Raw genomic sequence first — 56,925 nt, 5'->3', positions numbered from 1 at the left:
GTTCACGCCGTGGGGCGAGGGGCTGACCCGGTCCTGGTATCGCGACGCGCTGGTGCGCCTGTCGCACCTGCCGCACGTGGCGAAGGTGGCCATCCAGACGAACCTGGCCGGGCGCCTGGGCTGGGTCGCCGACGCCGACCCGGACCGGCTCGCGCTGTGGGCGACCTACCACCCGGGCCAGGTGCGCCGGGAACGTTTCCTGGCGGCGTGCGCGACGCTGCGCGGGCACGGCATCCGGCACTCGGTCGGCATGGTCGGCCTGCCCGAGCACCACGCCGAGGCGGTCGCGCTGCGGGCCGAGCTGCCCCCGGCGACCTACCTGTGGATCAACGCCGCCGACGGGCACACCTACGACGCCGGGGCCGAGGCGGCGTGGACGGCCATCGACCCGCTGTTCGGGTACAGCGTGCGCCCGCACGCGTCAGCCGGGCACGAGTGCGGGGCGGGCGAGACGTCGCTGTCGGTGCTCGGCGACGGCACGGTGCGCCGCTGCCACTTCCTGCCCGAGCCGCTGGGCAGCCTGTACGACGGCAGCTACCGCGCCGCGCTGCGCCCGCGCCCCTGCGGCAAGGCGACCTGTGACTGCCACATCGGGTACGTGCACCTCAAGCGCCTCAAGCTGCACCAGGTCTTCGCCGGCGGGGTGCCCGAGCGCATCCCCGCCGGGCCCCCGCCGACCTGGGGCGTGCCGGTGTCGGTGCTCAGGTCTCCTGCTCCGGCGCGTACTCCCGCGAGCTGAGGCCGAACGACCAGGCAACGCCGTGCCGCGCGGTCTGCGTGTCCGGCGGCACCCGCAGGAAGTACGTCCGGAAGGTGCCGTCGGGTTCGGCGGTGGCGTTGAGGACCTCGACCATCACCAGCGGCTCGTCACCGGGCAGCTCGACGCGCCACAGCTTGCCGAACCGGTCGGACTGCGTCTCCACCGCCCCGGACTCGCGCAGGTAGCGGTCGAACCCGAAGTGCTCCAGCATCACCCGGCGCATCTCGGCGTTGGACTCGCGGCGGATCCGCGCCACGGTCAGCGTCGGCAGCTCGGCGGCGATCTCGGCGGGCATCGGCATGCCGCTCCACGCGTGCAGGCCGAAGCCATCCGGGTAGGACAGCGCGGGGCCGTCGCCGTGGTGCAGGCGGCCCAGGTTGTCGCGGTGCACCGCGCGCGGGCGCTCGGTGAGGATCGCGACGTGCTCGAACGCCCACCACCAGCCCGCGCTGGCGGCCACCCGGGCCAGGCCGTCGACGTCGGGATCGCTGTCGAACGCGCCCAGCCAGGCCGCGTCGTGCTGGCCGTAGACCACGTCGAGCAGCGCGTCCTGCTGCGCGCGGCCGAATTCGCCGCCGACCGCGCCGAACTGCTCGGTCAGCCGGGTGCGCAGCGGGGTGGCGAGCTGGTCGACGAGCTGCTGCCAGGGCCGCCGGGCGGTGGCGGCCCAGTGCCGGGCGAAGCCGACCGCGCCGCGCCGCTCGGCCAGCGCGGACCGTGCCTGTGCCCAGGGGCGGGTGCGCACCTGGGGGCGTACGCTGCGGCCGAGCTGGAGGTCGTGGACGCCCTGGGCGGCCAGTGCCTCGCGGACCTTCGGGTCTCCGGGCAGGCCGGTGCGCAGCATCGCCACCGCCGTCGCGCCCGCCGCGGGCGAGCCCAGCCACAGCATCCGCCCCGGCGCGGGCAGCCCCGCCAGCGCGTACGCGATCCGCACGCCCGCCTCGGCGCCCGCCCGGTCGGCGGGCTCGGTGCTCAGGCCGGTCGCCATCCAGCGCTCGGCCCGCGCGGCCAGGGCCATGTCCTCGTTCCGGCGGGCCTCGCGCCGGTTCGGCCGCTGCCCGTCGCTCGCGGCCTGCGTGGTCGCCGTCGTCTGCGTGCTCATGTCCACGGCGCGCTCAGTCCGCGACCGGGCGGATCGCGCCCGGGAAGTACTCACGCTGGCGGACCACCCGGTAGGCGCCCGCGGCCAGCGAGATCGGCCCGTGCTCCTCGTGCACCAGGCGGCCGTAGCCCTCGATCAGCAGGTACAACTTGCCCGGGTCGTCGGGCGGGCACAGCATCGCGACCCGCTCGCCGGTGACCACGTGCGCGTGCCCGGTCGCCTCGCCCAGCGCCAGCACCATGCGGTTGCGCCGGTCACGCGGCGCGGGCATCAGGTCCGGCGGCAGCTCCTCCCGCGTGATCGGGACCACCAGCACATCGCCCTGTCGAAACATGACCACACTCCACAGCCGACCGTCGTGTCGCGGGCGACGCTAGCGGGCGGGTACGACACCACTGCCGCCGGGGAACAGCTCCTCCAGCACCACGGCGACGCCGTCGTCGTCGTTGCTAGCGGTGACCCGGTCGGCGGCGGCCAGGGCCTGCGTCTGAGCGTTGGCGACGGCGACCCCGACACCCGCCCAGCGCAGCATCGGCACGTCGTTGGGCATGTCCCCGAACGCGATCACCTGATCGGCCGGGACATCCCAGCCCGCACACAGCCGAGTGAGCGTGTCCGCCTTGGACACCGTGGCCGCGCTGATCTCCAGCATGCCCTTGCCGCCCGACCAGGTGACCGTCACCTCGGGCACGAGCGCCTGCAGCCGGGCGATCAGTTCGCCGGTGACCGGTGCCGGTGACCAGGCCAGCAGCTTCACGCAGCTCTCCGCCTCGGCCCACAGCGCGGACACGCTCGCCACCGCCACCCGGACGATGCTGCGCGAGCTGACGTGATCGAAGCCGGGGGCGATCAGCGCCCGGCGCCCGGTCTCCACCGCGAAGCCCACGCCGTCCAGGGCCGGGCCGAGCACCGCCGCGACCCGCTCGGCGAGGTCGAGCGGCAGCGGGCCGACGATGGCGATCGCGCCGGTGGCCAGGTCGTACGTCACCGCGCCGTTGGCGCACACCGCGGTCCCCCCGACGCCCGCCGCCGCGGCGATCTCGCCGATCTCCCGTGGCGGCCGCGCGGTGCAGATGACGATCCGGGCCCCGGCCCGGTCGGCCCGGCGCAGTGCGGCCACGGTGCGGGGCGAGACGGTGCCGTCCGAGCGGAGCAGGGTGCCGTCGAGGTCGACGGCGACGACGCGGATCACCGCCGCACCCTACCGCTGATCAGGTACGGCCCGGCACGGCGTCACTCGTATCCCATGGCCCGGATGACGTCGCCGAGCGCCTCGGTGACGTACGCGCGGGTCGCGCGGTCGAGCTGGTCGTCGCGGCCGGTCAGCCGGTGCGCCTCGAACGTCCTGGTGGTGGCGAAGTCGTCGACGTCGAGCCGGGCGAACAGCGCGCGGCGCTGACCGGGCCAGTCCGCGGCCAGATCCTCGGCCTTCACCTCGACGTATCGCCGACCCGTCAGCTCGGCCGTGTCCTTCCAGGCCAGCCACCGGCGGTAGATCGGGATGAGATAGGCGAGCACGCCGTCGACGGTGGACGGCGCCCACGGCTGGGCCAGGTGGGAGGCGAGCACCGACACCGGGTGGCGCTTGATGTGCACGATGGCCGCCTCGGGGACCAGTTCCCAGAGGAAGTCCATGCACAGCAGGTTGAACGGCGTCTTCTCGCACCAGGTCGGCTTGCCCGCGTCGGCGGCCGCCCCGCCGAACGTCGTGTCGACGAGGTCACGGAGGATCCCGATCAGCTCGCGCCGGTCGTCGAAGTACCGCGGGACCACCCGGCTGCGGCTCGGCGGCGGGAACGGCCCGGCGGGACGGTCGCCGTCGCCGAAGCCGGTCGCGGGGGCGGGCTCGTCGAAGCTGTACGCCACCAGCCGCGGCCAGAGCCGCTGCACCGCGTCCCGGTAGCGCTGCGCGCCGACCAGCTCGGGAACGGTCTTGCCGCGATCGTCGCGCCGGCCGGGCACCCGCACGGTGAGGAAGTCGCTCAGCCGGTGCAGGGCGTCCTCGCCGCCGGTGGGGTCGTATCGGCTGGACAGCGCGTCGGCGACGTCGCGCAGCCCGCCCGGATCGATGATGAACCTGGTCTCCATGGGGATCCGGTGGATCTGCGGGTGTTCGCCGATGATGTCGGCGATCCGCGACGTTCCCGAACGACCCGTGCCCGCGACGAAGACGGGTGAGGGGGAGGGCATGGCGAGCAGTCAAACCCCGGATCGTCAGCGGTGCAACCCGTTTAGTCCCATGGCAGACTCGGGGCATGTCGATGTCCGGGCTGCGGATGGGCGTGTTCCTGTGCGCGGGGGTGGCCAGCGCGGCGATCGGGCTGCTCGCGCTCGCGACGAGCGTCGGCCTCGCCTACTACACGGTCTTCGGGATGGTGCTGGGCTGCGCGGGCGCGGTGCTGGCCTGGCTCGGGCTGGCCGACCTGCGCCCCGGCCCGATCGTGTGGGCGGCGGTGGCGGTGCTGGCGGTGGCGGGGCTGCTGGCCAGTCTGCTGGTGGTACGCGAGGACGTCTGCTGCATGTTCGGCTACCACCGGGGCCTCGGCTACCCCTGGGGGTGGCTGGACAGCGGGGCCAGCGCCGCGACCCTGGACGAGATCGAGGAGATCGCCGCGGCCCCGGAGCGCCTGCCGCTGCACCTGGACCCGGCGAAGCTGCTGCTGGACGCCCTGTTCTGGACCCAGGCGGCGGTCCTGGCCGTGATCCCGGCGGTGCTCGTGCTGCGCGGCGCGCGGCCGGACCACCCGGATGACCATGAAGTCGTACGGTCGGCACACCGCGCTTCATGATCACCCGGGTGGGTGGGGTCACCAGTCGGAGTTGGCCGCGCCCAGGCCCAGGCGGATCTGGTCGAACTGGTTGCCGTCGTTGTCGTCGGTGAAGGTCAGCGCGATCTCGCCCCACGGGGAGACGGCCACGGCGGGCTGCTCCTGACGGCCGGTGGTGAGGTCGGTGTAGAACTGCGCGGGCAGGCGCCCGGCGGTGGTGCCGTCGGGGTTGAAGCCGCGCGCCCAGACGTCGAGGCCGTTCGCCGGGACGGTCCAGCCGACGACCACGTTGGCCTGGTCGTCGATGCCGGTCGACGGCGCGGTCGCGCCCGGCTGCGGCGACACCTCGACGTCGGCGTGGCGCGGGTTGCCCGCCGCGGTGAACGAGCGGGTCCACACCGTCGGCACGCCGGTGTGGTCGGACTCCCACGCGACCGTGAACTCGCCGGTCATGTTGGCCGCCACGGACGCGTTGCGCTGCTGGCCGTCGCCGGTGGCGTTGGCGGTGCGCCGGGACAGCGTCACCGCGCCGTCGGCCTTGGCCAGGCGTACCAGCCCGATGTTGTCGAAGCCGTTGGCGTCGCCGTCCTCGGTCCACACGATCGTCGCGTCGCCCGCGGCAGACACGGCCACGTCGGGCCGGTGGTGCGCGCCGGTGGTCTGGCTCGCGGTCACCTCGTACGCCTTGGTGGTCACGGTGGTGAAGCCCGACGCCTTGACCGTGGCCGGGTTCGGATCCTGGACGTCCTCCCAGACCACGGTGAACGCGACCGCGCTCGGGCTGCCCGGCGTGCCGTCGGGGTCGACCGCGACGGCGGGCGCGATCTGCTGGCCGGTGGCCGAGGCGTTGGCGTTGCCGGAGCCCAGGATCGTGCCGGTCGGCGAGACGACCCGGTAGGGGATGTTGTAGAAGCCGTTGCCGTCCGGGTCGTCCGCCCAGACCACGACGGCGTTGCCCTTGTCGTCGAGGCCGACGTCGGGCGACAGGTGCCGCCAGGCCGTCCCGGCGGTGCCGCCCGCGGACAGTTTCAGCTCGTACACGGCGACGCCGTCGCGGAACAGGCGCAGGAAGATCTCGGAGTGGGCCGCGTCCTCGGGCCCGGTGCTGTCGCGGTCGTCCTCCCAGACGACGGCGACGTGGCCGGAACGGTTGGCCGCCACGGCCGAGACGTCCTGGTCGCCGGTGGCGGTGCTGTTGGCGGTGGTCCAGGTGACCGCGATGGGCGTGAGCGCCGCGGCGCGCGCGACGGCGACGGGCGCGGCCGAGGCTGGACCGGCGACGGCGGTCGCGGCCAGCGCCGCGCTCGCGGACAGGGCCAGGATGGTGAGGGACTTCATCTGATGTGCTCCTAGACCTGCTGGAGGCCGGGAAGGCCGTCCTGGATGACGTACGAGCGCAGCGTGGACACCGCGGCCCCGTGCTCGGTGACCGCGCCGACCGCGCGGAAGTCGGCGCGCACCTGCGCCTGGGAGATGGTGGTGCGCACGTAACCGCGCCGGTCGGAGTAGAACCTCAGGTGCGGGTTGGTGGCCACGTTCGGGATCGTCGTGGTGGTGCTGCCGTCGCCGCCGGAGCTGATCGACGTGCAGACCAGCTCGGTGCCGATGGTCGCCGAGTTCGGGTTGGCGTAGTCGGCCTTGAGGTCGTTGGCCCAGGACTTGTGCACGTCGCCGGTGAGCACCAGCGGGTTGCGCACGGCGCGGTCGCGCCAGCCCTGCTGGATGCGGGCCCGCGAGCCGCGGTAGCCGTCCCACGCGTCCATGCTGGACGCTCCGGCCGCGTCGAACTGGCGGGCGAAGAAGACCTGCTGGCCCAGGATGTCCCAGGTGCCGAGGTGCTGGCCGAGGCCGTCGAGCAGCCACGCCTCCTGTGCCGCGCCGGTCAGGCTGCGGGTGGGCAGGTCGGCGTCGGCGCAGACCTTCCAGCCGTCCCCGCAGGCCTGGTCGTTGCGGAACTGGCGGGTGTCGAGCATGTGGAAGGTGGCCAGCCTGCCCCACCGGATGCGCCGGTACAGCGGAATGCTGTTGCCGTTGGGCAGGGACGCCGGGCGCAGCGGCATGTTCTCGTAGTAGGCCTTGTACGCGGCGGTGCGCCGGGCGGTCCACTGGGCGGCGGTCAGCGTGGGGGAGCTGTCGGCCCGGGTGTTGGTGGCGTAGTTGTTCTCGACCTCGTGGTCGTCGGGGACCACCAGCCACGGCGCGGCGGCGTGCGCGGCCTGCAGGTCCGGGTCGGTCTTGTAGAGCGCGTACCGGCGGCGGTAGTCGGCCAGCGACACGATCTCGGCGCCCACGTGCTCGCGGACCGAGCCGGCCGTCGCGCCGCCCTCGTAGATGTAGTCGCCCAGGTGCAGCACCAGGCCGGGGTTGTCCTCGGCCAGGCGGCGGTAGGCCGTGAAGTAGCCCGCCTGCCAGTTCGAGCACGACGCGAACGCCATCACCAGGTCACGCCCGAACGTGCTGGGCGCGGGCGCGGTGCGGGTGCGCCCGACCGCCGAGATGTGGCCCTGCGCCCGGAACCGGTAGTAGTAGTCGGCGTCGGCGGCCAGCCCACCGGCGATCACGTGCACCGCGTGCGCGTCGGCGTACCGGGCGGTGACCTGGCCGGAGGCGGCCAGCATGCTGAACGAGCTGCTGGTGGAGACCTGCCAGTCGACGACGACGTCGGCGTTGGCCATTCCCCCCTGGCCGTCGGCGTTGAGCGGGGTCGGGGCCAGGCGCGTCCACAGCACGACACTGTCGGACTCGGGGTCGCCCGAGGCCACACCCAGCTTGAACGGGTACGGGGCGGCGGCGAACGCGCTGGCGCCGGTCAGTGCGGTCCCCGCGACCGCGAGTCCGCCTAGGACGAACGTACGGCGATGGAATGATCTCATGCGCGGGACATTTACCGACGATGATGAACGTGATCCGTTGCGGTGTTTAACCACGGATTACGGGCGGCCGTCACTCCGTCGTGTCATGTCGTCCGGTCCGCCCGTTCTGCGAGGATGCGGCGTGGACCGACGCGACCCGCGCGCCACCATGACGATCAAGGAGGATGCGAATGGCGTCCCGGCTCAATCCCTACATCAGCTTCAACGGCAACGCCCGTGAGGCGATGGGGTTCTACCAGGCCGTCCTCGGCGGCACCCTGACGGTGAGCACGTTCGGCGAGTTCGGCGACAAGGACGCGCCGTACGCCGACCAGATCATGCACGCGCAGCTGGAGTCCGACGCCGGATACACCCTGATGGCCTCGGACACCCCGCCCGGCATGGCGTTCAACCCCGGCGACAACATCACGGTCAGCCTCAGCGGCGACGACGGCGACCGGCTGCGCGGCTACTGGGCCAAGCTGGCCGAGGGCGGCACCGTCGGCGTGCCGCTGGAGAAGCAGATGTGGGGCGACGAGTTCGGCGCCCTCAAGGACCGCTTCGGCGTCAACTGGATGGTCAACATCGCCGGCTCCTGACCCGGAGACGAAGCAAGGGCACCTTCACATCGCTGAGCGCTGTGGAAGGTGCCCTTGCTTCTCGAAGACGGCCCGGTCAGCTCGTCTCGCCCGCGACCGAGAACGAACGCAGCCGCTGGGTGGCCAGCCAGGTCCCGGCGACCGTGAGGACGACCGCCATCGCCGCCGCGACACCCAGCGACACCGTCGCGGTGAACAGCGTCGAGCCGGACAGCTCGCTGGCGAACTCGATGACATAGTGCTGCACCGACACGGTGCGGGTGCCCATCACCACGTTGCTGAGCAGGCCCTCCCAGATCACCACGTAGAGCAGGCCCAGCAGCACCGGCCGCCGGGTCAGCACGCTCAGCGCCAGGAACAGCGCGCTGTAGACGACCGCACCGGCCGCGCACGCCAGTGCGAAACCGAGCCCCAGCTTGACGCCGCCGACCATGGCCGCCGCCACGAACATCGGCACCGCCGTCGTCACCGCGCTGACGGTGGCCGCCACCGCCAGCTTGGCCAGGATGATCCGGCTACGCGGGATGGGCTTGGTGAGGATGTGCACCACGGTGCCGTCGTCGATCTCCGAGCCGAGCACGCCGGTGCCGACGATCAGTGACACCAGCGGCAGGATCACGGCGACCCCGAGCCCGATCAGGACACCGTCGGCGAGGTCGACGGCCGGGGCGTCGAAGCCCAGCCCGATCGCGGTGATCCCGATCAGGATGAGCGGCATGGGCAGCAGCAGCCAGGACCGGCGGCGGCCGAGCAGACCGCGGGCGGTGATCCAGGCAATGGTCATGTTCATCGCGGTGCTCCCTATGCCGAGACCAGGTAGGAGAAGACGCTTTCCAGCGACTCGTCCGAGGGGATGAGCTGGCGCACCCGTACGCCCTCGTCCAGCGCGATGCGCGGCAGCGCGCGAGTGAAGGTGCCGTAGTCCCCGGCGTGCACGGTCAGGCCGTCCTTGTCCAGCGTCACGCCCGCCACCGCGTCCGAGGCCATCAGCGCCACCGCGAGCCGCCGGTCGTCGCTGGACCGGATCGCGAACACGTGCGGCCGGTGCGTCATCAGGCGGCGGATGGTGCGGAAGTCGCCGGAGGCGGCCAGCCGCCCCGCGACGATCACCTGCACGGTGCCGGAGACCTGCTCCACCTCCTCCAGGATGTGCGAGCTGAACAGCACCGTGCGGCCCTGCGCGCCGAGCCGGTGCAGCAGGTCCATCATGTGCATGCGCTGGCGCGGGTCCATGCCGTTGAACGGCTCGTCGAGCAGCAGCACCGCCGGGTCGTGCACCAGCGCCGCCGCGACCCGCATCCGCTGGCGCATGCCCTTGGAGTACGTGTCCATGCGCCGGTCCTGCGCATCGGTCATCTCGACCAGGTCGATCGCGCGCCGGGTGGCCGCGTCGGCGTCGGGCAGCCCGTGCAGCTTCGCGCTGGCCCGGACGAACTCCTGCCCGGACAGGAAGCCGTACACCGCCTCGCGCTCGTTGACCAGGCCCAGCTTGCGGTAGATCGCCGGATTGCGCCAGGTCGCGTCGCCGTCGATCAGGACCTGGCCGCGCGACGGCGCGAGGAAACCCGCCATCATGTGCAGCAGGGTCGTCTTGCCCGCGCCGTTCGGGCCGAGCAGGCCCGTCACGCCCGGCCCGAGGGTCATCGTCACGTCGTTGACGGCGACGACGTTGCCATACCAGCGGGACACCCCGCGCAGGTCGAGGTCGCTCACAGGGCTGCCTTTCGTTCGCGGCTTGCGGGGCTCCACTTCGTTACGCTCCTCGCGCTCACGGGGCTGCCTTTCGTTCGCGGCTTGCGGGGCTCCACGTCGTTACGCTCCTCGCGCTCACAGCGACACCTTCCGGTAACGCAGGAGCAGCAGCAGGGTGCAGCCGGCGACGAGCAGGACCGTCATCAGGCCGTACAGCGGGCCGTACGGTCCGATCGGGATCGACGTGTCGAACAGCCAGCTACGCACCCCCTCGGGCAGCGAGAACGGGCTGAACATCGGGGCGATCTGCGACAGCGCGCCGCCCTTGCCGAGCACGGCGAGCAGGCCCACCACCGGCGAAGTGATCATGAAGACGACCACGATCGCGCCCGCGGCGAAGGCCCGGCGGCTGGCGATCGAGGCGATCAGGATCGCCAGGCTGCTGAACACCAGGGCGTAGCACGTGGCGATGACCCAGCCGCCGAGCATGCCGCGGGCCTCGGCCGCGACGCCCGCGGTGTCGGCGGCGCTGAACGCCGAGCCCAGGAACATCAGCAGCTGCGGCCCGGCCATCAGCAGCCACACCGCCGTCGTCAGCGCGGCCAGCTTGGCCAGCGCGTAGTCCGAACGCCGGATCGGGCGGGAGAAGTACAGCGGCAGGGTCTGGTTGCGCAGGTCGCGGGAGACCAGCTCGGGCGCGACGACGGCGAGGAACACCATCACCAGCACGCTCGCCGTCGAGGGCAGGTCCTGGTAGGTCAGGATCATCTCGCCGCTCTGCGCCTTCACCGCGACCACGATGACGGCCAGCGAGGTGACCAGTCCGATCACGATCCACGGGAAGATCTTTGCCTTGGCGCTGCGGCCCAGCCCGAACGCGACGCGCACGCCGTGCTCGAACAGCGAGCGGGCGGCGTAGGCGCGGCCCAGCCGGGGGCCGGTGTAGCGCTGGTAGCCGATGTCGTGGATGACGCTGTGCTCAGACATGGCTCACCTCCAGGGTCGGGGTCGGGACGGCGGTGGAGAACAGCTCGGCCACCCGGTGGCGGCGCTGGTCGAGGCGGTGCAGCGGCAGGTCCAGCTCGGCGACCGTACGCAGCACCAGGTCGTAGGTGGCCTCGTCGGTCAGCGGCACCAGCAGCATCCGGCCCTCGGCGGTGGCGGTCAGTCCCCGCTGGGCCAGCGCCGCCGACAGCTCGGCGGTGCCCTCGGCGACCTCGATGGCCAGCACGTCGGTGCCCGTGGTCATCGCGTCGATCCGGTCGGCGCGCAGCAGGCGGCCGCCCTCGATCGCGATCAGCGAGTCGCAGATCCGCTCGATCTCGCCGAGCAGGTGCGAGCAGACCACCACGGAGATGCCGAACTCGGTGCCGATGCGGTGGATCAGCGTCAGCATCGCGTCGCGCCCGGCCGGGTCCAGGCCGTTGGTGGGCTCGTCGAGCAGCAGCAGGTCCGGGTCGTGCACCAGGGCCTGGGCGAGCTTCACGCGCTGCTTCATGCCGGTGGAGTAGCCGCCGATCTGGCGGTAGCGCTCCTCGTACAGCCCGACGTGGCGCAGCGCCTCGGAGGCGCGCTCGCGGGCGACGGTGCGGGGCAGGCCGGTCATCCGGCCCATGTGCGTCACGAACTCCGCGGCGATCATGTCCGGGGGCAGGCAGTCGTGCTCGGGCATGTAGCCGACGCGGGCGCGCACCTGCTCGCCGGAGGCCGTCGGGTCCAGGCCGAGTACCTCCGCCCGCCCGGTGGTCGGCGTCAGCAGCCCGAGCAGCGTCTTTATCATCGTGGACTTGCCGGCGCCGTTCGCGCCGACCAGGCCGATGATGCCGGGCTCCACGGACAGGGTCAGATCGGACAGGGCGGTCACCCCGCCCGGATATGTCTTGGTCAGCGACTGGGTCGCGATGAGGGCCACGCCGCCAACCTAGACCCCTGCGACGATCCGCAGATCAGGTGTCAACCCTGGTGTCGACCCTGAACCTGACCCGGTGCGCGCGGGCGGCATCGACATCGCGTACGACGTACGGTACGGTGTACCGTCGAGCGATGGGAGGAGTCTGCGCGTGGCAGAGCTGGCGATATCGGCGGACGGGGTCCGCAAGACTTATCGAGGGGCGGAGCAACCGGCACTGGACGGATTCGATCTCCACGTGGCGGCCGGAACGGTGTACGGGCTGCTCGGCCCGAACGGGGCAGGCAAGACCACCGCGGTGCGCGTCTTCGCGACGCTGATGCGGCTGGACGCCGGGCACGCGACCGTGGCCGGGCACGACGTGACCACCCGCGCCGCCGAAGTCCGGCGACGCATGGGGCTGGTCGGGCAGTACGCCGCGGTCGACGAGATCCTCAGCGGCCGCCAGAACCTGGTGCTGTTCGGCCGCCTCAACCACCTCGGTCGGGCCCGCGCGGCGTCGCGCGCCGACGAGCTGCTGGAACGGTTCGGCCTGGCCGACGCGGGCGGCAAGCCGGTCGCCAAGTACTCCGGCGGCATGCGGCGGCGGCTCGACCTGGCCGCGAGCCTGATCGTCTCGCCCGAGGTGCTGTTCGTGGACGAGCCGACGACCGGGCTGGACCCGCAGGGCCGCCAGGAGGTCTGGTCCGCGCTGCGCGAGCTGGTCGCGGGCGGCACCACCATCCTGCTGACCACGCAGTACCTGGACGAGGCCGACCAGCTGGCCGACCGGATCGCGATGCTGTGGCACGGCCGCGTCGTCAGCGAGGGCACGCCCGACGAGCTCAAGGCCGCCATCGGCGACGACTGGATCGACCTGGCCTTCGCCGACGAGGACCAGGCGCGGCGGGCGCTGCCCGTGGCGGCGGCCCACGCCGACGGCGAGCCGCGTACGGAGCGGCTGCGGATCAGCGTGCCCGTACGGCAGCGCACCAGGGCACTCATCGCCATCAGCACGGCGCTGGCCGCCGAGGGCATCGAGCCGGTCGAGGTCAACCTGCGCCGGCCGACGCTCGACGAGGTGTTCCTGGACCTGCACCGCAGGCAGGGCGACAAGCAGGAGGTGGCGGCGTGACGGCCGTACTGGGCGAGACCTGGGTGCTCGCGCGCCGGGAACTGACGCACTGGCGGCAGCAGCCCGTCGGGGTGATCGTCAACTGGCTGTTCACCGTGATGGTCGCGCTGATGTTCGGCGGCCTGTTCGGCGGGGCGATCGGCGAGGACTATTTCGACTACCTGATGCCCGGCATGTTCGCCCTGGCCATGTTCTTCGGGGTGGAGGCCACCATGACCGCGGTGTCCACCGACGCCGCCAAGGGGGTCACCGACCGGCTCCGCTCGCTGCCGATCAACTCGGCGTCGGTGGTGCTCGGGCGCTGCCTGGCCGACCTGATGAACTCGGCCGTCGGCCTGCTCGTGCTGGTCGGCGCGGCGGCCGCGCTGGGCTGGCGCTGGCACGAGGGCCTGGCCTCGGCGCTGGTGGCGTTCGGGCTGCTCCTGCTGCTGCGCTTCGCGCTGCTGTGGGTCGGCATCTTCCTCGGCCTGCTCGTGAAGGGCCCGGAGTCGGTGATGATGGTGCAGATCCTGGTCTGGCCGGTGGGTTTCCTGTCCGGGGTCTTCGTCGACCCGGAGACCATGCCGGTCTGGCTCGGCACGATCGCCCAGTGGAACCCGCTGTCGGCCACCGCTGCCGCGTCCCGCGAGCTGTTCGGCAACCCCGGTGTGGTGCCGGAGCAGGCGCTCCTGCTCGCGGTGCTCTGGCCGCTCCTGCTGACGGCGATCTTCCTGCCGCTGTCCGTCCGCCGCTACCGCCGCCTCGGCTCCTGACGAAGGCGCGGCGCCTTCCCGCCGCTGTTGCGACGGGGAAGGCGCCGTGCTCACGGCAGCCTCGACGTCTGTCAGCGGGCTCCGGTCGTGATGGTGACGTACTCGCTGCCGGTCGACCCGGCCAGGCGTCGCCCGATCGAGCCGGCGATCCGGTCGGCCTGGGTCTTGGCCTGTTCGGCGACGGGCCCCGCGTGGCGCTCGTCGACGGTGGCGCGCCACAGCCGCAGCCAGCGGTCGAAGTGGGCCTGTTCGAGGCGCACCAGCCGGTTGAGGTCGAAGTGCGACTGCAGCGCGTTGCGGCGGTAGCTGCCCGTGCGCAGCAGCACCGTCTCCCAGAAGTCCGTCATGATCGGCAGGTGCGCGGCCAGGTCCATCCGGGCGACGTCGATGAAGATCGGGCCGAGCAGGTCGTCGGCGTACACCCGGGTGTAGAAGTCGGTCACGACGCCGGTGACGTCGGCGCGGTCGGTGATGTCGGTGCGCACGGGCTGCTCCTTTTTTACTACCGTCATCATATATATTCGGGCCGTGCCTGACGATATGACCTATGGCGCACTCGCGGTCGCCAGCCGTCGCCGCGTGCTGGACGCGCTGCGCCAGGCCGGAGCGCCCCAGGACGCGGTCGCGCTCGGGCTCGCCACCGACCTGCACCCGAATACAGTCCGTTTCCACCTGAAAGTGCTGATCGAGGCCGGGTACGTGGTGCAGGCCACAGGACAGCGCGCCGGACCCGGCCGCCCGCAGGCGCTCTACGCCCCGGCAGCGCCCTCGGTCGGCGAAGGCGGGTACGCACTGCTCGCGGAGATGCTCGCCGGGCAGCTCGACGAGGCGCGGGGCGCCGACCTGGCCCAGGCCGCGGGTCGCCGCTGGCTTGGTCTCGGACGCCGCCCGTCGCCCGAGGCGGGCTCCGGCACCCCGGCCACGCTCGATGAGGCCGCCGTCAGGGCCACGGCGCTGTTCGCCGAACTCGGCTTCGACCCCGTACGCGCGGGGCAGGACGAAGGTGTGCGGATCGAGCTGCGGGCCTGTCCGTTCCTCGACGTGGCGCGGCGGCATCCGGGCGTCGTGTGCGGTGTGCACCTGGGGCTGCTGCGCGGCACCGTCGAAGGGGCCGCTCCTGGGGCGTTCGACGCGCAGCTGTACCCGTTCGTACGGCCTGGTGTGTGCGCCGCCGAGATCCGGCACCGGGAGTCGCGGTGAGCCGGAACACGAGCGGCCCGACGTACCTGTGTGTTCCGGCGGGTGCTCGTTTCGGGACGCATGAGCGTCCCGAAACGAGCACCCGCTGACGGCATATGGGTACTCCGGGCCACCGTTCTCGTCACGGCGAGGTGGAGTCGCTAAGCTCGCCGCCGTGGCCGTGCAGCTGATCGCCGGATACGGGTTACGGCTGTCCGAGCTGCCGGACGTCACGTTCGGTATGAGCCGTGACGAGGTCCTGGCCGCGTGGTCCGGGCAGCGCCTGCACCGGCCTTTCGTCTGCGGGACGAGCTGGTCGGTCGGCGTCGACCTGACCGGGGTCGGCATCGGGGTGTCCGGTGACGACGAGCAGCGGCTCGGCCTCGTGCAGGTCTCCCGGCTGGGTGTTTTTCACGAGCCGGGCCGCGAGGGGCTGCGGCCGTACGAGCCGGTGGTCTTCGACGACGTCGACCTGTTCTACTGGCCTGCCGCCGAGGTCGCCGACTTCCTGCGCGCCTGCGGCCACGAGGTGAACGAGGGCGAGACCGGCGTCCGGATCACCCGCGTGCTGGACCTCGATCGCCCCGCAGGCCACGGCTGCTTCACTTCGGCGACCCTCTGGGCACCCGACGCCGCCTTCTCACGCTGAGCAGAAGGCAGAAGGAAGGGCACCTTCCTAACGGACATCCGTTAGGAAGGTGCCCTTCCTTCGCTTCGGTCAGTCGGTGGCCGCGCCGGCGAACTGGGCCTCGTAGAGGCGGGCGTACGCGCCGCCGGAGGCGATCAGTTTGTCGTGGGAGCCGTGCTCGACGATCGAGCCGTGCTCCATCACCAGGATGACGTCGGCGTTGCGGATGGTGGACAGCCGGTGCGCGATGACGAAGCTGGTCCGTCCGCTGCGCAGCGAGTTCAGCGCCCGCTGGATCAGCACCTCGGTGCGGGTGTCGACGGAACTGGTCGCCTCGTCGAGGATGAGGATGCTCGGCTCGGCGAGGAACGCCCGCGCGATCGTGATCAGCTGGCGCTCGCCGGTGCTGAGGTTCGTGCCGTCCTCGTCCAGCACCGTCTCGTAGCCGTCGGGCAGCGTACGCACGAAGCGGTCCACGTGGGCCGCCTTGGCCGCCTCGATGATCCGCTCCCGGGTGGGGGAGTCCGCGCCGTACGCGATGTTGTCGGCGATGGTGCCGCCGAACAGCCAGGTGTCCTGCAGCACCATGCCGGTCTTGGACCGCAGGTCCTCGCGGTCCATCGCGGCGATGTCGACGCCGTCGAGCGTGATCCGGCCGCCGGTCACCTCGTAGAAGCGCATCAGCAGATTGACCAGCGTGGTCTTGCCCGCGCCGGTGGGCCCGACGATGGCGACGGTCTGCCCCGGCTCGACGACCAGCGACAGGTCCTCGATCAGCGGCTTGTCCTCGGTGTACCGGAACGCCACGTGCTCGAAGCTGACCTGGCCGCGCAGGTGCTCGACGCGGGCCGCGGGGACCGGCTCGGGGCTCTGCTCGGTCGCGTCGAGCAGTTCGAACACCCGCTCGGCCGAGGCGACGCCGGACTGCACCAGGTTCGACATCGCGGCGACCTGGCTCAGCGGCTGGCTGAACTGGCGGGAGTACTGGATGAACGCCTGCACGTCGCCCAGCGACAGCGAGCCCGACGCCACGCGCAGCGCGCCGACGACCGCGACCAGCACGTAGTTCAGGTTGCCGATGAAGAACATGGCCGGCTGGATCATGCCGGAGATGAACTGCGCCTTGAACGCGGCCGTGTACAGCGCCTCGTTGTGCTCCCGGAACTGCTCGGCGGCCTCCTGCTGCCGCCCGAACACCTTGACCAGCGAGTGGCCGGTGTACATCTCCTCGATGTGGGCGTTGAGCTTGCCGGTGACGGCCCACTGCGCGATGAACTGCGGCTGCGCCTTCTTGCCGACACGCATCGTCACCCACACCGAGATCGGCACGGTGACCAGCGCGATCAGCGCCAGCAAGGGCGAGATCCAGAACATCATCGCGAGTACGCCGACGATGGTGAGCACCGAGTTCATCAGCTGGCTCAGCGACTGCTGCATCGTCTGCGCGACGTTGTCGATGTCGTTGGTCGCCCGGCTGAGCACCTCGCCGCGCTGCTGGCCGTCGAAGTAGCTCAGCGGCAGCCGGGACAGCTTCGTCTCCACCTGCTCGCGCAGCGCGTAGACGGCGCGCTGCACGACGGTGGTGATGATCCGGAACTGCATCAGCGAGAACAGCGACGCGGCGACGTACACGCCGAGCGCGATGAGCAGCACCCGGCCCAGCGCGTCGAAGTCGACGCCCCGGCCGGGGACCAGGTCCATCGCGTTGAGCATGTCGGCGAGGGTGCCGTTGCCCTCGGCGCGGACGTGCTCGACGACCTGCGCCTTGCTGACACCCTCGTCGATGCCGCCGCTGATGATGCCGGTGAACAGCACGTCGGTGGCGTGGCCGAGGATGCGCGGGCCGATCACCGACAGGCCGACGCCGATGACGCCGAGCACCACGGCCGTCCAGACGGCGACCCGGTGCGGCACCAGCAGCTTGAGCAGGCGGCGGCTGGACTGCTTGAAGTTGAGCGACTTGCCCTGCGGCGGGCCGGCCATCATCGCGCCGGGTCCGAAACGAGGGCCCGAATCACGGCGTACAGGGGTCTGAGTCACGCCGCCTCCTCCTCGGTGAGCTGGGACAGCACGATCTCGCGGTAGGTCACGTTGCTGTTCATGAGTTCGCTGTGCGTGCCGGTGCCGACGACCTGCCCGTCGTCGAGGACGAGGATGCGGTCGGCGTCGCGGATGGTGTTGACGCGCTGGGCGACGATCACGACCGTCGCGTCGGCGGTCTCGTGGGACAGCTCCCGGCGCAGCGCGGCGTCGGTGGCGTAGTCCAGTGCCGAGAACGAGTCGTCGAACAGGTAGATCTCGGGGCGGCTGACCAGCGCGCGGGCGATGGCCAGGCGCTGGCGCTGGCCGCCGGACACGTTGGTGCCGCCCTGCGCGATCGGCGCGTCCAGGCCCTCGGGCATCTCCTGCACGAAGTCCTTGGCCTGCGCGACCTCCAGGGCCCGCCACAGCTCCTCGTCGGTGGCGTCGGCCTTGCCGTATCGCAGGTTCGAGGCGACCGTGCCGGAGAACAGGTACGGCTTCTGCGGGACGAAACCGATCGCCCGGGACAGGGCCTGCGGCTCCATGTCGCGCACGTCGACGTCGTCGACCAGCACCTGGCCGCCGGTCGCGTCGAACAGGCGCGGCACCAGGTGCAGCAGCGTGGACTTGCCGCTGCCCGTACTGCCGATGATGGCCGTGGTCTCGCCGGGCAGCGCGTTGAAGGCGATGCTGCGCAGCACCGGCTCCTCCGCGCCCGGGTAGCTGAACTCGACGTCGCGCAGCTCCAGGTGCCCGCGCATGCCCTCCGGGACGACCGGGGCCGACGGCGGGACGACGCTGGAGTCGGTGCCGAGCACCTCCTCGATGCGCTCGGCGCAGACCTCGGCGCGCGGCAGCATGACGAACATGAACGTCGCCATCATGACGGCCATCAGGATCTGCATCAGGTAGCTCAGGAACGCGGTCAGCGCGCCGATCTCCATGCCGCCGCTGTCGATGCGGTGCGCGCCGAACCACAGCACGGCCACCGTCGAGACGTTGATGACGAGCATGACGAACGGGAACATCGACGCCATCAGCTTGCCGACGGCCAGCGCCACGTTGGTCAGCTCGGTGTTCGCCCCGGCGAAGCGCTCCTGCTCGTGCCGGTCGCGGACGAACGCGCGGATCACCCGGATGCCGGTGATCTGCTCACGCATGACCCGGTTGACGTCGTCGATGTTGGTCTGCATGGCCCTGAACAGGGGCCGCATCCGGTACACGATGAAGCCGATGCCCAGCACCAGCGCCGGGATGACCGCCAGCAGCAGCCCGGACAGCTGCACGTCGAGCTGCAGCGCCAGCACGATGCCGCCGACCATCATGATCGGCGCGCTGACCATCATGGTGAAGGTCATCAGCGCCAGCATCTGGACCTGCTGCACGTCATTGGTCGTACGCGTGATGAGCGACGGCGCGCCGAAGTGGCCGACCTCGCGGGCGGAGAACGACTGCACCCGGTCGAAGATCGCGGCCCGGATGTCGCGTCCCAGCGCGCTGGCCACCTGCGCGCCGACGTACACCGCGCCGATCGAGCAGATGATCTGCACCAGCGAGACGCCGATCATGGCGGCGCCGATGCGCAGGATGTAATCCGTGTCGCCCTTGACCACGCCCTGGTCGATGATGTCGGCGTTGAGCGTGGGCAGGTACAGGTTGGCCACCGTCTGCACGAACTGCAGCAGCACCACGAGCGCGATGTGCCGCCGGTATGGCCGCAGCTGGCGGCGTACGAGTGTGATCAGCATGCGGGCTCTTTCTTCGCCTCGGGGGAGAGCACGCCGTCCAGGACGACGTCGACGATCTGGTCTTCGGGCAGGATCTCGCTGCGGTTGTTGAAGAACACCATCGAGATGAGCAGGGACGCGACGGTCTGCGGGGGCAGCCGGAACGAATCGGCATCATCGGCGATCAGTTCGGCGACCGCATCCGAGATTCCGGTCAGCGCCTCGCGCGGATCGAACACGGGCGCGGTGGTGACCACCGCCAGGCCGCTGCTGCGCAGCGACATCATCAGCGGGGCGTTGTCGCGGAAGCGGCGGGTCAGGATCCGCACCGCGGTCTTGAGCCGGAACCTGAGATCGGGGTCACCCGCCACGGCCTTGATCGACTCGATGGTGGGAGCCGGGTCGAAGGCGTGGGAGAGCGTGGCCGAGATCAGGGCGGCTTTGTCGGGGAAGGCGCGGAAGATGGTCCCCTCCGCGACACCCGCGCACTCGGCGATCCGCTTGCTGCTCACGTGCAGGCCTTCGGCACGCAGCAGGGGCAGGGTCGCCGCGATGATCGCGGCGCGCCGGTCCTCGGGGGTCAACGGGGAAACCCGGCGCCTGGGGGAGGCGTCAGTCACGGCGGCGACTCTAAATGAGTGAGCACTCACTCCGCAACGCCATTTTCCGACAGCGGCCGTCCGGCGGGGCCCCGGCCCCCGATCGCGATAGACGTTGGCCTATCTGGATGAAAAAGGGAAGATCAAACTCATCCAGATAGGCCAACGTCTATGGAAAAGGCGGGCATGTGACGGTGCCAGGCCGAGCAGCGGGGACAGCGGCGGGGCGGGGCAACGGTCAAGCGGCTACGAAGATGAGGGAGGTCTGGTCGTTGAGGGGGGTGCCGACCGTGCCGTGGTCGCCCGCGGTGAACAGGCGGCACGCGCCGACCGCGCCCGGCTTCGCGTCCTCGCACAGCACGGCCCGTGCCCCGTCGGCCAGGCGCAGCGAGCTGATCGCGTCGTTGCCCACCCCGCCGAGATCGCCCGCCGCGAACATCCCCGCCCCGAACGCCCCCGACGACCCGCTCAGCCCCCCGTCGGCGTACGCGGTCAGGACCTGGCCCGTGGCCGGTCCGGCCGACACGGCCAGCAGGGAGATGCCGTCGTCGAGACCCGTCCCGGCCAGCTCGTGCACCCCGGAGCCGAGCAGCGTGCACGCGCCCAGCACGGCCGGTGCGACCTGGTCGTCGGCGCAGGCCAGCACCCGGTGCCCGGCCGCCACGCGCAGCGAGCTGATCGCGTCGTTGCCGACCTGGACCAGGTCACCGGCGGCGGCCTGGTGTACGCCGGAGCCGAACGTCTGCGCCGCCCCGCCCAGGGCGGCCCCGTCGGCGGCGGTGACGGCAGGGCCGCCGACGGCGACCAGGGAGACCGCGCCGTCCAGGCCCGCGCCCACCGTCGGGTGCTCACCGGGCCCGAACACCTGGCACAGGCCGGGGTTGCCGCTGGCGGTGGCCGTGGAGCGGTCGCTGTCGCAGAGCACGGCCTGGTGGCCGTCGGCCACGGACAGGGAACGGACCGCGTCGAGCCGCTCCAGGTCGCCCGCGGCGGCCTCGTACCGGCCGGGGCCGAAGCGCAGCGCGCCGCCGGTCAGCGACGGCTCGCCGTACACGGTGACGCCCTGGCCGCTCTCCTTCGCGGCGACCACCGTGAGCAGGGAGATGGTGTCGTCGAGGTTCCCGCCGACCCGGTCGTACCAGCCCGCGTCGAAGTAGCGGCACGACCCCAGGCCGTCGACCGCGTCCACGCTCCGCGCGGCGGTCCGGTCGCAGGCCAGCACCCGGTAGCCCTCGGCGACGCGCAGCGAGGAGACGGCGTCACCGCCGACCGCGCCGAGCCCGCCGAGGTCGGCGTCGTACACGCCCGCGCCGAACGCCTGCGACGCCCCGCCCAGGTCCGGGTCGGCGTACGCGACCAGCGGGTGCACCGCGTCAGGCACGACCGGTTCGGGTGCGCCGGGCACCGGAACGGGCGCGCCCATGGCGGCGGTCAGCGGCAGCAGCGCGTACGCCGTACCTGCGGCGGCCAGCAGCGACCTGCGAATCCACATCTCAAAGCTCCCCGTGTACGTCCGGCACCACCGGTCTCAACTGCGGCCGGGCGCGCTGGTGATGGACGTGACCCGTTCGGGGTGCTCAGCGGCGGCGGTTGCGCATGGTCAGCTCGTCGAGCCCGTCGCGGGTGGCGACGACGGTGAGCTTGTCGCGCCCGCGTACCCGCCGGGTGGGGTGACTGACCGGCTCAGCTGCGGCGCAGGGTCATCAGCATCGCCGGGTACGGCCCGGCGGCGATCTCGGCCGTGGCGTGCTCGGCGGGGATCACGTTGTCCATCCGCAGCTGCAGGGTCGCGCCGGTCGCGTCGATGATGATCCGCCACAGCCAGCCGCCGCCGTAGTCGGCCTCCAGTTCGACCACGCCGTCCTCGCGCCGCGTGCCCGGCATGACCCGCGACGCGGGCTGCTGGTGCCACGAGTCGCTCCACAGACCGGTGACAGTGCCGGGCTCCTCGCCCGCGCCGAGGGCGAGCAGACCCTGCTGCGGGCCGTCGGTCGGATGCGCCCAGGTGTAGGCGACGGTGGTCAGGTGGCCGCCCGCCGCCGTGGCCAGTGTCAGCGTGGCCGGCGACTCGGCGAACGGGTCTTGTGGCATCAGCCGGAAGCCGTTCGCCCCGGTCCAGGTCCCGGCCGCGTCCGCGAGAATCGTCATTTCCGGATGCTAGCCGGTCGGTGTGTCATCGCCCGGTGACGCGCATGCGGTGTGAGCGGAGTGTGAGGACTTCCGCTCACGTCCCCGTCGCAGCCGGTCGGGTGGACTGGGTGCCGTGACCGACCTGACTGACGAGGCGGCGGCATGATCCTGCTGTCCGACCGCCGGATCGCCGAGATCGCCCTCGGCGACACCGGCGAATCCATGATCGACCTGCGTGAGGTGCCGGAGCTGCGGATCGACTCCCGGCTGGCCGACCCTGCCGGGGCGTACGCCCACCTGCGCGAGGGCGTCGCCCAGCGGCTGCTGGACGCGCAACGGGCGCTGCCCGACGGGCTCCGGCTGCTGCTGATCGAGGCGTACCGGCCGCTGAGCCTGCAGACCGCGTACTTCGAGGGGTACCAGGAGGAACTGCGTGCCGCCCATCCGGGGTGGGACGACGCGCGGCTGCACACCGAGGCCAGCAAGTACGTGTCCCCGCCCGACGTCGCGCCGCACAGCACCGGCGGCACCGTCGACCTGACCCTGTGCACCGAGGACGGCATGGAGCTGGACATGGGCACGGCCGTCAACGCGAGCCCGCTGGCCAGCGCGGACGCCTGCTTCACCGGGTCGCCGCGCGTCTCGGCGCTGGCCCGCGAGCACCGGGACGTGCTGGGGCTCGCGCTGTCGGGAGTGGGCCTGGTCAACTACCCCACCGAGTGGTGGCACTGGTCCTACGGCGACCGTTACTGGGCACTGCAGACCCGCGCGGCCAGGACCAGGTACGGCCCGGTCGCGTCGGTGTGACCGGAACAAGCGGGGCGGGTACGCGGTTGATCCAGCGGAAGCCGTCTGCGATCACCGAGGAGTACCCATGACCAGTTCCGCCGACGCCGTCATCGCCGCGCTGCGGTCCGGCCACGACACGCTCGCCGCCCACGTGCGCGACCTGCCGGAAACGGAGCTGACCGGCGCGTCGGGCGCGGCCGAGTGGGACGTGTCGCAGGTGCTCAGCCACCTGGGCAGCGGGGCCGAGATCCACCTCGCCACCGTCGAGGCGGCGCTGAAGGGCGAGCCCAACCCCGGGTTCGAGTTCAACAAGGGCGTCTGGGCGCGCTGGGACGCGATGGCGCCCGCCGAGCGGGCCGCGGGCTTCGCCACCGCCAACGACACGCTGCTGGCCAGGTACGAGTCGCTGGACGCGGCCACCCTCGACACGCTGCGGGTGGACCTGGGCTTCCTGCCCGCGCCGGTCGACGTGGCCACCGCGGCGAGCCTGCGGCTGAGCGAGTACGCGTTCCACTCCTGGGACGTGCGGGTCGGCCGTGACCCGCAGGCGGTGCTCGCCGACGAGGCGGTGCCGCTGCTCACGGGCACGCTCGGCGGCATGTTCGGCTGGCTGGCCAAGTCCGAGGCGCTCGACGGCCGGGAGCTGACCCTGCGCGTGGAGACCACGGACCCCGCCGGCGTGTACGGCCTGCGGCTGGCGGACAAGGTCGAGGTGACCGAGGCCCCGGCCGAGGCCGACGGGGTGCTCCGGCTGCCCGCCGAGGCCTGGCTGCGCCTGATCGTCGGGCGGCTCTCACCGCAGCACACCCCGGCCGCCGTCACGACCGAGGGCGCGGCCGACCTGGACCTGCTCCGCCAGGTGTTCCGCGGCTTCTGACAGGGGCCTGCACGTCCGGTCGGGCCGACACGGCTCGACCGGACGGCCGTCCTCGGCCCACCGTGCGGGACCCGGACGGCCGGTTGGTGTGAGCGGACCGTTCGAGGCCTGCCCGGCCGATTGGTATGAGCCGGTTTCGACGCTTTGAGCGCGCCGGAGCTGTGACACTACGGTGGTGACCGGCGTAGACGACCGTGCGGGGCTGCTCGCAGGAGTGGACCTGCGCGCGCTGGTGCGGCGCTACGAGCCGGTGCTGTGTTTCACCGCGGGTGAGATGTTCTTCCCGATGCCGGTCGGGACCTACCTGGCCGGGGCGGCGCTGTGGGCCTCGCACCACACCTCGCGCGGCGCGCCGACGCTGCTGGCCGACCACGGCGAGCTGGACCCCGAACGGCTGGCCGCCACCGCCCGCGCCCACCCCGAGGCGGCGCTGTTCCTGCGCTACGCCCCGCGCGGCCTGAAACGCCGTGAGCTGCGCGACTGGCGGCGCAGGCCGGACCGGCCCAAGTTCACCGGAGTGTCCCGGCTGGCCGCGGTCGGGCTGCTCGGCCGGGTCATCGACTCGCTGCTGCGCCTGTCGCTGACCCTGCGCGGCCGGGTCCCGGGCGGGCTGACCGCCGCCGTCCAGCGCCAGTACGCCGCCGCCGGTCCGCAGACCGACACGTACCACGCCCACGTCAGCTCCGACGGCGGTTACGTCGTCGTGCAGTACTGGTTCCTGTACGCGATGAACGACTGGCGCTCCAGTTTCAGCGGCGTCAACGACCACGAGTCCGACTGGGAGCAGCTCACCCTGTACCTGGTGCCCTCGCCGGACGGCCCCGACGGGTTCGAGCTGGCCTGGGTGGCGCTGTCCTCGCACGACGAGGTCGGCGACGAGCTGCGCCGCCGCCCCGACGACCCCGACCTGACCTGGGTCGACGGCACGCACCTGATCGCGAACGCGGGCGCGGGCTCGCACTCCGGGGCGTACCTGCCCGGCGACTACCTGGTGCGGGTGCAGCCGCCCGCGCTGGAACGGGTGCTCGCCGTGGTCACCCGTATCCGGGCGCTGCTGTTCCCGTGGACGCGCGGCCAGGTCGCCGAGGGCCTGGGCATCCCGTACGTCGACTACCGGCGCGGCGACGGGGCGCGCATCGGGCCCGGCACCGGCCGCCCCTGGACCCCGATCCTGATCGACTCGGCTACTCCGTGGGTGCGCGACTACCGGGGCCTGTGGGGGCTGGACACCGCGGATCCGTTCGGCGGCGAGCGCGCGCCCGCCGGTCCACGCTACGAGCGCAGCGGCGCGATCCGGGCCTCGTGGGGCGATCCGGTCGGCTGGGCCGGGCTGGACAAGGTGCCGCCCACCCCCGCGCGGGCCGTCCGGGCCGGGGCGGACCGGGTGCAGCAGCTGACGGACACCATCGGCGAGCTGGACGTGAAGATCGCCGACGGGCAGGAGGAGCTGCGCCGCATGTCGGCCGGGCTGGAACTGCTGCCGCCGACGGTGACCGCGAACCGCCGCGGCGGTGACGGCGCGGCCGCCGCGCTGGTCGCCCAGGAGCAGGCCGTATCCGTGCTGCGCGCCCGCCGCCGCGCCGCCGTCAACGAACGCGACCAGCTCCGTGCGGTCGGCGGGCTGCCGCCGCTGCCGCCGCCGCACGCGCACCTGCGCAACCGCGAGGTGCCCGACGTCGCCGCGCCTGCCAACGCGCTGCTGCGCTTCTGGTCGGGTGCCTCGCTGTCGGTCCTGCTGCTGCTCATCGGCCTGGCGCTGCTGCTGGAGCAGGGTTCGCTGGTGGTGGCGTGCACGCTGGCAGTGCTGCTGGTGATGGGCATCGAGGCCGTGCTGCGCCGCCGCCTGCTGGTGTTCGGACTCAGCCTGCTGATCCTGATCGCCGTGGGCTGGCTGACCTGGCTGCTGGTCACCAACCTGCGCTTCGCGTTCGGCGTGCTCGCCGTGGCCGCCGCCGTGGCGATCGGTGTGGCGAACCTGCGCAACCTGTTCGGCCGCCGCTGATCAGCCCCGCACCTGGATCAGCCCGTGCGTGCCGTCCAACCGCCAGCCCACCCCGGCGGCGTCCAGCGCCGCGACGTCCGGCGCACCCACCAGGACCTCAGACTTGAGCGTACGCAGCGCCGCCACCGCCCCCGGAAAGTAGCCGGTCACCGCCGCGAACGGAGTCGCCGCCGGCCAGTGCCGGTCCCCGACGAGGCGGCGGTAGTTCAGGTCGCCCTTCACGATCGTCAGCTTCGCCGCCCGGAACCGCCCGGCCAGCTCCTCCGGCAGGTCGTGATAGCTCAGCGGCTCGCAGTAGAACGCGTCGGTGACGACCTCCAGCGACCCGTCGCGCTGCGCCGCCCACAGCCGCTCGCGCAGCGCCGGTTCGGCGTCGGCGAGCCGCCGCAGGCAGGACAGCAGGTCGTGCAGCATCGCGTCGGAGACGAAGTACGGCTGGGGCTTGAGGTGCAGCTCGACCCGGTCGGCCAGGCCGTTGCGCAGCAGCACGTCGACCAGCACCAGGTCGGGGATGAGTTCGCGCCCGGCGTTGTCGGCGACCAGGCACACCGTGCCGCCGGTGCCGGGGGTCAGGAACCCGCGCAGCGCCGCGCTGTCGTCGGCGACCAGGTCGGCGGCCTGCTTGCGGTGCTCGGCGTCCGGGTCGGACACGCGGGTCGCCAGGTCGGCGCGGTTACCCCACAGCGCGGCGTCGACGGCGGCGGTCAGCTGCTCCTCGGCGGGCCTGCCATGCAGCCCGGCCAGTGCGGCGAGGTCGGCGTCGAGTGCCGGGTCGGCCAGCTCCGCCGACTTCTGCGGCGTGAACGGGTCGAGGCCCCGCCACGGGCCGGGCCGGAAGTACTCCACGGCCTCCAGCAGCCGCCGGTAGAAGTAGTTCTCGGCCCACAGGAACGGCACGTCGTACCAGCTCATGCCCAGGTATGGCGCGCTCCAGCGGGCCCAGTCGGCGGCGTCGTGCGCGTCGGCGGGCAGCGGCTCGACCGTGCCCGACACGGCGTCTGTCGCGAGCCGTGCCAGCGCCGCCCGGATGCGCGGCGGGTACGGGAACGCCGCGGTGACCTGCTCGATGATCGCCGGATGCCGGTCGTGCAGCACCCGCCACGTGAACGAACCCGGCACGTCGCTCAGGATCGGCGGGGCGTCGGGCAGCGCCTGCTCCCGGTCAGTTGCGGACACCTGTCGCCCCTCGCGTCATCCGTCATCCGATCATGACCAGTCTATGCGGCCGATCCGCGCGACGACGGCCCTGCCGAGCCGAATGGCGTTGACCATGACAGGGGCCATGCGGTTCGCTGCCCCCATGGCAGCTCTTCAGGTCCGCCCGGTGCGCACCGACACCGAGATCGCGGACTGGCGGTACGCGCACAACGTGGTCATCCCGAACGATCCGCTGAGCCTCGACGAGGTTCGCGAGCGGCTGGGCCGCAACCGCCTCGACGTGGCGTACCGGGACGAGGTGCTGGTGGGCAACAGCACGGTGCGGCCCCCGGCCGAGCCCGGCGCGGCGGCCGTCGTGATCGTCCGCGTGCTGCCGGAGCATCGCGGGCAGGGATCGGGCGGCAGCTCTACGACCACGCCCTCGGGCACGCGCGGGAGCTGGGCGGGGACGGAATCGAAACGATCGTGTGGGAGGCCAACACCGGCGGCCTGCGGTTCGCGCAGGCCGCCGGGTTCGTCGAGGTCTCGCGGTATCTGCCGGACGACGAGGACGTCGCCTACGTCACCCTGCGGCTGGCCTGACTCAGTCGAACTTCACCGCGGTGATCGCGTTGCCGTTGCCGAGCTTGCCGCCGCTGACGGTGAACGTCCAGTTCCCGGAGCCGAGCGGCAGTCCGGTCACCTTCACGGTCCAGGTGCCGCCGTTCTGCGTCGCCTCGGTCTGGCTGCCGGTCGGCGGGGTCTTGCCGGAGAACATGTTCGCGATCGACGAGCTGGAGAAGCGCGCCATCCGCTGCTTGTTCCCGTCGCCCCAGGCGGCCATGAAGTAGCCGACGTAACCGGCGGCGTTGGTCGCGTAGTCCGTGCGGTTGAGGAACACGTCGACGGTCGCCGTCGGGTGGCCGAGCTGGGTGTCCTCCATGGTCAGCCGGGCGTCGTCGCCGTGCGCGTTGCGGTAGTTGCAGGCGGTCCGCCCGGAGCCCGACACCTCGCAGTTGAGGTTGGTCCACTGGGTGTTGGGCTTGCCGTGGCCCATGAACTGCGCCACCGCGGCCTGCACGGCGTACTGGTCGAGTTTGGACTTGCTGCCCGACGCCCACGCGGCCAGCGTGGCCAGGCCGTAGTCCTTGGCCGTCTTCGGGAAGCTCGGCGCCCCGTTGCCGTTGCCGTTACCGCTGCCGCTGGTCGGCGACGACTGCGCGGTCGCGGCGGCCGAGGCGGAGGGCAGGGCGCTCGCGCTCGTGCCGGGGCTGTCCGTGATCACGGTGTTGGCACTGGCGGTGGCCTGCGGGTCGCCCTTCTTGCCGCAGGCGGCGGTGCCCAGCAGGGCGATGGCGAGCACACCGGCGACGGCGACGGCGGTGCGGGCGTTGCGGTGCGGACGGCTATGGGCACGCGTGCCGTCGCCAGGGGCGGCGTGGCGCAGCGGAGAGGCGGTCATGGCCGACACGGTAAGTTGATCGACCCGAGTTGCCTAGGCCCCGTCGCAAATCCGACCTCCCCGTCAGGCGTATGCCTTGGCCTGGAGGGTGAACAGGTCGTGGTAGAGGCCGCGGCGGGCCATCAGCTCGTCGTGGTCGCCCAGTTCGGCGACGGTGCCGTCGCGAAGGACGACGATCAGGTCGGCGGCGCGCACCGTGGAGAAGCGGTGCGAGACGAACAGGGTGATCGCCCCGGTGCCCCGGGCTGCCCGGCGCGAAGCCGTGGCGAAGCGGGTGAACAGGGCGTTCTCGGCGTGGGCGTCGAGCGCGGCGGCTGGCTCGTCCAGGGCCAGCAGCAGCGGCCGCGGCCGCATCAGCGACCGGGCCAGGCCGAGTGACTGCCACTGGCCGCCGGACAGTTCGGTGCCGTCGGCGTACCCCCGGCCGAGCATGCCGTCGAGGCCGCCGGCCTGGTCGACGGCGCGCCCGGCGCGGGCCCGGTGGATCGCGGCCTGCAGCGCGGCGTCGTCGTCGAGGTGGGTGAGCTCGCCGACACCGACGTTCTCGCGGACGGTCCAGTGCAGCCGGGCGAAGTCCTGGAACAGCATCGCGATCCGGCGGTGCCACGATCCGGCCGCCAGGCGGCCCAGGTCCACGCCGTCCACGGTGAGCGTGCCGGAGGTCGGGGCGTACAGGCCGCAGAGCAGCTTGACCAGGGTGCTCTTGCCCGCGCCGTTCTCGCCCACCAGGGCCACCGTCGACCCGGCGGGCAGGATGAGGTCGATGTCGCGCAGCGTCGGGGTGGCCGCGCCCGGGTAGGCGAACGTCACGCCGGACAGCCGGATGCCGTGCCGCAGCCGCCGGGGAGCCGGTGCTGCCGCGGGTGCCGGCTCGGGTGTGGCGGCGGCCAGTTCGGCGAAACGCTCGGCGGTGCGCGCCGCGGCGGCGACAGTGGCGTGCAGCCCGATCGCCCCGGCCACCTGCACGCTGATCTGCACGGCGAGGGTCACCACGAGCACGACCTCGCCGACGGTCGCGGTGCCGTCCACGGCCCGACTGAGCACCAGCAGGATCGCCCCGCCGTACGCGAACGCGAACAGCAGCTGCCCGCAGCCGCGCAGCAGCCCGGCCCGCCAGTACGCGGCCCAGCGCACGTCGGTGGCGTGTGCCCAGGAGTCGGCCTGGCGGGCGAGCAGGAACTCGTCCGCCCCGCACAGCCGGATCTCCTTGACCGCGTCGGCGTCGGCGGCCAGCGCCAGCAGGTGACTGGACAGCCGCCCGGCCTCGGCGGTCTGCTCGCGGGCCTGCTCGGCGAGCTTCGCGGCGCGGCGGGCGACCAGCACCGGTGGCACGGCGGCCACCGGCAGTAGGGCCAGCCACGGGTCGACGGCGGCCAGGATGACGGTGGTGACCGCCGCCCGCAGCACGAGGCCGCCCAGGTGCAGCAGCCCTTCCAGGGACTGCCGGGTTTGGGCGGCGTCCTGGGCGGCGAGCGCGAGGGTGTCGGCGTAGCCGGGGTCGTCCAGGTGGGCCAGGGTCGCCTGGCCGTGGGCCAGGGTCAGCAGCCGCTGGTCGAGCACGGTCCCGGCCTGCTCGCCGACCTCGAAGTAGTACAGGTGCGCGAAGTGGCCGAGCATCAGTTCCACCACGAGCAGCGCGGCGACCCCTGCGGCCAGCGCGGTGGCGGGCCCGGTCGCGCCGGACAGCGCGGCGTCGGTGAAGTCGCGCAGCAGGAAGCCGATGAACGGGGTGGCCAGGTAGCCGCCGGTGATCAGGCCGAGCCCGATCGTGAATTTGCGCCGGTCGGCGGCCCAGGCCAGGCCGAACACGAAACGCAGCGCGGTGCGCAGGGTCGTCATGCGACGGCCGCCACGTCGTCGCGGAACCGGCTGGCCTGCAGCGCGAACATCTCGGCGTAGTGTCCGCCCGCCGCGAGCAGCGTGTCATGGTCGCCGCGTTCGACGACGTGCCCGTCGGACAGCACCAGGATCTGGTCGGCGCGACGCACGGTGGAGAAGCGGTGCGAGATGATCACGCTGGTCAGGCCCTCGGTCTGGGTGAGGAAGCGGTCGAAGAACTCGACCTCGGCGCGTACGTCGAGGGCGGCGGTGGGTTCGTCGAGCACCAGGAGGCGGGCGCCCCGGTCGACGGCGTGCAGGGCGCGGGCCAGGGCGACGCGCTGCCACTGGCCGCCGGACAGGTCGCGGCCGCCGGTGTAGCGGGCGTGCAGCGGGGTGTCCCACCCGGCGGGCAGGTCGTCGAGCAGGTCGCCCGCTCCGGCGCGCGCGGCGGCGGCGTGCCAGTCGGCCGGTGTGCCCGCGCCGAGGCCGATGTTCTCGCCCGCGCTCAGCTCGTACCGGTTGAAGTCCTGGAAGATGACGGCGAGCTGGCGCTGCCAGGAGGCGGCGTCGAAGCCGCGCAGGTCGAGGCCGTCGACGGTGACCGCGCCGCTGTCGGGGTCGTAGCAGCGGGTCAGCAGCTTCACCAGGGTGGTCTTGCCCGCGCCGTTGAGCCCGACGATCGCGGTGCAGCGCCCGGCGGGGATGCTCAGGTCGAGGTCGGTGAACACGCGCCGCCCACCGGGGTAAGCGAAGCCGACCCGGCTGAACCTGATCTCGCGCCGCGGCGCGGGCGCGGCGGCGCTGCCGGGCAGGGCCTCGCCGCGCACGGCCTGCTCGAAGCCGGTCAGGGCGGCCAGCGCGCGGCCGCCGAACTGGGTCTGCACGTCGGCTTCGGGGAAGTAGACGCCGAACCGGATCGGGATCAGCACCGCCTGCACCGCGACCGCGTAGCCGAGCAGGTCCAGCTCGCCACCGGCGGTCGCCCGTGCGACGGCGGTCAGCGCCAGCGTCGCGCCGACGAGACCGGCCAGCGTGAAGCCGACGAACGGCCACAGCAGCAGCCGCCGCCGCATGCTCCAGATCGGATCGAGGTAGCCGCGGTGCTCGGTCTCCAGCCGCGCGGTCAGGAAGCCGAGCAGTCCCAGCACCCGGATCTCCTTGGCGGCGTCGGTGCCGGTGGTCAGCGTGCGGGTGTACGCCAGCCGTCGCCGCTGCGGCGACAGCGCGTCCCACGCGGCGGCGAACCGCCCCAGCGAGCCGCGCTGCCCGAACCGGATGACCAGTGCGGTCACCGCGACGACGAGCCCGGCGAGCGGCGACAGCACCACCCCGATGAGCACGACCGCCCCGGCGAGCCCGGTGTAGCGGGCCAGCAGCGCGGGCAGCGCCGCGGCGGCGTCGCCGGGTGACGGGCTGGCCCGGTCGATCGCGGTGCGCACGTCGGCGAGCAGGTCCAGCGTGCCGGGCCGCTCCAGGGCCGCGACCGGCGCGTCGGTGTACGCCGCCCGTAGCGCCCGCTGCACGCAGTGCCCGTCGACGCGCCGCGAGACCAGCTCGGCCAGCGCGGTCTGCAACGGGCCGAGCAGCTGCTGGGCGACCAGGGCGGCCAGCGTCAGCGCGACGGCGGCACCCAGCGCGGCCTCGCCCCGGGCGACCGCGGGCACCCTGGCCAGCAGCACCGCCATGCTGACGATGAACACGATCGGGGCCAGCCCGAACGCGACGCTGACGACCAGCGCGAGGGCGACCGGCCCGGTGCCCGCGTGGCGGAGCAGGCCGACGAGGTCGAGCCACCGGCGCAGTCGGGGCCTCATAGTGACGTCCTCTCGACAGCCGGTAACATCAAAAAACTTAACAGTTAAGATAGTTAAATGCACGCGTCGATTTCGGCCGCGGTCACCGGGCACCCGCGCCGCCGGCCGGAGGCCGAAGCCCTGGCCGCGAGCCAGCCCGGGCTGGACTTCGAGGTCGTCGAGGACCCCGAGCCCGACGGTCCGCGCAGTGCGCTGCGGGTCGCGCGGCTGGCCTGGCGCGGCGCCGATCCCGGCTGTACGCACCGGCTGCTGGTGCAGGACGACATGCGGCTCGCGCCCGGCTTCGCGCGCCTGGTCCGCGCGGCGGTGGCCGCCCAGCCGGACAGCGTCCTGTGCCTGTTCACCGAGTGGGGTTCGCGCACCGCACCGGCGGTGCGGCTGGCCGCGCTGGCCGGGGCGGGCTGGGTGCCGCTGCTCGACCCGTACGTGCCGACGACCGCCGTGGTCCTGCCGACCGCGGTCGCACACGCGCTCGCGGCGTTCCCGGCCGAGCCGGGCGAGCCCGACGACGTGCTGCTGCTGCGATTCGCCCGCGCGAACGGGCTGACCCCGCTGGTGAGCTGCCCGAACCTGGCCGAGCACGAGCAGGGCGACTCGCTGGTCGGCAACGACGTGCTGATGGGGCCTCGCCGGTCGGCGCTGTTCGGCGGCCCGCCCGGCGACTGGTCCCGGGTCCTCGTGCCTCCGATGGTCCCGCACCTGCCGCTGTTCGAGGGGGTGGTGGTGTGCCAGGTGCCCGACGGCGACGGCTGGCGCTCGGTGCTGGCCGACGCCTTCCTCGCCCCGTCCGGCCTGACCGTGCCGGACCTGCTGGAGCGGTATGCCGAAACCGTCGCGAGGGCCGATCCCACCGGCAGGCTGCGCCGGGTGGTCGCCGATTCGCTGCTGCTCCAGCTCTGGCTGGCCGCGTTCTGCTACGGGATCGCGGCGTGGGCGGTGCTGGGCGACGCCGGTGCGGTGGAGCGGGCCCTGCGCTCGGTACGCGGCGCGGCGGCGTTGCGCACCCTCGCGCCCGGCGCGCTGCGGCGCTTCGTGCCCGTGCACCGGCTCGGCGCGCTCCCCGGACGGGTCGAGCCGCTGCTGCGACAGGCCATATCGGACGGATGCCTACATGCCGTCCGGATCGGGGATCAGTTCTGGAAAGAATCTTTGCAGTAAGCGTCAAACGTGCTATCAGTTATATGCCCATGCGTGGATGACCTCCGGCGCGGGGCGACCGCCGGTTCCGCCGTAGGACAGGCAGGACGTCGATGGATCTGCAAGCACCGCGCGGCGACGAGGAGGTGGGCTGAGTGCAGGTCATCCCGCGTCGCGCCACCCCGTCCGGCACCGCTCCGCTGTCCCTGCTCCAGCAGCGCTGGTGGCACCTGTGCACCGCGTACGACGGTGACGCGTCGCCGATCGTGGTGATCGCCGACCGCATCACCGCGCCCCTGGACGTCCCGGCGTTCACGGCGGCCGTCGACGCGCTCGCCGACCGGCACGACGTCCTGCGCACCACGTTCGCCGTCGGTCCCGACGGGCCGTGGCAGGTCATCGCGCCGCCCGGCGGCCTGGCGACGGAACTGCTCGACGTGTCCGGCGAGGCCGACCCGGTCGCCCGCGCGCGGGAACTGGTCGCGGAGCTGGCCGGGGCGCTGCTCGACCTGCACGGCGGCACGCTGGTGCGCTCCCGGCTGATCCGCCTCGGCCCCGGCGACCACGTCTGGTGCCTTGCCGTGCACCACATCCTCGCCGACGGCGAGTCGACGATGATCCTGCAGCGCGAGGCCGCCGCCCTCTACCGGGGCGAGCCGCTGCCCGAGCCCTTCATCGGGTACGCCGACTTCGCCACCTGGCAGTGCGCCGACACCACCGGCGACGCGGATCTGGCCTGGTGGGCCGACCGGCTGCGCGGGGTGCCGCCGCTGGCGCTGCCCACCGACCTGCCCCGCCCACCGGCCAAGACCCTGCGCGGCGCCCAGATCGACGTGCACGTCCCCGCGCCCGTCGCGGACGCGCTGGACCGCTTCGCCCGGCAGCGGCGCGTCACGCCGTACATGGCACTGGTCACGGCGCTGCTGGTGGTGCTCGCGCGCCGCTCGGGGCAGACCGACCTGTGCGTGGGCATGCCGGTGTCCGGACGTCTGCTGGAGGAGACCGAGCGCACGGTGGGCCTGTTCGCCAACACGATCGCGCTGCGGGCCGACCTGTCCGGTGATCCGGACCTCGGCGAGCTGCTGGGCCGGGTACGCGCCGCGAGCATCGACGCGCTGGCCCGGCAGGCGGTGCCGTTCGGGCAGGTCGTCGCCGCGGTCGATCCGGACGCCGACCGCTCCCGCACGCCGGTCTTCCAGGTGACGGCCGCGCTGCACACCCATACCAGCGCAGGGACGGCCGATCCGCACTGGCGGCCGTTCGCCCAGGCCGCGCCGCAGATCCTGCACGACCTCGGCGTGGACGCCTGGCGTGAACCCGGCGGCCTGGAACTGACCCTGCGCTACGACACCGGCCTGTTCACCGCGGACACCGCCGCCGCGCTGGCGGCCGAACTCGTCGCGGTGCTGCGGGACCTGTCCGAGGGCGCGACGCCCGCGGTGTTCGCGGTGGGAGCGCAGCATGGGTAGACACATCATGTTCTTCAACATCCCGGCGCTCGGGCACCTGTTCCCGACCCTGGGTGTGGTGTCCGAGCTGGTGCGGCGCGGGCACCGGGTCAGCTACGCGGCCACCGCGGACCGGGCCGGATACGTGGCCGAGGCGGGGGCGCGGGTGATCCCGTACACCTCGACGCGTCCCGGCGACACCGACCCGGCGGCACGCACGCCCGCCCGCGCCGAGCACATCGGACGGAGCCTGCTCAACTTCCTCGCCGAGGCCGAGCACACCCTGCCCCAGCTGGAGCCCGCGCTGCTGGCCGACCCGCCGGACCTGGTGCTGTTCGACCGGATGGCGTTCGCAGGGCACGTCTACGCGCACACCCACGGCATCCCGGCCGTCCAGCTCTGGCCGATGATCGTGTCGGCGGGGCCGTGGTCGCTCGGCGAGGCGGTGCCGGTCGACCTCACCCATCCGACGCTGGCCGAGTACACGCTGCGCCTGGAGCGGTTCCTGGCCGGGCGCGGGCTGAGCACGCTGCCCGCCGATGAGTTCCTGGCCCCGCGGGTGGCCCGTCACCTGGCCTTCCTGCCGCGCGCGTTCCAGTACTCGGGTGCCGCGTTCGGGGACGACTTCGGGTTCGTCGGGCCGTGCACGACACCGCGCGCCGGGGACCCGGACTGGTCGCCGCCCCGCGACGGCGCGCCGGTGGCGCTGGTGTCGCTGGGCACGCTCAACAACCACTGGCCCGACTTCTACCGGCTGGTGTTCGAGGCGTTCGCGGATACGCCATGGCATGTGGTGCTGGCCGTGGGCCGCCGCCTCGATCCCGCGTCGCTGGGGTCGCCGCCGCCCAATGTGGAGGTGATGCCGGTGGTGCCGCAGCTGTCGGTGCTGGCGCACGCGCGGGTGTTCGTCTCGCACGGCGGGCTGGGCGGGGTCATGGAGGGCGTGCAGGCCGGAGTGCCGCACGTGGCCGTGGCCCGGACCCTGGAGCAGGACCTCAACGCCGCACGCATCGTCGACACGGCCATCGGCGCGTCGCTGAACCTGGACGGGCTCACCCCGGGACGGCTGCGCGACGCGGTGACCAGGGTCGACACCGACCCGCGCATCGCGGCCGGGGTCGCCGCTATGCGGGCCGAGGTGCTGGCCGCGGGCGGTGCGGCCCGCGCCGCCGACCTCGTCGAATCGTGCCTGCGGGAGCCCGCGGGCGCACGGGCCCTGGCCCCTCAGGGATAAGCGATGGGCCGCCCGGCGCCCCCCGGGCGGCCCATCGCCGACGTGCCATCGATAGATGAGGCCATTTAAATCAGCCGAACGGCATGAGTGATCGATTCTTTGTACGTAAGAAACTTAACTATTTATTGGCATCGTGATCGCGTCGGCAGCTCGCCGCATCCCCCTCGGGAATCGATGGAGGTTCCACTAGTGATCACAGAAACCACGTCACGCGGCACGTCGCCGCGTGCCGGGACGAGCCGGTTCGGCCGGCGCGTCGCCGCCGGTCTCGCCGGACTCGGCCTGCTCGCGACCACCCTGGTCGCCGCGGCCGGCCCGGCCTCCGGTGGCCTGCCCGAGCGCTGGGTGGGGACCTGGGGGACCGCACTCACCGCGCCGAGCCTGGCCAACACCGGCAGCTCGCTCAACGGCTTCGCCGACCAGTCGATCCGCCAGCTCGTGCGGGTCTCGCTGGGCGGGTCGAAGGTCCGGCTGCGGATCACCAACGCGCACGGCACCGGGCCGCTGACCATCGGCCACGCCAGCATCGGCCTGCCGGCCACGCCCGGCTCGCCGACGCTGCAGCCCGGCAGCATCCGCGAGATCACCTTCAACGGCAGCGAGTCGGCCGTCGTCTACAAGGGCGCCGAGCTGCTGACCGACCCGATCGACCTGCCGGTGTCGGCGACCACGGAAGTCGCCGTGACGCTCTACCTGCCGGTCGCCACCGGGGCCACCTCCTGGCACTGGACCGCCCGCCAGACCTCGTACGTCTACGCGGGTGACAAGGCCGAGAGCGTGGACGGCACCGGGCAGACCGCCGCGTACAACCACTTCTACTACCTGGCCGGGATCGAGGCGTTCACCGCCACCGGCCTGGGCACCGTGGTCGTGCTCGGCGACTCGATCAGCGACGGGTCGGGCGCCACGCTCGGCGCGAACACCCGCTGGCCGGACTACCTGGCCGGGCGCATCACCACCACCTGGCCCGCGCTGGGCGACCCCGGCGTGCTCAACGTGAGCCTCGCCGGAAACCAGGTCACCCGCGACGGCCTGGCCATCAACTCCCCGGCCCTGGGCGACAGCGCGCTGGCCCGCCTCGACGACGACGTGTTCAGCCAGCCCGGCGTGCGCACCGTCTTCGTCGAGCTGGGCATCAACGACGTGCACCTGTCCGGCGACCCGGCCGACCGGATCATCGCGGGGCTGCGCCAGCTCGCGATCCAGGCCAAGGACCGCGGCCTGCGGACCGTCGTCGCGACGCTCGGCCCGTTCGAGGGCTACTCGACGTGGACGCCGGAGAAGGAGGCCGTCCGCCAGGCGGTCAACACCTGGCTGCGGGGCGACAACGAGTTCGACGGGCTCGTCGACTTCGACAAGATCCTGCGTGACCCGGCCGCGCCGAGCAAGGTGCTGCCCGCGTACGACAGCGGCGACCACATCCACCCGAACGACACCGGCGCGCAGGCACTGGCCGCGGCCGTACCGCTCTGGCTGCTGTGATCCGATGACGCCTCGCACCCTCCCCGGACTGCTGGCCGCTCTGGCGGCGGCGCGACCCGAACACGTCGCGCTGTGCCTGGCCGGCGGGGAGGGTGCGGGGCTCACCTCATCGCAGTGGCACCGCCGTGCCGTGGCCACCGGGCACGGGCTGCTCGGCAAGGGCGTCGCGCCCGGCGACCGGGTCGGGCTGGTGTTCGGCGGGGACGGGTGGCTGGACTTCGCGGTCGCGTACGCGGCGGTCACCGGGATCGGCGCGGTCGCCGTGCCGCTGTCGGCGGCCTCGCCCGAGGTCCGGCTGCGGGAACTGCTCGACCACGCGGGGGCGCGCGTCGTCGTCGGCGCGGGCGGCTGGGCGCTGTCCGAGCTGGACGCCGGTGAGACCGGGCCGCTGCCGACCGTCCAGCCCGAACAGACCGCGCAGATCGTCTACACGTCCGGCACGACCGGCACGCCCAAGGGCGTCGCGGCCAGCCACGCCAGCCTCACCCACGGGCTCGACCCGGCGCGGCCGCCGCTGGCACACTCGCGGCACGCGCTGCACGCGTTCCCGATCGGGACCAACGCCGCGCAGACGATGCTGGTCACCGCGCTGGTCGCGCGGCCCACGCTGGTCACCGTCCCGACCTTCGACCCCTGGGCGTACGCCCGCGCGGCGCAGGCCCTGGGCGCGGGCACCCTGTTCCTGGTGCCCGCCATGGCCAGCGCGCTGCTGGAGGCGGGCGTGTTCAGCCGCTGCGACCTCGACGACGTGCAGCTCGTGTCGTGTACTGCCGCCGCGCTGCCGCCCGCCGTGGCCCGCGCGCTCGCCGACGCCCTGCCGGAAGCCGTGATCGTCAACAACTACACGTCGACCGAGGCCGCGCCCGCGTACACCAGCATGGTCTTCGATGCTGACCGGCCCGCGTCGGTCGGGCGCGCCGAAGGCGGGGCGGAGCTGCGGATTCTCGCCGCCGACGGGACCGTCGCCGGCGTGGGGGAGACCGGGGAGGTGTGGCTGCGCGCGGGGGACGCGGTGCGGGCGTACCACGGTGACGCCGCGTCGAGTGCCGCCGTGTTCCGGGACGGCTGGGTGCGGATGGGGGACCTCGGCTACCACGACGCCGACGGTTACCTGTTCCTCGTCGACCGGGAGTCCGATCTGGTCAACGCGGGGGCGCACCGGGTGTCCACGCTGCGGGTCGAGGCGGCGCTGCACGAGCACCCGGCCGTGACCGGCGCGGCCGTGCTCGGGCTGCCGCACCCGGTGATGGGCGCGACGGTCGCGGCCGCTGTCGAACTGCGCGACCCGTCCGCGCTGGCGGGGCTGCGGGGCTTCCTCGCCGAGCGGCTGGCGCCCTACGAGCTGCCCACCCGGATCGTCGTCGTGCCCGAGCTGCCGCGCAACGACGGCGGCAAGGTCCGCAAGGCCGTGCTGCGGGACGTGTTCGCGCAGGCCCCGGCCCGGGTCGCGCCCCGCACCGCGGCGGAGACCGCGCTGGCCGGGCTGTGGCGCGAGGTGCTGCGGGTCCCGCAGGTCGGCGTCGGCGACGACTTCTTCGCCCTCGGCGGCGACTCCATGCGCGCCACCCGCCTCGCCGCCCTCGCCACCGCCCACTTCACCCGCGACGTCCCCGTCTCCCTCATCTTCGACACCCCCGTCCTTGCCGCCCAGGCCGAACTCCTGTCCGGCGGGGCGGGGTCGGCTGGCGGCGATGATCGGTATCTCGGGTCAGAAAGTGAGGTCGGACCGCAGGTTTCGACCCGAAACAGCGATCATGCCCCGGGGGCGGCGGCGGGCGGGGAGATGCCGTTGGCGTCTACGCAGGAGAGCATGCTCGCGTGGATGTGGGCTACGGGGGAGCCTCGGGATGTCGGGCCGATCAGTGTCGGGATCCGGGTGCGGGACGAGCTTGACGCGGGGGTGCTGGAGCGGGCGCTGGCCATGGTGGCGGATCGGCATGAGGCGCTGCGGACGGTGTTCGACCGGGCGCCGGACGGGCGGCACCGGGCGCGGGTGCTGGCGCACTGCCCGCCGGTGGTGACCGCCGTCGCGGCCCGCGACCTCGACCATGCGGGTCAGCTGTGCCGGGCCGACCGGGAGGGCGGATTCGACACGGTACGCGGGCCGCTGGTGCGGGCCGTGCTCGCCACCGTCGGGCCCGACGACCATGTGCTGGGGCTGGCCGTACACCATCTGGTCTGCGACGGCGCGTCGATGGGGCCGCTGCTGCGCGAGATCGGCGTCGCGTACGCGGCGCTGCGCGGCGGCACCGGGCTCCCGGCCGCCACGGCGGGCACGCCGTTGCGGGACTTCGTCGCGTACACCCGGCAGCGCTGGGAGACCACCCTGCCGCACTGGCGGCGGGTGCTCGACGGCGCGCCCGCCCACCTGGAGCCGTTCCACGGCCGCCGGGAGGCGGTCCGGCTGCGCAGTGCCGCACTGGAGTTCCCGCTGCCGGACACGCTCGGCGACGGCCTGCGCAAGGCCGCGGCGGCCCACGGCGCGACCCCGTTCATGCTGATCGCGTCGTGCTGGTCGGCGGCGCTGGCCGAACGTACCGGCACGCACGACATCGTGCTGATGTCCCCGGTCCCCGGCCGCTCCCGGCCCGAGAGCGAGACCCTGATCGGCTGCCTGAGCCAGTCGCTGCTGCTGCGGGTCGACACCTCCGGCGGCCCGTCCGCGGCCGACCTGCTGGCCCGGACCAGGCGCATCGTGCTGGACGCGCTGGACCACCAGCACTATCCGTTCGCCGAGTTCTACCTGCGGCATACCGGCGCGGCCTGGCTGCGGGTGGAGACCTGGGGCGGCCAGGCGCACCTGCCCGGTCTGGAGTCGGAGTCGTTCGAGCTGCCCCGGGCCCTCGACGCGGACTGGCCCACCCCCGGCGGCCTGCCGGACCTCCAGGCACCCGAGCTGGCCGTGGTCGAGCACCCGAACGGTTCCCTGGTCGCGCACCTGCTGTGGAACCACTACGCCTTCGACCGGTCCGAGATGGACCACCTCGCCGGGCGGGTCACCGAACTGTTCGAGCGCGCGGTGCGCGAGCTCGTCCCCGTACCACCGCAGGAGGTCCCGCGATGAGCACCGCCACCCCCGCCCAGCACGGCATGTGGCTGACCGAACGGCTCGGCCTGGCCGCCACGGCCTACCACATGCCCCTGCCGGTATGGCTCGACGGCCCGCTCGACCCGGCCCGGCTCGCGGACGCGTGCACGGCGGCGGTGGCCCGGCACCCGGTGCTCTCGTGCACGTTCACCGAGCTGGACGGCGAATTGCTGCTGACTCCGGCAGCCGACGCGCCGTCGCTGGTGGTCGGCGGGACGCCGGATGATCTCGCGGCGTTCGTCCGGGAGCGCACCGTCGCCCCGTTCGACCTGGTGAGCGGGCCGCTGATCCGGTTCGACCTGGTGCCCGCCGGACCTGACCGCCACCTGCTGCTGATCGTCGCCCACCACCTGGTCTTCGACGGCGAGTCCAAGGAGATCCTGCTCGCCGACCTCGGGGCCGCGTATTCCGCGACGGAGCGGGCCGCGGTGAGCCCGGTCGAGGCGGCAGTGTCGCCGGAGCCGCTGGCGCAGGCCGTCGAGCACTGGGCGCGGGTGTACCGCGCGCCGGGCGAGCCGAGCCTGCCGGGGCTGCGCGGGACCACGGCGGCCGGGTCGCGGCCGGGCGTGGTCGTGCCGCTGGACCTGGACGCGGCGACGGTCCGGGCGGCCGCCGCCGAGCTGGGCGCGACAGCGTTCGAGGTGGTGCTCGCGGGGCTGCTGACGCTGCTCGACCGGTATGGCGACCCGGTTCCGGTGATCGGGGTCGACCTCGGGACCCGTGCCGCCGACGCGCACGACCGGGTCGGGTTGTACGTCAACGAGCTGCCCGTGGGCATCCCGGCGGCCGATCCGGCGGACCCGCTGACGGTCCGCGAACGGGTCGCGGCGGTGCGGCAGGGGCTGCGGGCCACGTACCCGCTGCGCGCGGTGCCGCTGTCGCGGGCCGTGTCCGGACTGGCTCCGCGTGCCGCGCTCACCCCCGTGTCGATCAGCTATCGCCGCCGGGTCCGGCCCACGCCGGTCTTCGCCGGGCTGGTCGTGCGGGTCGAGTGGACGGCATACCACCACGCGGCCCGTAACGCGCTGCACGTCCAGGTGCTCGACGACCCCGGCGCCGCGGAACTGCCCGTCCTGCTGCACGTCGACCCGTCCCGCCTGGACCCCGCCGACGCGGCCCGGATCGGTGGGCACCTGCGCACGCTGCTCGACGGCTTCGCCGGCCGTCCCGACGCACCCGTGCACGACCTCGACATCCTCGACGCGTCCGAACACGACCTGCTCACCCTGTGGAACGACACCAGCCGCGCCGTCGCCGGGCCGCAGACCCTGCACGAGCTGGTCGACGCGCGGATCGCGGCCCGGCCGGACGCCATCGCGGTCGTCGCCGCCGACAGCGCGATGACGTACGCCCAGCTCGACGCGGAGGCCACCGCGATCACGGCCCAGTTGCGCGAACGCGGCACCGGCCCCGGCGACCTCGTCGCGGTGTGCCTGCCCCGCACGTCACGGCTGCTGCCCGCGCTGCTCGGCGTGCTGCGCACCGGCGCGGCCTACCTGCCACTCGACCCCGAACACCCGGCGGCCCGCCGCGAGGGCCTGCTCGCCGACGCCCGCCCCGCCCTGATGCTCACCGCCGACGCCGACGGCGCGACCGTGCTGGTCGAGACCGCCGCGTCCGCGCGACACGAACCCGGGCTCTGCTATGTGATCTACACGTCGGGCTCGACCGGGCAGCCCAAGGGTGTGGCGGTGGAGCATCGCGGGGTGGTGAACCTGCTGCACGCGCTGCCCGAGGTCGTGCCGACCGGGCCCGGGGACGTGTGGCTGGCGGTGGCGTCGGCGGCGTTCGACATGTCGGTGCCGGAGTTGTGGCTGCCGCTGGTCACCGGCGGCACGGTCGTACTGGCCACCGCCGACCAGGCGCGCGACGGCGAGCTGCTGCTGAAACTGCTGCGCCTGACCGGGGTCACCCACGCGCACCTGACACCGTCGACCTGGCGGCGGCTGCTCGACGCCGGATTCGCCGAGCCGGGCGTCGTCGCGGTCTGCGGGGCCGAGGCACTACCCGCGCCGCTGGCAGCCGAACTGCGGTCACGGACCCGGCGGCTGGTCAACCTGTACGGCCCGACGGAGACGACGGTGTGGTCCACCGCCGCCGACCTGACCGGGGACGGCCAGGTGACCATCGGCCGCCCGCTGGCCAACACGACGGCGTACGTGCTGGACGCGGCCCTGCGGCCGGTGCCGCACGGCGTCGTCGGGGAGCTGTGCCTGGGCGGGTCCGGGGTCGCCCGCGGATACCTGGGGCGCCCCGAGCTGACCGCGCAGCGGTTCGTGGACACGGCGTGGGGGCGGCTGTACCGCACCGGAGACCGGGTGCGGCGGCTGCCCGACGGGGCACTGGAGTTCCACGGGCGGGCCGACGACCAGCTGAAGGTGCGCGGGCACCGGATCGAGCCGGGGGAGGTCGAGGCGCACCTGCGGGCGGCGGAGTCGGTCGTGGACGCGGCGGTCACCGCGTCGCCGGACGGGGACGCGCTGGTCGCGTACGTCGTCGGCGCGCCCGACCCGGTCCGGTTGCGCGAGAAGCTGGCGGCCGGGCTGCCCGGATACCTGGTGCCGTCGGTGTTCACCCTGGTCGAGCAGTTGCCGCGCAACGCCAACGGCAAACTCGACCGGGCCGCGCTCGTGGGGCTGACCGGCGCGCCGCTGGTGCCGCAGGCGCCGGAGCGGCCCTACACCGGACTGGCCCTGCAGGTGTACGAGATCTGGCGGGAGGTGCTCGGGCACGGCGAGATCGGGCCCGACGACGACCTGTTCGACCTTGGCGGGCACTCGCTGACCGTCACGAAGATCGCGGCCCGGCTGCGCCGCAGGCTCGGCGTCGACCTGCCGCTGCACGTCTTCTTCGACACCCCGACCATCAACGGCATCGTCGCCGCCGCGGACCGGTGATCGCCTGGCAGGTCCCGTGACGACGCGGGACCTGCCAGGCGGCGGTCACGGCGTGTACGGCTCGTCGGTGTGGGACTGCTCCTTGAGGATGGAGCCGTCGACGGCGTACACGGCGGTGCGCTTGACGCTGACCACGGCGGATCCGGCGTCGGCCGGGCGGGTCAGGTAGACCAGGGTGAGCTTCCGGTCGGCGACGCTGACCGACTCGATCGGGTCGCGGTCGCCGAGCACGAAGTGCACCACGCACTGCGCCCGGTCCTCCGGCTTGGCGCACAGCATGACGCCCCAGTAGCGGCCGGTGGTGTCGACGATGCTGCTCATGATCGTGCCGACGGTGACGGTGCCGATCTCGCCGCCCAGGTCGCCGGTCGCGCACGGCTTCTGCACCGCCAGGACCAGGCCGTCCTCGCCGGAGAACATGCCCTCGGTCAGCGGCGCGCCGTCCTTGCCGAAGGCGTAGTACGGGTCGATCAGGCCGCGCACCATGGCGTCCTTGACCTCGGCGCAGGTGGGCGTGGGCACGGCCGGGGGCGCGGCGCTGGCCGGGGCCTCCGGCGACGGGGTCAGCACGGTGACGGCGCTCGGCGCGGCCGACGGGGCGTCGCCGCCGGACTTGCAGGCCGACGCCGCCCCGGTCAGGGCGAGGATCGGGATCAGCAGCAGGGCGGCGCGGCGGGGGTGGAGCGGCATGGGTGGTCCTTCTGCGGCAACGGGATACGAGGTGGGGCCACTGCACGATAGGGGCGGCGGGGCCACCCGGACGACGCGTCGTCGCGAGCCCGACAGCAGTGCGTCGAGCGATCTTGAACGGCGGTGTACCGGGTGCGTGGGGCGTGACGGGTCGGCCTAGGGTGTGGCCTGTTCGCGAGTCAGGTTCGTTCACTGGGGTATCCGAAGTCATGAGCAGCGACACCGCCACCGGCAAGGCCGTCGAGTACGCCGTTCCCGCCGTCGTCGACAGCCCCGAGGGGGCGCACGCGCCCGCCGGGCGGCTCGGCGGCTGGCTGCTGGAGCACCGGGTGCAGCCGGTCGGCCCCGAGGCCGACGAGAGCCACGCCAAGCCACAGTCCTGGTGGAAGGTGATGTGCCTGACCGGCGTCGACTACTTCTCCACCCTGGCGTATCTGCCCGCGATCGCGGCGACCGCCGCCGGGGCGCTGTCCCCGCTGGCGACGCTGCTGATCGTGGCGCTGACGCTGCTGGGCATGCTGCCGATGTACCGGCGGGTGGCCAAGGAGAGCCCGCACGGGCAGGGCTCGGTCGCGATGCTGGAGGACCTGCTGCCGTTCTGGCGGGGCAAGGCGTTCGTGCTGGTCCTGCTCGGGTTCGTGGCCACCTCGTGGATCATCACGATCACCCTGTCGGCCGCCGACGCCTCCGTGCACCTGCTGGAGAACCCGCTCGCCCCGCACTTCCTGGAGGGCCACGCGGTCACCATCACCGTGGTCCTGCTGCTGATCCTGGGCGGGGTGTTCCTGCTCGGCTTCAGCGAGGCCGTCGGCGTCGCGATCCCGCTGGTCGCGGTGTTCCTCGGCCTCAACGCGATCATCGCGGTGTACGGCCTGGTCGAGGTGTTCACCACGCCCGGCGCGTGGTCGTCCTGGACCGATGCGCTGACCACCGGCGGGCGGGGCTTCGGCGGCATGCTCGGCCCGGCGGTGCTGGCGTTCCCGCTGCTCGTGCTGGGCCTGTCCGGCTTCGAGACCGGCGTGAGCATGATGCCCCTGGTCGCCGCCGCCGGCGAGGACGGCCGCGCCCGCATGGCGTCGCGGGTCCGCAACACCCGCAAGCTGCTCACCGTCGCCGCTCTGATCATGTCGGTGTACCTGCTGCTCACCAGCTTCGTGACCACGGTGCTGATCCCGGCGGCCGCGTTCCAGCCCGGCGGGCCCGCCAACGGCCGGGCGCTGGCCTACCTCGCGCACGAGCACCTGGGCGAGGGCTTCGGCACCGTCTACGACATCAGCACGATCCTGATCCTGTGGTTCGCGGGGGCGTCGGCGATGGCGGGACTGGTCAACATCGTGCCCCGCTACCTGCCGTCCTACGGCATGGCGCCGGAGTGGGCCCGCGCGGTCCGGCCGGTGGTGCTGGTCTACACGGTCGTCTGCGTGGGCGTGACGATCGCCTTCGGCGCGGACGTGGAGGCGCAGGCCGGGGCGTACGCCACCGGCATCCTGGCGATGATGGTCTCCGGCAGTGTCGCGGTCACCATCTCGGCCATCCGCTACCGCCGCAAGCTGGCCTCGGCCGGGTTCGCGGTGCTCACGCTCGTGCTGGTGTACGCGCTGGGGGAGAACATCCGGGAGAAGCCGGACGGCATCGCCATCTCGGCCCTGTTCATCCTCGCGATCGTCGTGATCTCCCTGATCTCGCGGGCCGCCCGGACGACCGAGCTGCGCGTCAAGCACATCGAGTTCGACACCCGCGCCCGTCAGTACGTCACCGACTCGATCGCCCACGACGGGCAGCTCAACCTGATCGCCAACCGCCGCCAGGCGGGCGACGTCGCCGAGTACTCCGCCAAGGAGCGCGAGCAGCGCGGCATGAACCCCGTGCCGGGGGCCGCCGACGTGCTGTTCCTGGAGATCGAGGTGGTCGACCCGTCGATGTTCGCCGACGTGCTGCAGGTCAAGGGCGTACAGATCGGCGCCTACCGGGTGCTGCGGGCGTCGGCTCCGGCCGCGCCGAACGCCATCGCCGCGATCCTGCTCGCGCTGCGCGACACCACCGGCGTACGCCCGCACTGCTACTTCGAGTGGTCGGAGGGCTCGCCGCTGACACACCTGCTGCGCTACCTGTTCCTCGGCCGTGGCGACACCCCGCCGGTGGTCCGGGAGATCCTGCGTGAGCGCGACGCCGACCCCGCCCGGCGGCCCGGCATCCACGTCGGCGGGTGACCCGGCAGGAGCGCCCCGCCGGTAAGGTGTGCTACAAACTTTCGCGTGAGCGTGCCACCACCCCAGCTGAGCCACCACGTCCTCGCCACCGGCGGCGTGGTGCGCGTGGCGCTGGCCGGTGAGGTCGACCTGGCCGTCGCCGACGACCTGCTCGGCTGGCTGGCCACGGCGGCGGCCGAGCACCCGGGTCTGGCCGTCGAGGTGGACATGACCGAGGTGACCTTCATCGACTCGTCCGGTATCAGGGCGTTCGTCCGGGCCCGTAACGACGCGGTCAGCGCGGGACGCGGCCTGCGCCTGGTCAACACGGCCGGGATGGCGCTGCGGGTGCTGCAGGTCGCCGGGGTCTACGCGCACCTGTGCGGCGAACCGCTCAGCTGAGGCCGTTCCCCCTGGTGGGCGAACCGGAAGCAGGCTCACATGCCTGTGCTAGGTTGGGCGCACGCGTCATGGGTACGTGCCTGACGTGCAGGGAGTCGAGCATGTGGAAGCAGGGGCCGTGAGAACGGGCGCGGCGGCAGACCACCGCGGCTTCTTCCACGAGACTGCCTTCTACGCCTCCGACGACGAGTTCCTCTCCGTCGTCGTGCCCTTCCTCGCCGACGGCGTCGCCGCGAGCGAGCCCACGCTGGCCGTGTTCGACGAGCCCCGGGAACGCCTGGTCCGCGACGCGATGGGCCGCGACAGTGGCGTGACCTTCGTCCGGGGCGACGACCAGTACCGCCGCCCGGCGCTGGCGATCAAGCGCTACCGCGAGCTGATGACCTCGTACGTCGCGGCCGGGGCGGCCCAGATCCGGGTCACCGGCGACGTGCCGCATCCGGGCACGGGCGTGCCGTGGGAGTGGTGGGCGCGCTACGAGGCCGCCGTGAACCACGCGTACGACGACTTCCCGATGTGGGGGCTGTGCCCGTACGACACCCGGACCGCGCCCGACGACGTGCTCGACCACGTACGGCGTACCCACGCGCACATCGCGACGCCGCGGGGCCACCACGCCAACCTCGCCTACGGCGACCCGTCCGCGGCGGTCGCCGGGGTCGCGTCCTGGCGTGACCCGCTGGAGGACACCGCGCCCGCGATCGAACTGGGCGACCCGACGACCGCGCAGGCCCGCGGGGCGCTCGCGGCCGTGCAGGCGACCGCGGCCCTGGCCGAGGACGATCTCAGCGGCCTGATGCTGGCGACCACCGAGACGGTCACCAACGCGCTGCTGTACGGCGGCCCGCCGGTGCGGCTGCGGCTGTGGGCGTCCCCGGGCCGCATCGTGGTGACCGTGACCGATGGCGGCACCGGCCCGGCGGACCCGTTCGTCGGGCTGATGCCCGGCCGCGCCCCCGGCGGGTGGGGCATGTGGCTGGCCCACCAGGTCTGCGCGTACGTCTCCCTGCAGCGCGAGCCCGGCGCCTTCACGGTCCGGCTGCTCGGCGGAGCACTGCCTCACTGAGCAGCGTGGCTGCGCGTGGCGCCCGCACGTGAGCAGCGCCGCTGCTCGTGGTGCGGCGGGGCGGGGGACGCTCGCCCGTGCGGCTGGTGCTCGGCGGCGGGCTGGGCGACAATCTTGCGGTGGGCAATCCCGTCGATCCGGGCGACGCGGTTCCCGCACGCCGGGGGCCTGGCGCTGACCGGCCCGCCCGTTCCCATACCTCAGGAGCAGTTCGTGTCCGATGTCGACGTCGAGCCGGTGACCGCGAGCCCGGACGACGCCCCAGAGCCCGCCGCCCCGCCTGCCGCCCCGTGGTGGCGCGAGCGGCTGCCGCACCTGCTGCTGGGTGCCCTGCTGCTGGTGATGGCCTGGTTCACCGTCGCGCAGGGCCGCTTCCACGGCCGCACCTACGACGAGTACATGCAGGACGACTACGGCGCCCGGGTGCTGAAGTTCTACCTGTCCGGCACCGCCGACCGCTCGTTCCTCGACTTCCCGGACTACATCTACATGCCCCAGCACGGCGCCGGGTTCGAGCTGATCGTGGCGTTCTTCCAGCACCTGTCAGGTGAGATCTGGACCACACGCACCATCGTCTGCGGGTTGTTCGGCGTGCTCGGCATGCTGGTCACCGCGCTGGCGGCGCGCGAGCTGGCCGGGCGCGGGCGGCTCGGCGCGTGGGCGGGCCTGGCCGCCGCCGTCGGGCTGGCGCTGTACCCCCGCTACACCGGCCAGATGATGAACAACTCCAAGGACATCCCGCTGGCCGCGGCGATGGTGCTGGTGCTGTGGCTGGTGCTGCGGCTGATGCGCCGCTGGTCCGAGCCGAACCGCCGGTTCGAGGTGCTGGAGCTGGCCGGGATCGGCGCGGCGATCGGCTTCGCCGGTTCGATCCGGGTCAACGCGCTGCTCTGGTTCGGGCTGCTGGGGCTGGTCGGCCTCGGGTTCTGGGTCCGGCGCGGCCACCGGCTGCGCGGGCGCGAGCTGCGTACCGAGCTGACCAACCAGCTCACCGCGATTCTCGCCATCGGCACCACGGCATACCTGGTGATGTCGCTGTTCTGGCCGTTCCTGCTGACCAACCCGACCGACGGCCTGATGTCGTCGGTCGAGTCGATGGCGAAGTACGACTGGGACAACGAGATCCTGTTCGGCGGCGAGATGGTCCGGTCCACCCAGCTGCCCTGGTACTACGCCCCCTGGTGGCTGGTCATCGGCTCGCCGCTGCCCGTGGTCGCGCTGACCGTGGCCGCCGCGGTCGCCGCCGTCGTGGCGCTGGTCCGGCGGCAGCGGCTGGACGGGCGGATGCTGCTCGTCGGGGCGTACATCCTGCTGCCGCTCGCGCTGATCATCGGCGCGCACTCGACGCTGTACAACAGCCTGCGCCAGTTCCTGTTCGTCGCGCCCGGCATGATCGTGCTCGCGGCGGTGCTGCTGGTGCGCTGGGCCCGGGAGTCGTTCGACTCCGGGCGCACGGCGCTGGCCTGGGCGCTCATCGGCGCGGCCGTGCTCGGCCAGGGCGAGGCCCTGTACGCCTCCGCCCGCATCTACCCGTACGAGTACTCCTACTTCAGCCCGCTCGTCGGCGGCTACGCCTCGGCCCGCCACGACTACGAGAGCACCTACTACGGCTCCTGCACCCGCGCCGCGGCCGTCTGGCTGGGGGAGAACTACCGGCAGTTCACCGACGACGCCGCCCCGACGTTCCGCGACGAGCACCAGTGGAACTCGCTGGCCGAGGTCGACCTGCCGGACAACTTCGCCTCCGTCGGCGACGGCGACCCGTTCTTCCGGATCACCACGAAGGAGGCCGGTCCCGGCTACCGGGAGGTGCACGCGGTCGTGGTCGAGGGCGAGCCGGTGTGCCGGGTATCGATGAAGGAGTTCAGCGGTTAACGGGTGACCGGCGCGGGGTATCGCCGCGCCATGACCCTCAATGAGAACGCGGACATCGATACCAGCCAGGTGACCGACGCCCGGGGATCCGGGGGCGGTCGCGTCGGCGGCGGCGGGCTCGGCGGCATCCCGATCCCGATGGGCGGCGGCATCGTCGGCACGCTCATCGTGATCGGGCTGGCGCTGGTCGGCACGTTCCTCGGCCCGCAGATGTTCGGCGGCGGCGACGACGGCGGTCCGGGCGTGAACGAGACCTGCTCGACGGCGAACCCGGACCGCCTGGACAAGGCCGAGTGCCGCAACGCTCTCTACATCAACTCCATCCAGGCGTACTGGCGCGACGCGCTGCCGCAGACGTTCGGCAAGCCCTACGAGCAGACCGACACGGTGTTCTTCTCGCAGTCCGTGAACACCGCCTGCGGCGCGGCCGACAGTGGCGTCGGCCCGTTCTACTGCCCGCCGGACAAGCTGGTGTACATCGACCTGTCGTTCTACGAGGAGCTGGCCACCCGCTTCGGCGCCGACGGCCAGTTCGCCCAGCCGTACGTGCTGGCCCACGAGTACGGCCACCACCTGCAGAACCTGCTCGGCATCTCGGCCGACGTGCAGCGCCAGTCCGAGCGTGACCCGTCCGGCGCGAACGCGCTGTCGGTGAAGCTGGAACTGCAGGCCGACTGCCTGGCCGGGGTGTGGGCCAAGCACGCCACCGAGACCAAGGACGCCAAGGGCACCGCGATCTTCAAGTCGGTCACTCAGCAGGACATCGACCAGGCCCTCGAAGCGGCCGCCGCGATCGGCGACGACAAGATCCAGGAGAAGTCGGGCAGCCCGATCGACGAGTCGAAGTTCACCCACGGCACCGCCAAGCAGCGCAAAGACTGGTTCAACAACGGCTTCAGCAGCGGCGACGGCCGCCAGTGCGACACCTTCAGCAAGGGCGTCTGAGCGCGTCACCACAGCCGTGGCGGGGTCCGGACCGGGCCCCGCCACACTCTTGCCCTGCGGAGTAACCGGTTCCTATAGTGGCCGGGAACTGATCTTCGGGCGGGAGGCTCATCGTGGACCCTGTGCGGCTGGCGCTGATCGGCGCGGGTGACCGCGGCAACGCGTACGCCCGATGGGCCCTGGCTCATCCCGGCCGGGCGCGGTTCGTCGCCGTCGCCGAACCCGACCCGGACCGGCGCGCCCGCTTCTCCGCCGCCCACGGCATCGATCCCGCCGACCAGCACGACGACTGGCGGGCGCTGCTGGCCGACGGCGACCTGGCCGCCGACGCGGTCGTCATCGCGACCCAGGACGCCGGGCACGCCGACCCGGCCGTCGCCGCCGCCGCGCGCGGCCTGCACATCATGCTGGAGAAGCCGCTCGCGCCCACCCCGCAGGAGTGCGTGCGCATCGTCGACGCGGTCCGCGACGCGGGCGTCATGCTCGCCGTCTGCCACGTGCTGCGGTACGCGCCGTACACCCGGCTGGTCAAGCACCTGATCGACAGCGGCGCGATCGGTGACGTGGTGTCCGTGCAGCACCACGAGCCCGTCGGCTTCTGGCACCAGGCGCACTCGTTCGTGCGCGGCAACTGGCGGCGTGAGGACCTGTCCAGCTTCATGCTGCTGGCCAAGAGCTGCCACGACATGGACTGGCTGCAGCACGTCGTCGGCCGCGACATCGCCCGCGTGTCCAGCTTCGGCGGCCTGCGCCACTTCCGCCCCGAAAACCGCCCCGCCGCGGCCGCCGACCGCTGCCTGGACTGCGCCGTCGAACCCGACTGCCCGTACTCGGCCCCGCGCCTCTACCGCGACCGGCTCGCCCGCGGCGAGCACGGCTGGCCGCTGTCGGTGGTCACTCCCGTCTTCACCGAACAGGCCCTGACCGCCGCGCTGCGCGAAGGACCCTACGGCCGCTGCGTGTACGCCTGCGACAACGACGTCGTCGACCACCAGGTCGTCGCGATGGAGTTCGACGGCGGCGTCACCGCGAGCTTCACCATGAACGCGTTCAACACCGGCGGCCACCGCCGCACCCGCGTCTTCGGCACCCGCGGCGAACTCGTCTGCGACGCCGTCAGTGTCACCGTGCACGACTTCACCACCGGCACCGCGACCAGCCACGACCCCGCGACCGCCGGTGGCGCGGACGCCGCGGGCGGGCACGGCGGCGGCGACGCCGGGCTGATGGACGCCTTCACCGCCGCCGTCGCCACCGGCGACCCGTCCCGGATCCTGTCCGGCCCCGCGCAGACCCTCAACTCGCACCTGGCCACGTTCGCCGCCGAGCAGGCCCGGCACGAGGGGACCGTCGTCACCGTCGCCCGGCCGTGAACCCGTCTCGCGTCCGGCGGCCCGGCAACACCAGGTCCCCGGCAGCGTCGTTTGCTGGTTAGGCGACCGGCACCGGACGGCCGCCACCGGGGATGGGTGACATGGCTGAGGGTGTGGCGCTGCGCGTACGCGCACGCGAGTTCACGACCGGCGACGTGGAGGTCGCCCACGAGGTCCTGCGCGACTCGTACGTCGAACACCGGCACCGGCTGTTCGGCGGCGCGCAGGAGTTCCAGTTCCGCCAGCACATGGTCGTCGCCGGCGAGCTGGGCATGGACAGCGTGCGGCACAGCGCGGCCGTCGAGACGGTCACCGACCCGCTGCCGTACCTGATGTTCGTCGTCTCGCTCAACACCGACGTGACCGTACGGGCCGGGCGCGACGAGCTGCGCCCCATGCGCGGCGAGGCGTTCCTCTACCCCGTCGGCGTGCCGCTGACCGTACGCTGGAACGACCTCGACCTGCGCCTGCTGCGCCTGCCCGTCGACCGGGTCGCCCGCGTCGCCGCCCGCGCCGGCATCGCCCTGGCCGACTTCCGCTTCGACGGCATGACCCCGGTGTCCGCCGAGGCGGGCCGCCACTGGCGCGACACCATGGCGTACCTGTTCCACACCCTCAACGCCGCCGACACGCCCCTGGCCAACCCGCTCGTGCACGCCGCCGCGATCGACCTCGCCGCGACGGCCGCCATCGCGACCTTCCCGAACACGGCCACCGCCACCGGCTACGTCGGCGAACCCGGCCGGGTCGCCCCCGCCGCGCTGCGCCGCGCCGTCGCTTTCATCGACGCGCACGCCCACGAGCCGGTCACCGTCGAGGACATCGCCGAAGCCGCCGGGATCTCCTCCCGGGGCCTGCAGGCCGCGTTCGCCCGGCACGCCGACAGCACCCCCATGGCGTACCTGCGCCGGGTACGCCTGTCCCGCGCCCACCGCGACCTGCAGAACGCCGACCCGACCCGCGGCGACACCGTCGCCGCCGTCGCCCGCCGCTGGGGTTTCACCAGCCTGAGCCGCTTCGCCGCCGTCTACCGCGACGAGTACGGCCGCTCACCCCGCCAGACCCTGCGCACCTGAGGCATCCGATAAGGGCGCGCGGCGCCGGGCACGCGGCGCTACCGTCGTCGGCGGAGGTGGCCATGGACGCCGAACAGCCCGCGGATCGCGAGCGGTGGGCAGGCCACGCCCTGCCCGGGTGGATCGTGCTCGGCTCCGGCGAGACCGGGGAAGAGGCATGGGCGCGGGCCACCAGCACCCTCACCGCGATGCGCATCGCCACCCCGGTCGTGGCGGGCCGCCCCGTCGGCGGCAGGATCATCGGGCTGCCCGGCTACATCCGCATCGACTTGCTCTGCGGGCGTGGCACGGGCACCACCCGGATCTCGGTCCTCTCCGACGACCTGGCCCAGGCCGCCCGGCTGGTACGCGGCACTGTTCGCGTCTGGCACCCCAATGAGGGCTGGGGCGTGCTGGACGCCCCGGAGACGCCCGGCGGCTGCTGGGTCCACTTCCGCCACCTCGGGCTGCGCGGATACGGCTACCTGGAGCCGGGCACCGCCGTCGACTTCGCGTGGGAGGCCGCCGAGCAGGACGGCTTCGCCTACCGGGCGCTGGTCGTCGCGTACGCCCAGGACTGATCACGTCACGGGCGCAGGTGCCGCACGCCCGCCCAGTCGTGATCCGTGCTGACCTTGACCTTCACCCGGCCCCTCGACCAGCCCTTCGTCAGCTTCTCGACGGGGTCGGCGGAGAACCGGGCCGAGTCGGCGTACACGTGGAAGGTCCGCATGCCCTCGCTGGTCTCATGCGCGATCAGCTCGGCGTCGGCCAGCAGCTCGCGCAGCCGGTCCTCGAAGTCGCGCAGCGCGGTCAGCGAGTCCGCGTCGGGCATGCCGTTGTCGCGGCCACGGAAGGCCAGGGTGACCGCGACGTGCGTGTCCAGCGCGGGCCAGCGGGCGGGCTTCAGCGGCCGCTGGGCCGAGGCGAGGTGCGGGACCTCGGCGTCGGGGCCGTTGCCCATCAGCACCCACGTCTCCTCGCGGTACTGGTCGGCCAGCTCCGCCACCGCCGTGGCCAGCTCCTGCGGCGTCCGTGCCCCGTCCGAGGGTGCTGCGGTGATGTCCACGCCGCCGATCCAGATCTCGACGGCGTCCTCGCCCAGCAGCCAGGCCAGCGACAGGAACGCCACCCGGGCCCGCTGCTCGTCGGTCATCGCGGCGAAGGCCGGGTGGAAGACCACGACGTCGTACTCGCTGCGTGGCTCGTCGAGGGTGAAGGCGTAACGCAGCTCGGCCAGCGCCACCCGGTGGCCGTCCGCCTCGAAGGTCGCCTCGAACATCTCCGGCTCGGCCTGCCGGACGTCGTGGAACTCCCAGGTCTCGTCGGCCCGGGGCGCGGCCTGCCGCCAGCGGTAGGCCAGCGCGCGCAGCGCCATGTCCCCGGCCGCGCTGACGATGAACGCGTGCTCGGCGACCCGGCCCCTGCTGAACTCCCACTCCAGCTCAGGATGGATGTCGTTGACCCGGTTCGACAGGTCGGCGACCAGGTCCTCGGGGAAGTCGCGGGCGGCGATGGCGGCCTCGGACCGGGCCCGCAGCTGCGGCCACGCCGACCAGAACGCGACGATCGCCGCGGAGCCGTCGGGACGCCGCTTCCGGGAGAAGATCATGGTGCGGGAGCATAACGGCAGGCGGGGCAGGGCGGAAGGCCGCAGTTTCGGCGTTGAGCGCCGTAGCGGGGCAACCTCGGCCGGGGGTCGGCGCGTACTCCCTTGCGGGACGCCATACGACGACGGGGAGAGCGCCTTGCGCCGCCGGACTGCGATCATCGCTGCGGGACTGTTGCTGCTGGCCGGATGCGGTTCGCCGACATCGGAGCAGGAGACCGCGCCGTCGTCGGTGGTGCGCATCGACTTCGCCCGGGGCGCGGACCGGCCGCTGCCGACCGAGGTGCACCTGCCGCCGGGGCGGGGCAGGCATCCGCTGGTGGTGTTCGTGCACGGGTACACCTGTCACGTGTCGGAGTACGCGGACCTGATCGCCAACTGGGTGGTGGCCGGGTTCGCGGTGGCCGCGCCGACGTTTCCGTACACGAACGGGGCGGCGGCGAAACTCGACGTGATGGACCTGCTCAACCAGCCGCAGGACGTGACGGCGGTGCTCGACGGGCTGCTGGCGCGAGCGGCGAAGGCAGGCGATCCGCTGTACGGGCGGATCGACGCTGACCGGATCGCGGCGGGTGGGCACTCGCTGGGCGGGATGACGACGGTCGGGGCGCTGGGGAAGTGGCGCGACCCTCGACTGAAGGCCGGGATCGTGCTCGCGGGCAGCGCTCGGGAGGTGGGTGCGGAGTTCCGGGGCGAACCGGCCGCGATGCTGTTCATCCACGGCACGGGCGACCAGGTCGTGACGATCGACCAGGGGCGTGCGGCGTATGACGCCGTGCCCTGGCCGAAGGCGTTCCTGACGCTGCCGTCGGGCACCCACCGCAACCCGTTCATGTCCCCGGCCGACCCGGACTTCGAGGTGGTCGCCGAGTCCACCACGGACTTCCTCCGCTGGCGCCTCAACGGCGACGCCGACGCCCGCGTGCGCCTGGCGGCGATCGGAACCCGCTTCGAGGACGGCCTTGGCTGAGGGGAGCGCCACGAGTGGTCTTGAAAACCATCAGGGTCGCGACTTCTTCGTGGGGTTGGCCGAATGCCTACTCTTAAGGCGAAGGTCGGTCGCTGCCCGAGTGACGATCTCGGCAGCTTGGTCGCCGGTCAGCGCCTCCGCCAGCAGGTCGTCCATGGCGGCTGCGTAAGTCGCTGCCTCCTCGCCCTCGTACACGGTCTCGCCACTGATCGTCTCGACGACCGCAAGATCGTCTAGTAGCAGGAACCCGTGCTGAGGAGTGGTTCGAAGCTGCACACCGAACGGGATGACGCCGAACTGCACGTGGCTCATGCCGCCAGCGGCGATCACGGCGAGCCGGTCGAGCTGGGCGAGCATGTCCGACAGCGGGCACAGCAGGATCCGCAGCGCGGCTTCGGTCACCACGAACGTGAACGACTTGGCGGTGTCGTAGAGCACCTGCTGGCGGTGCAGCCGACTCGCCACGGCGGCGTCGATCTCGCCAGCGTCGGTTTTGTAGAAGCGGGCGTTCTCCTCGATGCGGGCGCGCGCATATCCGGGCACCTGTAGCAGGCCGGGGACCAGAACAGTCTCCGCGTTGCGGATGACCCTCGCGGCGCGAGCCAGCTCGTCGTGGTCACGTTGCACCGCGACCTGGCCGAGCCGCATCCGCATGCGGAACTCGCGATGCACGCCGAGCGCTTCGGCGAGCTGAGCACGCAGTTCGGCTGTTGCGGATAGCTGGCCGCACGCGCGAGCCCAGACCGCGAGATCATCGTCCGTCGGCAGCTGGTGGCCGTTCTCTAGCTTGCTGACCTTGGACTGGGTCCAGCCAGCGTCAACGGCGAGCCGGTCACCGGTGAGCGCAGCGGCCCTGCGCATCTGGCGCAACCGGGTAGCAAGCCCGCCCGGCTGGGTGAGCCATTCCTGCATGGACTTCACGGATCTGCCTTAATGGGCCGTGCCCTCGTCGAGAGCGCTGTGCTTGATTGCCAGGTCGCGCCAGGCCAGATGTTGTACCACGACAGCCGGATCGGTCACGACCGTGCCACCCAGCGGACGTCCGGTTTCGTCGAACCGCATGACCGCGACCCGCTCCTCGTCGAACAGCCACCAGTCTGCGGCGAGCGGAAGGCCGATCGATTCCGCGACGGCCCGCGACAGGTATCGGATGCGTTCACCGGCCTCCGTGTTCCACTGGCCCACCCAGCGCTCCCAGCGCTGATAGTCGGTCGGTGGTTCGTCGACGATGCGGACCCGCTCGACGCGGCGTCCCTCGGCGGTCACCTGCCGGATCTGGTCGAGCCACGTGGCCAGGTATGGCACGTCAGCGGGGTGCTGTGGGTGGCCGGTGAGGTAGCGCCGCAGGGTGTCCTGCTCGCCCGCCACGGTGTAGACCGGCTGAGTCTCCAACCGGAACGCCGACACGCGGTAATAACGCCACAGTGACTCGAAGTCCTCACCGGCCAGCACCTCGCTCATGTCACGCACCGGCCGCCGCGACGATCCCGGCGATGACGTCGGCAGGGATCTCCACTGCGGTCTCGTCGGAGCCGAGATCGCGTAGCTTCGCGGTGGTCTCGTCGTCGAGCTTCCAACCCTGCACGACGTAGGTGCCGCGGTCGGTGTGGTAGATCGAAGGACAGTTGCCGCCGGCCGAGTCGGCAGTCTTGCGGATGAACTGCAGTTCCATGATCCGTCCCCTCCCAGTTGGTCGGTGCCATCTCATGCTTGCATCGAAGAATCTTTCG

The 56,925-nt window shown here is 72.7% G+C and carries 50 protein-coding genes (1 of these 50 only partly in view); 25 read left to right on the top strand and 25 right to left on the bottom strand.

The genetic code is table 11. From position 1 onward, the window contains the following. A protein-coding gene (locus tag HAV40_RS06695; protein WP_166379854.1) for an STM4011 family radical SAM protein crosses the window boundary here: on the top strand, nt 1–739 show its 3' portion. Its footprint begins 176 nt before the window's first position; 739 of the gene's 915 nt are visible here — the last part of the coding sequence; its start codon lies beyond the left edge, outside the window; the stop codon is at nt 737–739. Here HAV40_RS06695 and HAV40_RS06690 read toward each other — a convergent pair. From HAV40_RS06690 to HAV40_RS06675, 4 genes are read right to left on the bottom strand one after another with little or no spacing between them, the layout of a single operon-like run. Next, complete coding sequence (locus HAV40_RS06690) at nt 702–1,862, bottom strand: DUF6745 domain-containing protein (protein ID WP_239086407.1); 1,161 nt, start codon at nt 1,860–1,862, stop codon at nt 702–704. The genes HAV40_RS06695 and HAV40_RS06690 overlap by 38 nt on opposite strands. A 13-nt stretch (nt 1,863–1,875) precedes the next feature. Further along, complete coding sequence (locus HAV40_RS06685; RefSeq protein WP_166379853.1) at nt 1,876–2,196, bottom strand: hypothetical protein; 321 nt, start codon at nt 2,194–2,196, stop codon at nt 1,876–1,878. 39 nt (nt 2,197–2,235) lie between these two features. Then, nucleotides 2,236–3,054 carry an HAD family hydrolase gene (locus HAV40_RS06680; protein ID WP_166379852.1) on the bottom strand — a complete coding sequence of 273 codons (819 nt, stop codon included), beginning with the start codon at nt 3,052–3,054 and terminating at the stop codon, nt 2,236–2,238. A 41-nt stretch (nt 3,055–3,095) separates the two neighbouring features. Next, on the bottom strand, nt 3,096–4,052 hold the full coding sequence (locus HAV40_RS06675; protein ID WP_239086405.1) for a sulfotransferase family protein: 957 nt from the start codon (nt 4,050–4,052) through the stop codon (nt 3,096–3,098). A 65-nt stretch (nt 4,053–4,117) separates the two neighbouring features. Here HAV40_RS06675 and HAV40_RS06670 point away from each other — a divergent pair, with 65 nt between their 5' ends. Next, nucleotides 4,118–4,651 (top strand): hypothetical protein, encoded by a 534-nt coding sequence (locus HAV40_RS06670; RefSeq protein WP_166379851.1) that lies wholly within the window; start codon nt 4,118–4,120, stop codon nt 4,649–4,651. 18 nt (nt 4,652–4,669) lie between these two features. Here the strand turns inward: HAV40_RS06670 and HAV40_RS06665 are convergent, their stop codons facing one another. Both HAV40_RS06665 and HAV40_RS06660 read right to left on the bottom strand, forming a co-directional pair. After that, a complete protein-coding gene (locus HAV40_RS06665) occupies nt 4,670–5,968 on the bottom strand; it encodes a hypothetical protein (protein WP_166379850.1) in 1,299 nt (432 codons plus the stop codon). Nucleotides 5,969–5,979: 11 nt separating this feature from the next. Next, a complete protein-coding gene (locus HAV40_RS06660; protein WP_166379849.1) occupies nt 5,980–7,503 on the bottom strand; it encodes an alkaline phosphatase D family protein in 1,524 nt (507 codons plus the stop codon). 170 nt (nt 7,504–7,673) lie between these two features. Here HAV40_RS06660 and HAV40_RS06655 point away from each other — a divergent pair, with 170 nt between their 5' ends. After that, nucleotides 7,674–8,081, top strand: coding sequence for a VOC family protein (locus HAV40_RS06655; RefSeq protein ID WP_166379848.1), 408 nt, complete (start codon nt 7,674–7,676; stop codon nt 8,079–8,081). A 76-nt stretch (nt 8,082–8,157) separates the two neighbouring features. On the opposite strand, the gene HAV40_RS06650 is transcribed toward HAV40_RS06655, so the two are convergent. From HAV40_RS06650 to HAV40_RS06635, 4 genes are all read right to left on the bottom strand, one after another. Then, nucleotides 8,158–8,871, bottom strand: a complete 714-nt coding sequence (locus HAV40_RS06650; protein ID WP_166379847.1) for an ABC transporter permease — start codon at nt 8,869–8,871, stop codon at nt 8,158–8,160. Between the two features lie 11 nt (nt 8,872–8,882). Continuing rightward, the gene (locus HAV40_RS06645) at nt 8,883–9,830 is read right to left on the bottom strand and encodes an ABC transporter ATP-binding protein (protein WP_166379846.1); all 948 of its coding nucleotides are present in this window, start codon (nt 9,828–9,830) and stop codon (nt 8,883–8,885) included. A 78-nt stretch (nt 9,831–9,908) separates the two neighbouring features. Continuing rightward, nucleotides 9,909–10,760, bottom strand: a complete 852-nt coding sequence (locus HAV40_RS06640) for an ABC transporter permease (protein ID WP_166379845.1) — start codon at nt 10,758–10,760, stop codon at nt 9,909–9,911. After that, complete coding sequence (locus tag HAV40_RS06635; protein ID WP_166379844.1) at nt 10,753–11,685, bottom strand: ABC transporter ATP-binding protein; 933 nt, start codon at nt 11,683–11,685, stop codon at nt 10,753–10,755. The genes HAV40_RS06640 and HAV40_RS06635 overlap by 8 nt, the downstream gene beginning before the upstream one ends. A 148-nt stretch (nt 11,686–11,833) precedes the next feature. Here HAV40_RS06635 and HAV40_RS06630 point away from each other — a divergent pair, with 148 nt between their 5' ends. Both HAV40_RS06630 and HAV40_RS06625 read left to right on the top strand, forming a co-directional pair. Continuing rightward, entirely contained in the window at nt 11,834–12,796 is a 963-nt protein-coding gene (locus HAV40_RS06630) for an ATP-binding cassette domain-containing protein (RefSeq protein ID WP_166379843.1), read from the top strand. Further along, on the top strand, nt 12,793–13,548 hold the full coding sequence (locus HAV40_RS06625) for an ABC transporter permease (protein ID WP_166379842.1): 756 nt from the start codon (nt 12,793–12,795) through the stop codon (nt 13,546–13,548). Before HAV40_RS06630 ends, HAV40_RS06625 begins: the two co-directional genes overlap by 4 nt. A 71-nt stretch (nt 13,549–13,619) precedes the next feature. Here HAV40_RS06625 and HAV40_RS06620 read toward each other — a convergent pair whose 3' ends face one another. After that, on the bottom strand, nt 13,620–14,033 hold the full coding sequence (locus tag HAV40_RS06620) for a group III truncated hemoglobin (RefSeq protein WP_203671466.1): 414 nt from the start codon (nt 14,031–14,033) through the stop codon (nt 13,620–13,622). A gap of 43 nt (nt 14,034–14,076) precedes the next feature. Here HAV40_RS06620 and HAV40_RS06615 point away from each other — a divergent pair, with 43 nt between their 5' ends. Then, nucleotides 14,077–14,748 (top strand): helix-turn-helix transcriptional regulator, encoded by a 672-nt coding sequence (locus HAV40_RS06615; protein ID WP_166379840.1) that lies wholly within the window; start codon nt 14,077–14,079, stop codon nt 14,746–14,748. Between the two features lie 154 nt (nt 14,749–14,902). Continuing rightward, nucleotides 14,903–15,376 (top strand): hypothetical protein, encoded by a 474-nt coding sequence (locus HAV40_RS06610; RefSeq protein WP_166379839.1) that lies wholly within the window; start codon nt 14,903–14,905, stop codon nt 15,374–15,376. A gap of 69 nt (nt 15,377–15,445) precedes the next feature. On the opposite strand, the gene HAV40_RS06605 is transcribed toward HAV40_RS06610, so the two are convergent. From HAV40_RS06605 to HAV40_RS06585, 5 genes are all read right to left on the bottom strand, one after another. Continuing rightward, a complete protein-coding gene (locus HAV40_RS06605; RefSeq protein ID WP_166380117.1) occupies nt 15,446–17,341 on the bottom strand; it encodes an ABC transporter ATP-binding protein in 1,896 nt (631 codons plus the stop codon). A gap of 50 nt (nt 17,342–17,391) precedes the next feature. Beyond that, nucleotides 17,392–19,125, bottom strand: coding sequence for an ABC transporter ATP-binding protein (locus HAV40_RS06600; protein ID WP_166379838.1), 1,734 nt, complete (start codon nt 19,123–19,125; stop codon nt 17,392–17,394). Then, nucleotides 19,119–19,724, bottom strand: a complete 606-nt coding sequence (locus HAV40_RS06595; protein WP_203671465.1) for a TetR/AcrR family transcriptional regulator — start codon at nt 19,722–19,724, stop codon at nt 19,119–19,121. The genes HAV40_RS06600 and HAV40_RS06595 overlap by 7 nt, the downstream gene beginning before the upstream one ends. Before the next feature lie 217 nt (nt 19,725–19,941). Continuing rightward, on the bottom strand, nt 19,942–21,195 hold the full coding sequence (locus tag HAV40_RS06590) for a hypothetical protein (RefSeq protein WP_166379837.1): 1,254 nt from the start codon (nt 21,193–21,195) through the stop codon (nt 19,942–19,944). 191 nt (nt 21,196–21,386) lie between these two features. Next, nucleotides 21,387–21,851 carry a hypothetical protein gene (locus HAV40_RS06585; RefSeq protein ID WP_166379836.1) on the bottom strand — a complete coding sequence of 155 codons (465 nt, stop codon included), beginning with the start codon at nt 21,849–21,851 and terminating at the stop codon, nt 21,387–21,389. A 144-nt stretch (nt 21,852–21,995) separates the two neighbouring features. On the opposite strand from HAV40_RS06585, the gene HAV40_RS06580 reads away from it, so the two are divergent. The 3 genes from HAV40_RS06580 to HAV40_RS06570 all read left to right on the top strand — a co-directional run bounded on the left by HAV40_RS06580 (nt 21,996) and on the right by HAV40_RS06570 (nt 25,501). Then, entirely contained in the window at nt 21,996–22,640 is a 645-nt protein-coding gene (locus tag HAV40_RS06580; protein ID WP_166379835.1) for a M15 family metallopeptidase, read from the top strand. Nucleotides 22,641–22,707: 67 nt separating this feature from the next. Then, a complete protein-coding gene (locus HAV40_RS06575; RefSeq protein ID WP_166379834.1) occupies nt 22,708–23,499 on the top strand; it encodes a maleylpyruvate isomerase family mycothiol-dependent enzyme in 792 nt (263 codons plus the stop codon). Nucleotides 23,500–23,674: 175 nt separating this feature from the next. Next, nucleotides 23,675–25,501, top strand: a complete 1,827-nt coding sequence (locus HAV40_RS06570; RefSeq protein ID WP_166379833.1) for a hypothetical protein — start codon at nt 23,675–23,677, stop codon at nt 25,499–25,501. Here HAV40_RS06570 and HAV40_RS06565 read toward each other — a convergent pair whose 3' ends face one another. From HAV40_RS06565 to HAV40_RS06545, 4 genes are all read right to left on the bottom strand, one after another. Further along, the gene (locus tag HAV40_RS06565; RefSeq protein ID WP_203671464.1) at nt 25,502–26,677 is read right to left on the bottom strand and encodes a damage-control phosphatase ARMT1 family protein; all 1,176 of its coding nucleotides are present in this window, start codon (nt 26,675–26,677) and stop codon (nt 25,502–25,504) included. It abuts the gene before it with no gap. 565 nt (nt 26,678–27,242) lie between these two features. After that, complete coding sequence (locus tag HAV40_RS06555) at nt 27,243–28,100, bottom strand: hypothetical protein (protein ID WP_166379832.1); 858 nt, start codon at nt 28,098–28,100, stop codon at nt 27,243–27,245. A gap of 63 nt (nt 28,101–28,163) precedes the next feature. Next, nucleotides 28,164–29,939, bottom strand: coding sequence for an ABC transporter ATP-binding protein (locus HAV40_RS06550; protein WP_166379831.1), 1,776 nt, complete (start codon nt 29,937–29,939; stop codon nt 28,164–28,166). Then, complete coding sequence (locus HAV40_RS06545) at nt 29,936–31,735, bottom strand: ABC transporter ATP-binding protein (RefSeq protein WP_166379830.1); 1,800 nt, start codon at nt 31,733–31,735, stop codon at nt 29,936–29,938. Before HAV40_RS06545 ends, HAV40_RS06550 begins: the two co-directional genes overlap by 4 nt. A 57-nt stretch (nt 31,736–31,792) precedes the next feature. Here HAV40_RS06545 and HAV40_RS06540 point away from each other — a divergent pair, with 57 nt between their 5' ends. From HAV40_RS06540 to HAV40_RS06515, 6 genes are all read left to right on the top strand, one after another. Further along, complete coding sequence (locus HAV40_RS06540) at nt 31,793–32,893, top strand: hypothetical protein (RefSeq protein WP_166379829.1); 1,101 nt, start codon at nt 31,793–31,795, stop codon at nt 32,891–32,893. Between the two features lie 134 nt (nt 32,894–33,027). Further along, a complete protein-coding gene (locus tag HAV40_RS06535) occupies nt 33,028–34,341 on the top strand; it encodes a condensation domain-containing protein (protein WP_166379828.1) in 1,314 nt (437 codons plus the stop codon). Next, complete coding sequence (locus HAV40_RS06530; protein ID WP_166379827.1) at nt 34,334–35,554, top strand: macrolide family glycosyltransferase; 1,221 nt, start codon at nt 34,334–34,336, stop codon at nt 35,552–35,554. Before HAV40_RS06535 ends, HAV40_RS06530 begins: the two co-directional genes overlap by 8 nt. A 189-nt stretch (nt 35,555–35,743) precedes the next feature. After that, on the top strand, nt 35,744–37,036 hold the full coding sequence (locus HAV40_RS06525; RefSeq protein ID WP_239086403.1) for an SGNH/GDSL hydrolase family protein: 1,293 nt from the start codon (nt 35,744–35,746) through the stop codon (nt 37,034–37,036). A 4-nt stretch (nt 37,037–37,040) separates the two neighbouring features. Next, entirely contained in the window at nt 37,041–40,100 is a 3,060-nt protein-coding gene (locus HAV40_RS06520) for a class I adenylate-forming enzyme family protein (RefSeq protein WP_166379825.1), read from the top strand. After that, a complete protein-coding gene (locus tag HAV40_RS06515; protein ID WP_166379824.1) occupies nt 40,097–43,021 on the top strand; it encodes a non-ribosomal peptide synthetase in 2,925 nt (974 codons plus the stop codon). Before HAV40_RS06520 ends, HAV40_RS06515 begins: the two co-directional genes overlap by 4 nt. 45 nt (nt 43,022–43,066) lie before the next feature. Here HAV40_RS06515 and HAV40_RS06510 read toward each other — a convergent pair whose 3' ends face one another. Further along, entirely contained in the window at nt 43,067–43,711 is a 645-nt protein-coding gene (locus HAV40_RS06510; RefSeq protein ID WP_166379823.1) for a hypothetical protein, read from the bottom strand. Between the two features lie 209 nt (nt 43,712–43,920). Here HAV40_RS06510 and HAV40_RS06505 point away from each other — a divergent pair, with 209 nt between their 5' ends. The 8 genes from HAV40_RS06505 (at nt 43,921) to HAV40_RS37935 (ending at nt 53,197) form a co-directional block, all read left to right on the top strand. Beyond that, nucleotides 43,921–45,921 (top strand): APC family permease, encoded by a 2,001-nt coding sequence (locus tag HAV40_RS06505; RefSeq protein WP_166379822.1) that lies wholly within the window; start codon nt 43,921–43,923, stop codon nt 45,919–45,921. 45 nt (nt 45,922–45,966) lie between these two features. Continuing rightward, the gene (locus HAV40_RS06500) at nt 45,967–46,302 is read left to right on the top strand and encodes an STAS domain-containing protein (protein ID WP_166379821.1); all 336 of its coding nucleotides are present in this window, start codon (nt 45,967–45,969) and stop codon (nt 46,300–46,302) included. 118 nt (nt 46,303–46,420) lie between these two features. After that, the gene (locus tag HAV40_RS06495; RefSeq protein WP_166379820.1) at nt 46,421–47,368 is read left to right on the top strand and encodes an anti-sigma factor RsbA family regulatory protein; all 948 of its coding nucleotides are present in this window, start codon (nt 46,421–46,423) and stop codon (nt 47,366–47,368) included. 213 nt (nt 47,369–47,581) lie between these two features. Beyond that, entirely contained in the window at nt 47,582–49,243 is a 1,662-nt protein-coding gene (locus HAV40_RS06490) for a hypothetical protein (RefSeq protein ID WP_166379819.1), read from the top strand. A gap of 30 nt (nt 49,244–49,273) precedes the next feature. Next, nucleotides 49,274–50,188, top strand: coding sequence for a KPN_02809 family neutral zinc metallopeptidase (gene ypfJ / locus HAV40_RS06485; protein ID WP_166379818.1), 915 nt, complete (start codon nt 49,274–49,276; stop codon nt 50,186–50,188). A 113-nt stretch (nt 50,189–50,301) separates the two neighbouring features. Next, the gene (locus tag HAV40_RS06480) at nt 50,302–51,561 is read left to right on the top strand and encodes a Gfo/Idh/MocA family protein (protein ID WP_166379817.1); all 1,260 of its coding nucleotides are present in this window, start codon (nt 50,302–50,304) and stop codon (nt 51,559–51,561) included. 101 nt (nt 51,562–51,662) lie between these two features. Next, complete coding sequence (locus tag HAV40_RS37940) at nt 51,663–52,637, top strand: AraC family transcriptional regulator (protein ID WP_203671463.1); 975 nt, start codon at nt 51,663–51,665, stop codon at nt 52,635–52,637. A gap of 62 nt (nt 52,638–52,699) precedes the next feature. Beyond that, complete coding sequence (locus HAV40_RS37935) at nt 52,700–53,197, top strand: hypothetical protein (protein ID WP_203671459.1); 498 nt, start codon at nt 52,700–52,702, stop codon at nt 53,195–53,197. Nucleotides 53,198–53,202: 5 nt separating this feature from the next. Here HAV40_RS37935 and HAV40_RS06465 read toward each other — a convergent pair whose 3' ends face one another. After that, nucleotides 53,203–54,228, bottom strand: a complete 1,026-nt coding sequence (locus HAV40_RS06465; RefSeq protein WP_166379816.1) for a DUF695 domain-containing protein — start codon at nt 54,226–54,228, stop codon at nt 53,203–53,205. A gap of 136 nt (nt 54,229–54,364) precedes the next feature. On the opposite strand from HAV40_RS06465, the gene HAV40_RS06460 reads away from it, so the two are divergent. Next, complete coding sequence (locus tag HAV40_RS06460) at nt 54,365–55,195, top strand: alpha/beta hydrolase family protein (protein WP_166379815.1); 831 nt, start codon at nt 54,365–54,367, stop codon at nt 55,193–55,195. A 30-nt stretch (nt 55,196–55,225) separates the two neighbouring features. On the opposite strand, the gene HAV40_RS06455 is transcribed toward HAV40_RS06460, so the two are convergent. Genes HAV40_RS06455 through HAV40_RS06445 form a run of 3 tightly spaced genes read right to left on the bottom strand, consistent with a single transcriptional unit; the run spans nt 55,226 to nt 56,867 of the window. Continuing rightward, nucleotides 55,226–56,107, bottom strand: coding sequence for a helix-turn-helix domain-containing protein (locus HAV40_RS06455; RefSeq protein WP_239086422.1), 882 nt, complete (start codon nt 56,105–56,107; stop codon nt 55,226–55,228). Nucleotides 56,108–56,125: 18 nt separating this feature from the next. Next, entirely contained in the window at nt 56,126–56,656 is a 531-nt protein-coding gene (locus HAV40_RS06450; protein WP_166379813.1) for a DUF6879 family protein, read from the bottom strand. Between the two features lies 1 nt (nt 56,657). After that, the gene (locus tag HAV40_RS06445; protein ID WP_166379812.1) at nt 56,658–56,867 is read right to left on the bottom strand and encodes a hypothetical protein; all 210 of its coding nucleotides are present in this window, start codon (nt 56,865–56,867) and stop codon (nt 56,658–56,660) included. Nucleotides 56,868–56,925: the final 58 nt, after the last annotated feature.

It is taken from the genome of Catellatospora methionotrophica, assembly GCF_011297335.1.
GTDB lineage: Bacteria > Actinomycetota > Actinomycetes > Mycobacteriales > Micromonosporaceae > Catellatospora > Catellatospora methionotrophica.
Note: the sequence above shows the minus strand (reverse complement) of the source record. Positions and strands in the feature narration are given on the sequence as shown.

What these genes read in the sequence shown, in the direction of transcription:
- HAV40_RS06515 (WP_166379824.1), top strand. Translation starts at nt 40,097, where the DNA reads ATGAGCACCGCCACCCCCGCCCAGCACGGCATGTGGCTGACCGAACGG.
- HAV40_RS06530 (WP_166379827.1), top strand. Translation starts at nt 34,334, where the DNA reads ATGGGTAGACACATCATGTTCTTCAACATCCCGGCGCTCGGGCACCTG.
- HAV40_RS06510 (WP_166379823.1), bottom strand. Translation starts at nt 43,711, where the DNA reads ATGCCGCTCCACCCCCGCCGCGCCGCCCTGCTGCTGATCCCGATCCTC.
- HAV40_RS06675 (WP_239086405.1), bottom strand. Translation starts at nt 4,052, where the DNA reads ATGCCCTCCCCCTCACCCGTCTTCGTCGCGGGCACGGGTCGTTCGGGA.
- HAV40_RS06670 (WP_166379851.1), top strand. Translation starts at nt 4,118, where the DNA reads ATGTCGATGTCCGGGCTGCGGATGGGCGTGTTCCTGTGCGCGGGGGTG.
- HAV40_RS06455 (WP_239086422.1), bottom strand. Translation starts at nt 56,107, where the DNA reads ATGCAGGAATGGCTCACCCAGCCGGGCGGGCTTGCTACCCGGTTGCGC.
- HAV40_RS06665 (WP_166379850.1), bottom strand. Translation starts at nt 5,968, where the DNA reads ATGAAGTCCCTCACCATCCTGGCCCTGTCCGCGAGCGCGGCGCTGGCC.
- HAV40_RS06505 (WP_166379822.1), top strand. Translation starts at nt 43,921, where the DNA reads ATGAGCAGCGACACCGCCACCGGCAAGGCCGTCGAGTACGCCGTTCCC.
- HAV40_RS06600 (WP_166379838.1), bottom strand. Translation starts at nt 19,125, where the DNA reads ATGCTGATCACACTCGTACGCCGCCAGCTGCGGCCATACCGGCGGCAC.
- HAV40_RS06585 (WP_166379836.1), bottom strand. Translation starts at nt 21,851, where the DNA reads ATGACGATTCTCGCGGACGCGGCCGGGACCTGGACCGGGGCGAACGGC.
- HAV40_RS06690 (WP_239086407.1), bottom strand. Translation starts at nt 1,862, where the DNA reads ATGAGCACGCAGACGACGGCGACCACGCAGGCCGCGAGCGACGGGCAG.
- HAV40_RS06540 (WP_166379829.1), top strand. Translation starts at nt 31,793, where the DNA reads ATGCACGCGTCGATTTCGGCCGCGGTCACCGGGCACCCGCGCCGCCGG.
- HAV40_RS06650 (WP_166379847.1), bottom strand. Translation starts at nt 8,871, where the DNA reads ATGAACATGACCATTGCCTGGATCACCGCCCGCGGTCTGCTCGGCCGC.
- HAV40_RS37940 (WP_203671463.1), top strand. Translation starts at nt 51,663, where the DNA reads ATGGCTGAGGGTGTGGCGCTGCGCGTACGCGCACGCGAGTTCACGACC.
- HAV40_RS06445 (WP_166379812.1), bottom strand. Translation starts at nt 56,867, where the DNA reads ATGGAACTGCAGTTCATCCGCAAGACTGCCGACTCGGCCGGCGGCAAC.
- HAV40_RS06605 (WP_166380117.1), bottom strand. Translation starts at nt 17,341, where the DNA reads ATGATGGCCGGCCCGCCGCAGGGCAAGTCGCTCAACTTCAAGCAGTCC.
- HAV40_RS06685 (WP_166379853.1), bottom strand. Translation starts at nt 2,196, where the DNA reads ATGTTTCGACAGGGCGATGTGCTGGTGGTCCCGATCACGCGGGAGGAG.
- HAV40_RS06580 (WP_166379835.1), top strand. Translation starts at nt 21,996, where the DNA reads ATGATCCTGCTGTCCGACCGCCGGATCGCCGAGATCGCCCTCGGCGAC.
- HAV40_RS06660 (WP_166379849.1), bottom strand. Translation starts at nt 7,503, where the DNA reads ATGAGATCATTCCATCGCCGTACGTTCGTCCTAGGCGGACTCGCGGTC.
- HAV40_RS06450 (WP_166379813.1), bottom strand. Translation starts at nt 56,656, where the DNA reads ATGAGCGAGGTGCTGGCCGGTGAGGACTTCGAGTCACTGTGGCGTTAT.
- ypfJ (WP_166379818.1), top strand. Translation starts at nt 49,274, where the DNA reads ATGACCCTCAATGAGAACGCGGACATCGATACCAGCCAGGTGACCGAC.
- HAV40_RS06545 (WP_166379830.1), bottom strand. Translation starts at nt 31,735, where the DNA reads ATGAGGCCCCGACTGCGCCGGTGGCTCGACCTCGTCGGCCTGCTCCGC.
- HAV40_RS06555 (WP_166379832.1), bottom strand. Translation starts at nt 28,100, where the DNA reads ATGACCGCCTCTCCGCTGCGCCACGCCGCCCCTGGCGACGGCACGCGT.
- HAV40_RS06640 (WP_166379845.1), bottom strand. Translation starts at nt 10,760, where the DNA reads ATGTCTGAGCACAGCGTCATCCACGACATCGGCTACCAGCGCTACACC.
- HAV40_RS06655 (WP_166379848.1), top strand. Translation starts at nt 7,674, where the DNA reads ATGGCGTCCCGGCTCAATCCCTACATCAGCTTCAACGGCAACGCCCGT.
- HAV40_RS06550 (WP_166379831.1), bottom strand. Translation starts at nt 29,939, where the DNA reads ATGACGACCCTGCGCACCGCGCTGCGTTTCGTGTTCGGCCTGGCCTGG.
- HAV40_RS06575 (WP_166379834.1), top strand. Translation starts at nt 22,708, where the DNA reads ATGACCAGTTCCGCCGACGCCGTCATCGCCGCGCTGCGGTCCGGCCAC.
- HAV40_RS06590 (WP_166379837.1), bottom strand. Translation starts at nt 21,195, where the DNA reads ATGTGGATTCGCAGGTCGCTGCTGGCCGCCGCAGGTACGGCGTACGCG.
- HAV40_RS37935 (WP_203671459.1), top strand. Translation starts at nt 52,700, where the DNA reads ATGGACGCCGAACAGCCCGCGGATCGCGAGCGGTGGGCAGGCCACGCC.
- HAV40_RS06520 (WP_166379825.1), top strand. Translation starts at nt 37,041, where the DNA reads ATGACGCCTCGCACCCTCCCCGGACTGCTGGCCGCTCTGGCGGCGGCG.
- HAV40_RS06465 (WP_166379816.1), bottom strand. Translation starts at nt 54,228, where the DNA reads ATGATCTTCTCCCGGAAGCGGCGTCCCGACGGCTCCGCGGCGATCGTC.